Here is a 49,143-nt window from a genome sequence, read left to right as displayed (position 1 = left end):
CACTTACAAAATCAGCTTCATCTGCTACTTTTACTGTATCTTTAGAAGGCATACCAACAACACAGGCGCCTGTTTCCTGCACTCCAAACATTCCCCTTTCCAAAATCTCCTCGGTAATAAACGGTCTTGCCCCATCATGAATAAAGACATACTTACATTCTTCACACGCAAGAAGCCCCTTGTACACGGAATCATATCGTTCTTTTCCTCCGGCAATCACTGCTGAAACCTTTGTAAGCTGATAACGTTCCACAATTTCTCTTTTGCAGTAAGAGATCATGTCTTCTCCTGTCACTATGATAATATCATGAATCAAAGGACTCTCCTGAAAACATTTTAAAGAATAATATAAAACAGGATGTCCCTGAATTTCCAGGAACTGCTTTTGTATTTTGCTGTGCATACGCTTTCCCTGCCCTGCTGCCAGCACGATTGCGGTTGTTTTTTCTTTCATTTCAGTAACCTCCTGTTTTATTGTTCAAAAGATCTCTTTGCCCCTTGTTTTATTGTATATTCAACGCTCTCCAAGTTTCAGATTCGGTACTGCATTGAGATCCCAGCCATGCCGAGTACCTTTCATATATTCATAATATGCAGCTACCCCTATCATCGCAGCATTGTCTGTACAAAAAATCGGTGATGGACGATAGAACGTATATCCCCTTTCTGCGCATGCCTTTTCCATTGCAGCACGAAGTGTACCATTGGAAGCAACCCCTCCTGCAATAGCAATCTTAGTCATCTTGTAATCCCCTGCAGCAAGCATTGTATGTTCTACAAGAACATCTACCACCGCCTTCTGGAAAGATGCTGCCAGATCCACTCTATTTACTTCTTCACCTTTCATTTGAGCCTGATTTATATAATTCAGAACAGCTGATTTTACTCCACTGAAACTAAAATCATACGGGCAATCTCCGATTTTTGCACGAGGAAATACAATTGCTTCCGGATTTCCCTCTTTGGAAAGTTTGTCAATCTTCGGCCCTCCCGGATACCCCAGTCCAATCGCCCGAGCCACTTTGTCAAAAGCTTCTCCCGCAGCATCGTCACGTGTTCGTCCAAGTATCTCAAATTCTCCATAATCCTTCACAATAACCAGATGCGTATGACCGCCAGATACGATCAGACAAAGGAAGGGAGGTTCCAGATCCGGATGCTCAATATAGTTAGCAGATACATGTCCCTCTATATGATGCACGCCAACCAGTGGGAGTTTTTTCGCATATGCGATTGCTTTCGCCTCTGCAACCCCAACAAGAAGTGCACCAACCAGACCCGGTCCATAGGTTACACCAATGGCATCCAGGTCATCCAGCGTCACATCTGCTTCTTTTAACGCTTCTTCAATTACCTGATTTATTTTTTCAATATGTTTACGGGATGCAATTTCAGGCACAACACCCCCGTACAGCTTATGAAGTTCTATCTGTGATGATATTACATTGGAAAGAATCGTTCTTCCATTTTTTACTACTGAAGCTGCAGTTTCATCACAAGAACTCTCAATTGCCAAAATCAATGTATCTTTCATTTTCAGACTCCTCTAGTCTTCCTCAAAATTCAATTCTACACTTTTTCCATCTTTTCCCGGCCAGGCATTTGGAAAAATGCCTCGTACCATATCCATATATTCCTCCGGGTGAATCAGAGACGGACTGTAATGTGTAAGCCACAGTTCCTTTACATTTGCATCTCGCGCCAGAGCTGCAGCCTCTCGGAAAGTCATGTGTTTATATCCCTTTGCTTTTTCAATCTTATCTTCTTCTCCATACATACCTTCGCAGATAAAAAGATCTGATTCTGCAGCATTTCGTAGAATTGATTCCGTAGGCCTGGTATCTGTTGTATAAGTAACTTTAATGCCTTTTCGATCTGGTCCAAGAACCATATCCGGTGTATAAACTACACCATCTACTTCTATCGTCTGCCCCTTTTGGAGCGGATTCCAGTATTTTAAAGGTATTGCCTGCTCTTTTGCCCGCTCCGGTGAGAATTTACCCTGTCTCAGGATCTCAATCGTGTATCCATAGCAGATTACATTGTGATTCACTCTGAAAGCCGTAATACGATATCCATTCAATTCCAGAACCTCCTGCGGCTTTGTAATCTCTATAAATCGAATTTCAAAAGGCAGTTCCGGTGCGATGACTCTAAGGGCATTTACAACCCGTTCCAATCCTTTCGGTCCTACCAACGTAAGTGGCTCTGTCCGATCCGCATTTCCCATAGTAAGAAGTAATCCCGGAAGTCCACTGATATGATCTCCATGATAATGAGTAAAGCAGATCACATCGATTGGTTTAAAACTCCAGCCTCTTTCTTTAACTGCAACCTGCGTACCTTCTCCGCAGTCGATCAGCAGACTGCTGCCGTTATATCTTGTCATCAGCGCAGTCAGCCATCGTCTCGGAAGGGGCATCATCCCTCCACTTCCAAGCAAACATAAATCCAACATATATTTTCACTCCTGCATTTTCGTCATTAAAACCGCATTTTCTGTAGGGTCCGTATAATAGTTTTTACGCAGACCATCTTCTTTAAAGCCAAGACGTTCATACAGTCTTCTGGCCGTCCCATTACCTTCCCGCACTTCAAGATGTACGATATGGATTCCAATCATCTCTGCCATCTTCAACATACTGTCTACAAGAAAATAACCAATTCCTTCTCTTTGTCTGTCCGGACTCACTGCCACGTTCAGAATATCGCCCTCATCAAGAACCGTCTGCATGCTACAGTAAGCCAGTATTTTTTCTTTTTCTTCTATGACAAAAAACATTGTATTTTCTTTGGTAAGAAAAGTAAAAAAACCTTCTTTAGTCCACGGATCTGAAAACAATCTGTTTTCTATTTCCACAACCTGTTCCAAATCCTCCACTGTCATTTCACGAAACGTCATGCGTTACCGTCAGCTTTTGCCGCCTCCCGTTCTGCACGCTCACGCTCTGCCTGGGATACTCGCAGATAGTCCGGTACATGTTCCATTGCAGTTTCTGTTTTTCCTTCACGATAATAAATAAGTCCCAGTGCAGCCACTGCTGCTGCACGCTGTTTGTTTACATGTGCCGGGGCAAAAGAATATGGAACCTCCATTTTCTCTGTGATCAGTTCACAAAATACCGGTACTCCATCTCCCAGAAAAGTCACAGGTTGTCCATATGCATTCAACTTTTTGATCATTTCTTCCACTGGCACAGCCATCTGTTCTTCTACTGTTTCCAGCCTATGATCCGTAAAACGATAGATACCTGTATACACCTGTTTACGTCTTGCATCCATGATCGGACAGATCAGTCCTGGCGTATCATACAGATTGTAAGCAAGTCCCTCTACTGTCGGAATTGCCACTAATGGTTTCTTTAATGCCAATCCAAGCCCTTTCGCTGTTGCAGAGCCTATACGAAGTCCGGTAAAAGATCCCGGGCCAGCCGCAACTGCAATCGCATCAATGCTTTCCAGATCAAGTTCGGTCATCTTTACGATCTCATCCAGCATTGGAAGTAATGTCTGTGAATGTGTTTTCTTGTAATTAATGGTATATTCTGCTACCAGAACATCATCTTCTACGACAGCTACGGATGCTACGATTCCGGAACTGTCAAGACCTAAAATTCTCATATTTTTTCTCCTATAAGCCATCTACAGTTATCTTTCTGTAATCAAATCCCTGTGTCAGGTCTTTTTCTATTGTAATAGAAATAACATTATCCGGAAGAATCTCTTCGATCAGCTCAGCCCATTCGATCAAACAGATGCCATTTCCAAAGAAATAATCATCATATCCGATTTCTTCCATCTCTTCGATATCTCCAATTCGGTACACATCAAAATGATAGAAAGGAAGACGCCCCTCTTCATACACCTGTACAATTGTAAATGTCGGGCTGCTTACCGGTTCTGTAATACCAAGTCCCGCTGCCACCCCCTGTGTAAAAACCGTTTTACCTACCCCCAGATCTCCGGTCAGGGTATAAATCTGTCCAGGCTGGGCTGCTTTTCCTATTTTCTCACCCAGAGCATATGTTTCTTCAGGGCTTCTTGTCTCTGTTACCATCTGTTGAATCACCTTTTTCCTTGCAGAATTGTTCTTTGCATATTATAATAGAGCGCACAGAGAAAAACAATACTTTTTGCAAAAGGAGACTATGATTATGGCAAATACAAATCCGGTTGTAACTATCACTATGGAGAACGGTGATGTTATGAAAGCAGAACTGTATCCGGAAATCGCACCGAATACAGTAAATAATTTTATCAGTCTTGTCAAAAAAGGTTTCTACGACGGACTTATCTTTCATCGTGTCATCAATGGATTTATGATTCAGGGCGGATGCCCGGACGGAACCGGAATGGGTGGTCCAGGATATAGCATCAAAGGAGAATTTGCTCAAAATGGCATTGCAAATAATCTTGCTCATACCCCAGGAGTTCTTTCCATGGCAAGAGCCATGCATCCAAATTCCGGTGGAAGCCAGTTCTTCATTATGCACAAAGCTGCTCCACATCTGGACGGAAGCTATGCTGCATTTGGCAAAGTGATCGAGGGCATGGATGTTGTAAACAAAATTGCTGAAACCGAAACAGATTTCAGAGACAGACCGTTGGATGATCAGCAGATCAAATCTATGACTGTCGAAACCTTTGGTGTAGATTATCCAGAACCAGAGAAGTGCTGATTCAGCAAGCTCTTCAAGTAAATGAGGAGAAGCCTGATGGTGCGATATCTATCTTTTTCAGATAGAACCCGTTACCTTCCGGCTTCTTTTTTATTCCCATATTCTAATGATCAAATGTTATAACTTTTCCGTCGATCACTGCATAATACAGTTCCTGATCTTTTTCGATTCCGGCTCTTCCATTCGTTCCTTCTGTAATTGCCTTCTGTACGCTTCCTACATCCTGCACTGGAACCAGCAATTTCATGACCACTTTGTCCGTATATTCACTATCCAGCACTGGAATGTTTCTTTCTCCTGCAATGTACTGTATCTTGCCGAGCCCTGTATAATCTGTCGTAATCTTAAGTGCGATTCCCTTTTGTTTAAGAATCACCTTGCTTGCAGCAAGGCCTTCCTGCACTGCTTTGGAATACGCTCTTACAAGTCCACCTGTTCCAAGCAGCACGCCTCCAAAATATCTTGTTACTACAACCGCCACATTATAAATATCTTCTCCAAGGATCACATCAAGCATTGGCCTTCCAGCAGTTCCGGAAGGTTCTCCATCATCACTGCATCTGGTAAATTCACGGTTCATCCCAATCGAATACACATAGCAATTGTGTCTTGCATCCCAGTATTTTTTTTTCATCTCTTCCAGAAAAGCCAACGCTTCTTCTTCACTTTCCACTGGATGAACTGTCGCGATGAAGCGTGATTTTTTTTCAGTGATCTCGCCTTCTCCACCTTCATATACTGTTCTGTACTGTTCCAGCATAAGTACTCCTTCCTAAAACACAGGCTGCAACCGTCCAGGACGATCACAGCCTATATTCAGATACTATTCTTCTGTATAACCGGCATCTCCGCCGCCAGTATCGCCACCGGTATCTCCTCCACCAGTATCTCCGCCACCGGCATCTCCACCGCCGGTATCTCCGGCGTTATCTCCGGTATTATCTCCCGTATTATCTCCCGTATTACCACCGGTGTTATCTCCGGTATTATCTCCCGTATTATCACCCGTGTTATCTCCGGTATTGTCGCCCGTATTATCACCGGTATTATCACCATTCGGATTATTCGGATCCGGTGTCGGTTCTGGATTGTATATTTCTTCTTCCGTTGTGTATTCCTGCATACCGCTTTCGTCATCTCCGTAGAAATGCTGATCACAATAATCAGTCGGTATATCACCAATATCAAAGTATTCTGTAATAACCGGACAGCCAGCTCTTGGAAGAAGTCCCGTCTCTTCACAAACACTTATCTTGTCAACACTTGCAGGCATATCAAAATCTCTGTCCTCAAGGCCTTCATGAATTCGTGTCATTACTTTCTTCCAAAGGTTCTTATGGAAGTTTCGGGCGTCCTCCGGAAGTTTTTCATTATTGTCATATCCTGACCAAACTGCACATGTATAATATGGTGTATATCCTACAAACCAGAGGTCATTGTACGCATCTGTTGTACCTGTCTTTCCTGCAACTGTCATATTATCAAGCTGGCAGGCTGTACCTGTACCCTGTGTTACAACATCTTCCATAGCACTCGTCAACAGCCATGCTGTACTCTCTTTTATCACAGATCTTCCTGCAGAGTTCTTTTCAATCAGGACATTTCCATTATGATCCAGAATCTTTGTATAATAGATTGGTTCAATATAATTACCACTGTTGGCAATCGCCGCATATGCTGCACAAAGCTCTACGTTCGTTACACCATGTGTCAGACCACCGAGTGCAAGTGGAAGGTTCGCATCTGTCCAGACCGTTCCATTGGCATCTCTGTCCGCTTCTGTTCCATGAGCCAGTGTTGTAAATCCAAAATTATCCAGATACTGCAGACCAAGCTGTGGAGTAACCTCTTCCAGACATTTTACTGCCACAACGTTAACGGAATTCTGAATTGCCTTTCGGATCGTCGTTGTTCCACCATAACTCTTGGAAGCATTATTGACCGGAGATCCATCCGGATAGTTGTAAGGTTCATCTTCAAACGTTGTTGCAAGTGTCATTCCCTTCTCATTGAGAGCTGGTGCATACGTGGAAAGAATCTTAAATGTAGAACCTGGCTGTCTGGTCGTATCTGTCGCTCGGTTCAGAGTCAGACTGGCTGTCTTTTCTCCACGACCACCAATAATGGCCTTAACATAACCAGTATGCTGATCAATAACACTCATTGAAGACTGCGGCTGTGGTGCAAAGCTTACACGCTCAGCTACAACTGTGCTGCCATCCGCAAGAATACTTGCTTTATAACGATCCACATATTCCTGTCCTTCTTCCTGCGAATCAAACAGAAGGTCAAATTCCGGATCCTCATTCTGAAAATAAAGTTTCAGCATTTCTTTACTGTAGTTTACTTCTTCACCCTGTGGATTCTTGACTGTCAGTGCATAATCCAGTGCATACTGTACATAATCCGGATAATTGGATGGATCTGCATATTCTTCATCGAGGATGCTCTGGATTCGTGCATCCTGTGTTGTATAAATACTCAATCCACCGCTGTACACAAGATTCTGTGCCTGTGTGCGGGTATAACCTTTAATATTCATCAGGTCATTGACCACCTGATCGATCAGTTCATCCTCGAAGTAAGAATAAACCGTATTTTCTGTTTCGGAGTTCAAAACCTGTGCTGCCTGAATACCCGAATATACGTCATCATTGATCACCTGATCATACTGTTCCTGTGTAATGTATCCCTGATCCAGCATATGGTCCAGAACTTCTTTACGTCTTTTGGCGTTTGCTTCCGGATGCTCAATTGGATTATACTGTGTCGGATTCTGTGTGATTCCTGCCAGAGTCGCACATTCTGAAAGATTCAGATCCCAGACATCTTTGTCAAAATATTTGTGTGCCGCTGCCTGAACGCCATAAGTGCCGGCTCCCAGGTTGATTGTATTCAGATAGTTTTCAAGAATTACATTTTTGTTATTGATGTTCTTCTCGACCTCAACAGCAAGATACTGTTCCTGGATCTTACGCGTAAAACGCTCCAGCCAGGTTGATTCCTGTGTCCAGTTCGTAAATACATTATTTTTAAGCAGCTGCTGTGTAATAGTACTGGCACCTTCTGAAAGGTCTCCAGATGTGATATTCTTTACAAACGCACGGAGAATACCTCTTACGTCAATTCCATTATGCTCATAAAAACGCTCATCTTCAATTGCCACGACTGCATGCTGAAGATCCAGCGGGATCTGGTCTATGGAAACCGGAAGTCGGTTGGAACTTGGTGCTGTCAGTTTACGAAGCTGATTGCCGTCCCCGTCGTACAAAAAAGTCGCATATCCCAGAGGTGATATATCAATATCATTCGCATCCGGTGCATTGTCTATTATTCCTCGAAAAGCCCCGATTCCCGTACATCCTATAACCACGCAAATTGTGATCAAAGCAACAAACAGGACTCTGATCAACGAAACATGCGCTCTTTTTCCCATCATGGCAGTACGGGAAATCAGCGAATTTCGCTTCTTTGAGACTGATTTTTTTCCGTAATTCATGGTTTTCCTCCTTAATAGTCCGTTTTATTATAACAAATAAGAATTCGTAAATAAAGCCCTAAATAAAAACTTCACATTTTTGACATTAAAAAAGAAGCTTCCCTTTTATAGAAAGCTTCTTCTATGTATTTATCTCTTATTTTACGATCTTTTATTCTCAGAATGTTATTCTTAAAGAACCATTTTAGCTGCGCCGCAGATCCCAGCGTCATTTCCAAGTGTTGCAAGAACAATCTGTGTATCTTTGCAGGATGGAAATGCATATTTCATATAATATTTCTGAATGCAGTCAATCAGTGGCTGTCCGGCCTTGGATACCCCTCCACCGATTACGATTGCTTCCGGATCAACAACTGCTGCAAAACCAGCAAGTGCTCCACCAAGAAGATCTCCTACATATTCCATGATACGCACTGCAAGTGCATCACCTTCCTTGAATGCATCAAGGACATCTTTTGCTGTGATGTTCTGGAGTCCGCGAAGAGTACTGTCTTCTTCAGATGCAGCAAGCATTCTTCCTGCCACACGTACGATTCCGGTAGCAGATGCATACTGTTCCAGACATCCATGATTGCCGCAGTTACATTTTTCTGCTTCGCCACGTACAACCAGCACATGGCCGATTTCACCACCGGCACCATGTGTTCCGGCAACGATTTTGCCATCTACAATGATTCCGCCACCCACACCTGTACCAAGTGTCACCATGATGACATTATCAGAGCCGGCAGCTGCACCTTTCCACGCTTCTCCCAGAGCAGCAACATTGGCATCATTTCCTGCACATGCTTTAAGTCCTGTCAGATCATGAAGGATCTGTGCTACCGGTGTAAATCCCCAGTAAAGATTTACCGCACATGCAGCTTCCCCTTTAGAATTGATCGGTCCCGGAATTCCGATTCCAACGCCTTCCACATCAGCTTTCTCAATACCTTTTTCTACCATTTTTTCTTGAATAGCCTTTGCCACATCCGGAAGAATGTTTTCGCCTTTATTTTCTGTTCTTGTTGGAATCTCCCATTTGTCAACAAGATTACCGTCTGTCTGGAAAAGACCGCATTTTACGGTTGTCCCCCCTACATCAATCCCAAAACAATATGAACCCATTTTCATCCACCTTTCCCTGTTTGCCAGTCGTTTTTGTTTTTATAAAAAAATATTTTATCAGCTTTCACGCTTACGTGCAATATTAGCCTGTACACGTTTGTACAGTTCTTCTGCCGCATTGTATCCCATCTTCTTCTGTCTGTGGTTGACAGCCGCTGATTCTACAATAACCGCCAGGTTACGTCCTGGTCTGATCGGCAGAGAATGGCAGACAATCTTGTTTCCAAGATACTCTGTATATTCTTCATGAAGTCCGAGACGATCGTATTCTTTATCGCGGTCCCACTCTTCAAGTTTGATGACAAGATCAACAGACTGCGTATCTTTAACACTTTCTACACCAAACAGTGTCTTGACATCAATAATACCGATGCCGCGAAGTTCGATAAAATGACGGGTAATATCCGGTGCCGAGCCTACCAGAGTGACATCACTGACTTTACGCAGCTCTACAACATCATCACTTACAAGACGATGTCCTCGTTTAATCAGCTCCAGTGCAGCTTCACTCTTACCAATACCGCTCTCTCCTGTGATCAGAATTCCTTCGCCATAAACATCTACAAGCACACCATGAATGGAAATACATGGAGCCAGCTGAACACCAAGCCAGCGGATAATCTCTGCCATCAGACTGGAAGTGGTTCTCTCTGTAACAAATGTCGGCACATTGTATTTGATTGCCATATCGATCATATCCTGTGAGGGCTTGGTCATCGTACTGAAGATAACGCATGGAATCTTACTTGAAATAAAACGTTCATATTTCATCATTCTCTTTTCATCACTGAGCTGCATCAGATATGTGTACTCTACATAACCAATGATCTGAACACGTTCATTTGCAAAATGCTCCAGATAACCGGTCAGCTGCAGTGCCGGACGGTTGATTTCCGCCGTCATGATCCGCATCTCGGACAGATCAATTTCAGGAGTCAGATTTGTAAGGTTAAGCTCCTGTACCATCTTTGTCATCAATACACCTTTCATAATGTGTTCTCCTTTAATGTTTATTTATTCGGGTGAAAAAATTCATACACCTGTTTTGCACTTCCTATATTCATTGACTCCGTCTCTGCAAGTTCTTCTACCGTTGCATCACGGATTCCTTCTATCGAACGGTAACGTCGCATCAGAGCTTTTCGTCTCCGTTCGCCGATTCCCGGAATATCATCCAGAACAGAATGAACCTGTTCTTTACTTCGAAGCGATCGATGATATTCTATTGCGAAACGGTGAGCCTCATCCTGTATTCTTGTGATCAGGCGAAATCCTTCACTGTTGGTGTCGATTGGTATTTCAATATTATCAAAATAAAGTCCTCTCGTTCGATGATGATCATCTTTTACCATACCACAGACCGGGATCCGTATTCCAAGTTTATCAAGAACACCCAGTGCTATATTTACCTGGCCTCTTCCACCATCCATCAGAAGCAGATCCGGCATTCTGGAAAAGCTGTCAAATTCTCCGTTGCTTTCATGTGTAAACCGCCTTGTCAAAACCTCTTCCATACTGGCATAATCGTTCGGGCCCTGCACAGATTTAATGCGAAACTTACGGTAATCGCTGCGCTTTGGCTTTCCTTTCTCATAAACAACCATGGAACCTACGGACTCAAATCCACTGATATTAGAGATATCAAAAGCTTCCATTCGATTAAGACCTTTAAGCCCAAGCCAATCTTCCACTTCATGAACCGCTCCGATCGTTCTGCCTTCTTCCCTTCGAATACGCTCACGGTCCTTCTCCAGAACCATTCGCGCATTCTCCCATGCAAGTTCAACAAGCTTTTCCTTGGTTCCTTTTTTGGGCACAACAATACGAACTTTCTGTTTTCTTCTGGATGTCAGCCATTCCTCAATAACATCCGCATCTTCTATCTCTGTCTGCAGTGTAATCTCTCCCGGAATAAATGGTGTACCGGCATAAAACTGCTTTACAAAACTGGACAATACTTGTGACCGGGTATCTCCTCTGGCCACTCTCAGATAAAAATGATCCCTTCCAATCAGCTTGCCATCACGCATAAAAAACACCTGAACAACTGCATCCTGTTCTCGCAGATCAAGGCTTTCATCCATATCACACGCTATGATATCTCTGTCTTCTTCTCCATATGCTGTAATCTTCTGCCGCTCGCCGATCTTCTGGATACTTCGTATCAGATCTCGAGCTTCTGCAGCATCCTCAAAGCGCATTTCTTCAGATGCTTTCTGCATTTTTTCAGTGAGTTGATCGATCGTTTCCTGAAAATCTCCGTTTAGAAAACGAATGACCTTCTGGATATTTTCTTTATAGGCACGCTGATCCGCATGGCCGGTACACGGGCCCATGCACTGTTTCATGTGATAATACAGGCATGGACGGTCCTTTCCACAGTCTCTCGGAAGGTTCCGATTACAAGAACGTACCTGATACAATTTACGTACCAGTTCTATGACATCTTTTACAGCGCCACCACTGGTATATGGACCAAAATAACGGTTCTTGTCTTTTTTCATTCTTCTGGCGAACAATACCCTTGGATAAGCCTCCTGAACAGTCACCTTAATAAACGGGTAACTCTTGTCATCTTTCAGCATGGTATTGTATTTCGGTCGATGTTCCTTGATCAGATTGCTTTCAAGGACCAGGGCCTCCAGTTCAGAATCTGTAATGATATATTCAAATCTGGCTATGTGGGTGACCATCTGCTCAATCTTGGCACCTTTGTTACGGCTACTCTGAAAATACTGCCGCACACGGTTTTTAAGGCTGATCGCTTTTCCTACATAAATGATCTCATCCCGTTCATCGTGCATCAGATAGACACCCGGTTTCGCGGGAAGTTTTTTTAGTTCTTCTTCAATCTGAAACATATTACTCCTCAGAATCAGATTCGTCGTTGTCTGTTTCAGTCACATCAACAGCAGAAATTTCATGTACAGGTTCTGCCGGTGTTTCTTCCGCTGTCAACCCTTCTGTATTTTCCACTGCTGTCCTGTCGGCAGTCGTCTGTACTTCATCCGGAAGGTCATCCAGATTCTCCGGAATCTCCAGTCCTTTCTCAACCGCACGGAAGATCTTCATAAATTCCTTACCAGTGATCGTCTCTCTGCTGATGAGATATCCGGCAATCTTATCCAGTGCCTCTCTGTGCTCATTCAGAAGTCTCTTGGCTTCTTCATAAGAATAATGCAGAAGCTGCATAACCTCATGATCAATCTCTGTTGCAGTATCATCACCACAGTTCAGCACCGCACGTCCTGACAAATACTGATTTTCCTGAGATGCCAGTCCCATCAGTCCAAATTTCTGAGACATACCATACTGTGTGATCATTGCCCGTGCGACTTTAGTTGCCTGTTCAATATCATTGGCAGCACCGGTAGTGACCGTATCAAACACAATTTCTTCTGCTGCACGTCCGCCCAGATATCCGACCAGCATTGCTTCCAGTTCTTTCTGGGTATTAAGATATTTTTCTTCCTCAGGTACCTGCATAACATAACCAAGTGCTCCCATAGTTCTCGGCACGATCGTTATTTTCTGCACAGGTTCTGCATCTTTCTGTAATGCATTGACAAGCGCATGGCCAACTTCATGATAGGAAACTATTTTTCTTTCCTGCGGGCTTAAGATACGATCTTTCTTCTCTTTACCAACAAGTACAACTTCAACAGATTCCTGAAGATCTTTCTGCGAAACAGCTCTGCGGCCATTTTTGACAGCAAGGATTGCAGCTTCATTGATCATATTGGCAAGATCCGATCCCACAGCCCCTGATGTAGCAAGCGCAATTGCTTCCAGATTGACCGTTTCATCCAGCATGACGTTTTTGGCATGGACTTTGAGAATTTCCACACGTCCTTTCAGATCCGGGCGATCAACAATGATACGTCTGTCAAAACGGCCAGGACGCAGAAGTGCCGGATCCAGTACTTCTGGACGATTGGTTGCCGCGAGGATCAGAAGCCCTTTTGAAGTATCAAATCCATCCATTTCCGCAAGCAGCTGATTCAGTGTCTGCTCACGTTCATCATTGCCTCCACCGTAACGTGAATCACGGCTTTTACCGATTGCATCGATTTCATCGATAAATACGATACATGGTGCATTTTTCTTCGCTTCTTCAAACAGGTCCCTTACTCGGGATGCACCTACACCAACAAACATCTCTACAAATTCTGAACCAGAAAGTGAAAAGAACGGTACATTCGCCTCGCCTGCTACTGCCTTGGCAAGAAGTGTCTTACCTGTTCCCGGAGGTCCTACAAGAAGCGCTCCTTTCGGAAGTTTTGCACCAATTGCAGTGTATTTCCCCGGATTATGCAGAAAATCCACAACTTCCTGCAAAGATTCTTTTGCTTCTTCCTGTCCTGCAACATCTTTAAATGTCACTCCGGTTTCTTTTTGAACATAAGCTTTTGCCCTGCTCTTACCAACACCCATGATGCCGTTTCCACCTTTGTTCATCCGCCGCATAAAAAACATCAGCATAAAAAACAGAACTACTGTCGGCAGTAGAACACTGATCATGGTCGAAACAAATTCTCCCATAGCATCCGGCTGCTCATAATGGAATACGATATCCGTTCCCTCCAGACGTTTTGTAAGGGCGTCTGCATCCTCCATCTGGTTTACTTTATAACTTACCTTCTGGTAGTAGGATTTCTGGATCTTAGGTACAACAGTCAGCACACCTGACTGAAGAGTAACTTCTTTTACCTGATCCTTCTCTACCATTTCGATAAATTTATCATATGTGATCTCACTGGACTTGTCGCTCATCATATCTGTTACAAAGCTCAGGCATACCAGTGAAATCAGCAGACAAATCAAAAAAGCCAGAACAGACTGGCGGTTTTTATTCGGTCCCTGATTGCCAGGATTGTTTCGATTCGGACGGTTTCGATCCGGCCGATTGTCCATCTGATTGTTCATTCTTGTCCTCCTCTTGTTATCTTCTTTATTATAAAGATATTTCCTGTATAAATCAACTGAAAAACTGTGATTGTTTGCAGTACATTACTTGCCTGTGAACAGTAAGTGTAGTATACTATCAACGTAATAGCCGGAAGTTTGTTCCGGCTAAATGTGATGGGAAAGGAAAACGATAAATGAAAATTGGATTTGATAATGACAAGTATCTGACCATGCAGTCCGAGCATATTCGTGACCGCATCAGCAAATTTGACAACAAACTTTATCTGGAATTCGGTGGAAAACTTTTTGATGATTATCATGCTTCCCGTGTTCTTCCAGGCTTCGAACCTGACAGTAAGCTACGTATGCTCATGCAGCTGAGCGATCAGGCAGAGATCGTTATCGTTATCAGTGCTGCAGATATTGACAAAAACAAAATGCGAGGAGACCTTGGTATTACTTACGATGAAGATGTTCTGCGTCTGATCGATGCCTTTACAGAACGTGGTCTCTATGTAGGCAGTGTATGCATTACACGTTATGCCGGTCAGGAAAGTGCTGATCATTTCAAGAAACGTCTTGAAAAGCTCGGCATCAAAGTATATTTCCACTACAGTATTCCCGGATATCCAAGCAATATCCCTCTTATCGTAAGTGATGAAGGATATGGAAAGAACGAATATATCGAGACCACAAGACCGCTGGTAGTTATCACTGCGCCAGGACCGGGAAGCGGAAAAATGGCGACCTGTCTTTCCCAGCTGTATCACGAATACAAACGCGGAGTAGCTGCCGGTTATGCCAAATTTGAAACATTCCCAATCTGGAACATTCCGCTGAAACATCCGGTCAATCTAGCATACGAAGCAGCAACTGCTGACCTGAATGATGTCAATATGATCGACCCGTTCCATCTGGAAGCTTACGGTGAAACAACGGTCAACTATAACCGTGATGTGGAGATTTTCCCGGTTCTCCAGGCAATGTTCGAAAAGATCATGGGCGAGTGCCCTTACAAATCACCTACTGACATGGGTGTAAATATGGCCGGAAACTGTATCGTAGATGATGAAGCCTGCTGTGAAGCATCACGCCAGGAGATTATCCGCCGCTACTATAAGAGCTGTGCAGCGCTTCTCACCGGTACAGGTACAGAAGAAGAAATCCGTAAGATCGAACTGCTTCTGAAACAGGCTCATGCCTCTCTGGAAGACCGTAAAGTTGTTCCGGCAAGCCTTCAGAAAGAAAAAGAAACCGAAGGTCCTGCTGCCGCTCTGGAGCTGACTGACGGACGTATGATCTTCGGCAAAACTTCTGAACTGCTCGGTGCCTCCTCTGCCCTTCTTCTGAATGCATTGAAAGAGCTGGCTGGTATTCCTCATGAGAACCATGTAATCTCACCAGAAGCAATACGACCGATTCAGGAATTAAAGACGCAGTATCTCGGAAGCAAAAACCCACGTCTTCATACTGACGAGACACTGATCGCACTTTCCGTCAGCGCAGCAAATAATCCGGAAGCACGCAAGGCACTGGAACAGTTACCATCTCTTCGTGGCTGCCAGGCGCATACCTCTGTCATGCTGTCTTCTGTTGATATCTGGGAGTTCCGCAAACTTGGCATTGAACTGACCTGCGAGCCAAAATTTGAAAAAGAAAAAATATATCATTAATTCAATCAACTTTCATCAGATTCCAAAAAATCCCCGGTACCGTAATGGTATCGGGGATCTTTATATATATGCTTCTGAGATTTAGTCTTCGTATCCGTTCGGATTCTTCTGCTGGAAATTCCAGGAATCTGCACACATATCTTTGATATCGTACTCTGCTTCCCAGCCAAGTTCTTTCTTTGCTTTGGTCGCATCAGAATAACATGTCGCAACATCACCTGCACGACGTGGTTTGATAGAGTAAGGAATTTTGATTCCTGTCGCAGCTTCAAAATTCTTAACGATGTCAAGGACGCTGTATCCTTTGCCTGTTCCCAGATTATAAATGCTGAGTCCGGAATTATCTTCCAGTTTCTTAACTGCTTTTACATGTCCCTTTGCAAGGTCAACTACATGAATGTAATCTCTCACTCCGGTTCCATCCGGTGTATCATAATCATTACCAAATACTCCAAGCTCTTTCAGCTTACCAACTGCAACCTGTGTGATATATGGCATCAGGTTGTTCGGAATACCGTTCGGATTCTCACCGATAAGACCACTCTTATGAGCACCGATCGGATTGAAGTAACGAAGAAGTACTACATTCCATTCCGGATCTGCTTTCTGGATATCTGTAAGAATCTGTTCCAGCATGGATTTGGTCCAGCCATAAGGATTGGTACACTGTCCTTTCGGGCATTCTTCTGTGATCGGAATGATTGCCGGATCGCCATATACAGTTGCCGAAGAGGAGAAAATAATATTTTTGACACCGTGTTTTCTCATCACATCTACAAGAGTAAGTGTACCAGCAATATTATTCTCATAATATTCCCAAGGTTTTACAACAGACTCTCCGACTGCTTTCAATCCAGCAAAATGTATACAGGAATCAATGTCTTCCTTTTCAAAAACTTCATTCAGTCCTTCACGATCAAGAATATCTTTTTTATAAAACTTCACCGGCTTACCTGTGATCTTTTCTACTCGTTCCAGGCTTTTTTCACTGGAGTTGCTTAAATTATCCAGAACAACCACATCATATCCTGCATTCTGCAGCTCTACCACTGTGTGACTTCCAATAAAACCTGCTCCACCTGTTACTAAAATTGCCATGATTTATCTCCTCCTGACGTTTGCTTTAGTTCTGCTTTATTTCGATGTCATTGTATCACCATTCTTTTTTTTTCACAATATATTCCAGAAGTATCCCTCAGATTTTACTAAAACTCCCTCAGATTTTACTATTACCAGAATATTTGTAAGAATTTTATTTATCCTGCATACCTGCAATTCTGCATTCTTATGTTTGTGCAATCTGTCATTCCATATTTTTATGCAATATATATTATTTTTTTTGTGATTTCGGGCCTTTTTTATACATTTTTATTGACACTGTCTGGTATAAACGATATAATCAACCTAAATTCTTCGTGCTAACCACGAAACCAAACTGACGATTCTGTCAGTTTCACCAAACAAAAGGGAGGACTTATCTATGAAACGAAAAATCGCATTAGCTATGGTACTGGCAATGACCGCATCAATGGCTCAGCCTGTTCTTGCAGCAGACAGTAAAACTACTCTGGATGTTATCATCAGTCAGTATGGTACTCAGACTCAGACCTGGTGGACTCAGTTTGAGAAAGATTTTGAAGCAGAGAATCCTGATATCGATCTGAATGTGGAAATTGTTTCCTGGAATGATCTTTATACAAAAGTAAATACACTTGTTGCAAACAACAATGCACCTGATATTCTGAACATCGATGTTCTTGCAGATTATGTGGCTGATGATCTGCTGATGCCTGCTACAGAATATGCTTCTGAAGATCTCCAGGCAAAATTCTTCCCGGCATTCTGGGAAGCAAGCACAATCGATGATACTGTATACGCATTACCGATCCTGGCATCCTGCCGTGCTCTCTTCTATAATAAAGATATCCTTGATGAAGCAGGCGCTACCGTTCCTACTACATGGGCTGAAGTTCAGGAAACAGCACAGAAGATCAAAGATAAATTCGGTGATGACGTTTATCCATGGGGTATTGATATGACAACTGACGAAGGTCAGGCTGCATTCTCCTATTATACATGGAATAACGGTGGTGGATTTGTAGACGAAAACGGTGACTGGGCTCTAAACAGTGACAAGAACGTTGAAGCTCTTAACTTTGCAATCGGTCTTGTAAACGATGGATATACAAACTCTGACCCGGCCAACGAAACACGTTATGATCTTCAGGATATGTTCGGTGCAGGAAAAGTTGCTATGATGATCGGACCGAACAACATTCCTACTTATCTTTCTGATGGCGGATATGATATCAACTACGATGTAACTACTATCCCGGCTAACGAAGGATGTGACTCTGTTGCAATGGGTGTTTGCGACCGTCTCGAGGTATTCAAAGATGACTCCGCTGAAGATCAGGAAGCTCGTACAGCTGCCATCAGTAAATTCTTCGACTTCTTCTATGATGACGAACGTTACGCTGATTACATGGTATTCGAGGGATTCCTTCCTACTACTCAGACAGCAGCAGACCTTCTTGCAAAAGATGATGATACTTTCGCATCCTGGATCGATATCCTGCAGAGCTGCAACTTCTACCCGGCAACTAAGACCGAATGGGCAGATGTTAAACAGGGCGTAATCGAAGTTGAACAGAACGCACTTCTCGGTGATGACGTTCAGACACTTCTGGATGACCTTCAGGCTGATATTGCCGGCTGATCATCTTCCAATTAAATGTAACTTTACCGGGAGCCGGAACATTAGTGACCGGCTCCCGCTTCTTTTGAAAATTTCTGTTAAAAACTTCTCAGAAAATTTTTAACAAATGATTTGGTGGTGTTATTATGAAAAAAAAGAAAACTCTGGCTGCTCTGGAGCCCTATCTGTGGTTGCTCCCAAGCATCCTTCTTATGACAATCTTCATACTCTTTCCAATCTTTGAAGTATTTCGTACTTCAATGAGCGAAGTGAGTAAGGCCGGACTTGTAAAAGGCTTCTGTGGATTTGACAACTTTGCAAAAGTCCTCAGAGGTTCTACCTTTAAACTGGTTCTCAAAAATACACTTGTATGGACCATTGCCGTTGTTGTGATCTCTACTGTGTTTGGTTTTATCCTGGCACTTGTACTGAACAACAAGTTCCGTTTCCGTAAAGCCGTTCGTGCAATTATTGTATTCCCATGGGCTACTTCCCTGATCATTCAGGCAGGTGTCTGGAAATTCATCATTGATAAAGATTACGGTGCACTGAATACACTTTTAATGAAAATCGGTCTGATCTCCAGCCCGGTAAACTGGACTCCTACCCCTGGTGCATATTTTGCATGGGAAATTTTTGTAGGTATCTTTGTTACCGTGCCATTCGTTACCTTCTGTGTACTTTCCGGTCTGCAGAGCATTGATAACTCTTATTATGAAGCTGCAACTGTTGATGGAGCAAATTACTGGCAAAAACTGTTTAAGATCACACTTCCGCTGGTAAAATCTTCTCTGACTGTAAGTACTGTGTTGAATATTATTTATGTATTCAACTCCTTCCCAATTATCTGGACCATTACCAAGGGTGATCCGGCAAGCCGTACCGATACCCTTGTTACATACCTTTATAAACTAGCCTTCTACAAAGGCAAATCCGGTGAAGCAGCTGCAGTCTCTGTGATTGGTTTCCTGATTCTGTGTATCTGTGCTTCTGTTTATATGGTACTTTCACTGAGAAAGGAGGATGAAGACTAATGAAAAAAACACGTGACACCAAAAGCATACTCCTTCGAGTTCTTCTTTATCTTTTTGTAATTCTGGTGGTATTGGTTACATTGTATCCATACTTTGTTATGTTCACAACAGCAGCCAAAAGCCGTGCAGAAATTTATTCCACCGATGGAACGCTCCTGCCAATCCACTGGTTGTGGCAAAATTTCAAAGACATCTGGACTCTGGCTCCACTTTCGAGATACTTTATCAATTCACTGATCGTTGCAGGTGGTTCCACTCTGATCGCGATCGTATGTGGTATCCCGGCAGCCTATGCACTTGCACGAATGAAATTCAAAGGTAAAAAAATCTTCCTGGGAATTGTCATTATTTCTCAGATGTTTGCACCGGTTGTCCTTCTGGTAGGTATCTACAAAATCATGTCCACTTTTGGCATGACAGACAGTCTCGTAGGGCTGGTATTTATCAATGCAGCATTTAACCAGGCATTTGCAATCTGGCTGCTGCGCGGTACCTTTATCTCCATTTCTCCTGAAATGGAACAGGCAGCTACCGTAGACGGCTGTGGAAAGGTTTCTGCCCTGATCCGTATCCTTCTTCCTGTAGCAGCACCTGGTATCGTTACTGCCCTGATTTTCGTATTCATCAACGCCTGGAACGAATATACCGTTGCTCTGACATTGATTTCTACAGATGTCCTGAAACCTCTGACAGTCGGTATTACAATCTTCAATGGCTACAATATGGTGGAATGGCAGTATCTGTTTGCATCCTCTCTGTTTGCAACAGTGCCAGTTATTATTCTTTTTGTCGCAATCGAGAAACACCTTGTCGGCGGTCTTACTTCCGGTGGTGTCAAAGGCTGATATGCACACTAAAAAAGCTTCGGAGCTGTTCACAAAGTTCCGAAGCTTTTTTATTTGATCATATTTAATATTATTTATATTTCTGAATGATTGCATTCATCTGCGGCAGTTTTTCCTGCATATCTTTAACAAGAGTAAGCTGTGTCCTGCAGCGGTCAAGGTTGTGCCCCTCACGATGAATATGGAAATAATGATCACCCTCCAGATGATCAGTCAGGAAACGGATCCCATTCTCAAATGTCATAAGGATCGCCCCCATCGGCAGCATGTCGATTTCTAAATCGGTCAGTGCTCCTCCACATCCTTCAATAAATCCCCTCGCATATACATCAAAAAGATGAAGATCACAGGATACCTTTGAAAGATCCTGCTCATCTTCCAGCGCAGTACTTGCTCCAAAACGAATAGAATCGCCAAAATCATTTGCAGTAAGGCCAGGCATAACCGTATCCAGATCGATGACACAGATTGCCTTTCCTGTCTCATCGTCAATCATGATATTGTTCAGTTTCGTATCATTATGTGTAACTCGAAGAGGAAGTCTTCCATCCAGCTGCAGATCATACAGTGCATGTGTCAGTTCTTCTCTTTCGAGAATAAAATCAATTTCTTTCTGAACAGAAGCAGCTCTTCCACAGATATCCTCTGCAACTGCTTTCTTAAATTTCTCCAGACGATCCGGTGTATTATGAAAATCCTTGATTGTCTCATGCAGAGTTTCTGCCGGATAATCCGCAAGAAGTCTCTGGAAATGTCCAAAAGCCACTGCACTCTGATAAAAATCATTATCATCCTTTACTGCATCATAGCAGGTCGCACCTTCTATAAAGAGATATACTCTCCAGTATTCTCCTGTAGAATCTACAAAATACGGAAGGCCATCATTACTTTTTACCAAAGTAAGCGTCTCTCTCTCCGGATCTCCGCCATTCTCGATGATCTTTTTACGAAGCCAGGCAGTAACGCCGCTGACATTCTCCATCAGTTCTACCGGTTTCTTAAAAATACTCTTACTCATTCTCTGCAGAATATAACGTTTTGTTCCCTGTGGTGTCTCGTAGGTCAGTCTGTATGTATCATTAATATGTCCACTTCCATATCGGATACATTCTTTCAGTTCACCCGGCAGTTTAAATCCATCAATTGCTTCGTGCACTTTATTACTGGTCTCCACTTATGCTTCCTCCCACAGTTTCTGCGGATACAGACCCTGATCTTTCAGATTCTGGATTGCAGTCATTACCATTGGTTTATCTTCTTTGTAAGTAACTCCATACCATTTATCTTCGGATTTTAGCACCTTGACAGTAGCTTTCTTTTCCTGAAGAAGTTCATCCACAACAAACGGAAGGAAGTATTCACCTTTCATCGGGTTATTCTTGATCGCATCATCCAGGAATGCTGTGAAACGCTCTTTTAATTCCTTAAGGATGCTGTTCGAAAATCCCCACATATTCATGGAAACAATACTGCCTTCCGGAAGCATTGTCCAAGATTTCCCATCGTCTTCTGTATATGCCGTACCTCCATCATGTTTCTCGATATGAGTACGCTCATTGATCTTGATCAGATGACCTTCCTCATCTGTCACGCATACCCCTCTGGCAACATGACCATTCTCTGTCAGAGTATTTTCCAGACGATATCCAACCATCATATAATGGTAAACATCTTCTTTTTCCTGCTCAGAGGTCAGGAAATCATATGCCATCTTAAATGCATGTACTCCATAATAGTCATCTGCATTGATAACAGCAAATGGTCCGTCAATCTCATCAATACAGCTTAAGACGGCATGACCGGTTCCCCATGGTTTTACTCGGCCTTCCGGAACAGTATAGCCTTCCGGAAGATTATCAAGTTCCTGGAACACATATGCAACTTCGATCTGCTTACTCAGACGGTCTCCGATTGCTTCACGGAATGCCTGTTCATTTTCTTTCTTTATGATAAATACAACTTTTTCAAATCCGGCTCTCACTGCATCATAAATAGAAAAATCCATAATAATATGACCTTCTTTATCGATCGGATCGATCTGTTTCAGTCCACCGTAACGGCTTCCCATTCCCGCAGCCATAACTACTAAAACTGGTTTCTTCATCAATTTTCCCTCCTGTTTCTTCATACTCTTTTAAATCGTACAACAGAATTTCAGATATGACAACAAATAATTTTATTTCCCATACCATATTACCTTTTTTTCATTTTTAGTATTTGCACAAAAAAATTATATTTTTGCACATTATCAATAATGATTTGACTATTTATCACAAATTCATTAGTATAATATTTACAAGCAATATTATAAATGACGAACATCATCTGACCAAGGAGGTTATCCCGTGGCATATCAGAGCATTCAACTGGATCAGGAACTATTTGTATCAGATATTTATACAATTCATTACTACGAATACAGAAATGATTTTCATTTCGATGGTGAACGTCATGATTTCTGGGAATTTCAATGTGTAGATAAAGGTGCTGCCGAAGTTATCACAGACAATGGTACCTATACTCTCACACGCAGTCAGGTCATCTTTCATCGTCCAAATGAATTTCATACTTTGAAAGCAAATGGCAGAACTGCACCAAATATCATTGTAATCTCTTTTACGTGCAATTCCCCATGTATGAAATTTTTTGAAAATAAAATACTCGAATTTTCCGATACCGAACGAAGTATTCTGGGACGCATTATTGCGGAAGCAAGAAACTGTTTTGCTTCTCCCCTGGATAATCCATATCTTGAAAAAATGGTCAAAAAAAGTACTGTCCCTTTTGGTTCTCAGAAGCTTCTGACGCTGTATCTCGAAGAACTTCTGATCCATATGATCCGCAGATACACTATCGCACATTATTCTGCTTCTGCAGGGATTTATGATTCCTGTCAGACAAGCTCTGAAACCTGCCGGAATATCATCCACTATCTCGGAGAACATGTGCGGCAGTCTCTGACGATTGAAGATATCTCCAAGGACAATATGATTGGACGTTCTCAGCTTCAAAAGCTTTTCCGTGAAGAATATCAGTGCGGAGTTATCGAATTCTTTTCCCGTATGAAGATTGACTTTGCCAAACAGCTGATTCGTGAAAATGATATGAATTTTACACAGATATCTGATTTTCTGGGATATTCTTCCATCCATTATTTTTCCAGACAGTTCAAAAAGCTGTCCGGCATGACACCAACAGAATACGCCACATCCATCAAGGCATTATCTGAACGTCCACAATCTCAATCTTAAACATGACGAATACAAAAATATATATAATAAATGTAAATGCACATGTCCACTAAACGGACAAGAAGGAGGAAACATGCAAATCTGTAAAGTAAAAAATTATCAGGAACTCAGCCGAAAGGCGGCCAATCTGATTGCGGCACAGATAATTCTGAAACCGGACAGTATTCTTGGCCTTGCTACAGGTTCATCTCCTGTTGGAACTTATGAACATCTGGTAGAAATGTACGAAAACGGTGACCTGGATTTTTCTCAGGTAACGACTGTCAATCTCGATGAATATAAAGGACTGGCTGGTTCTGATGAACAGAGCTACCGCTATTTTATGAATACCCATCTGTTCCACAAAATAAATATCAACCATGCAAATACATACGTTCCGAACGGCACAGAACCAGATGCTGAAAAAGCATGCCAGGCATATAACGAACTGCTTCACAAGATCGGTCCAGCTGATATCCAGATTCTCGGGCTTGGTCACGATGGACATATTGGTTTTAATGAACCATCCGACCATTTTGAAAACGAGACTCACTGCGTAGATTTGACTGAAACTACGATTCAGGCCAACAAACGATTCTTTGACAGCGAAAAGGATGTTCCAAAACAGGCATATACCATGGGAATCGGAACGATCATGCGATGCCGGAAGATTCTTGTAGTTGTCAGCGGTAAAGATAAAGCTGAAATTCTGAAACAGGTCATTCAAGGCCCAGTCACTCCAGAAGTTCCAGGATCGATCTTACAGTTCCACCCGGACTGCACGATCATTGCTGATGAAGCAGCCCTTTCTGCAATGGACTTCTGAATTTGAATTCTGTAACGCTAAAAGGAGCCGGTGTTCTCAGAACACCAGCTCCATTTTTGTACCCTTGCCAGGCTCACTTTTCAGTTTTATCTCTGCATTATGAAGGATTGCTCCATGTTTTACAATAGAAAGTCCAAGGCCTGTTCCACCGGTCGCACGGGAATGGCTTTTATCGACCCGGTAAAAACGTTCAAAAATTCTCTTCTGTTCATTTTCCGGAATACCGATTCCATTATCTTCCACACGGTAAAAAGCATGTCCATTGACTGTTCCCGTAAAAATATTTACTGTACCATTCTGATCCGTATAACGAATTGCATTATCCGCAATATTATACAGCATCTCATAGATCACATGCCGTACCCCCTGTACCGTTACCGCATTCCCCTCAAGTGATACATTTATATTTTTTTTCGAAGCCGCACTGTCCAGATGCAAAACAATGTCCTCTGCCAGTTCATACAGATCTACCAGTTCAAACGGAAGGTCACTGTTTTTTTCATCCAGTCTGGAAAGCTGAATGATATCTGCGACCAGCGCACTCAGACGACTTGCTTCATGATAAATCCTGCCCGAAAATTCCGGCACCTTTTCATCAGGAACCATCCCATTCATCATAAGTTCTGCATATCCGGAGATTGACATAAGTGGTGTCTTGAGCTCATGCGAAACATTTGCCGAAAATTCTCTGCGCACTGCTTCTGCCTCTTTCAGTTCTTCCATCTGTTTGGCGATCTGTTTATTCTGCTGATCCACCCTTCCAAGAAGCGGACGTAATTCTTCATATGCCACATCCTTGAGCGGCTCTTCCAGATTCAGTGTATTAATTGGCTCGATCAGATCTTTTGTCTGTTTGCGGACCAGAATAAATGTCACTGCAAAAATCAGAATCAGCAGTCCTCCAAGCAGTACCGAACTCGATAACATCGTATAAAACACACTATCCGTTGTTCTTCCAACACGCAGGATGTCTCCATCATCCAGTTTTACCGCACAATAAAAATTCTGTTTTGACAATGTTTCCGAGTATCTCAGTGATTCCGCGTATCCATTCTTCTCTGCCTGAATAAATTCCGGACGGTTACTGTGATTTTCAAGTTCTGCAGAATTCTCCAGCGAATCGAACAGGACATTTCCCTTTGGATCAAGTAGCGTAATGCGGGCTGAAGTAGCCTTTCCAAGTGCATCATCCAGATAGGAATTACCCATCTTTTCTACGCCATCCTGCACATATTTCAGGCTGTCCCGGACACTTTCCTTCAGATCTTCATTGTATTTACCATACATGACCAGTCCTGCTGCAAGAAATGTCAGAAGTACAGAAACAACTACCAGTATACAGGTATGATTCAGTATTTTTTTCCTCATATCATGCTCCTATCCGATAGCCGACGCCACGCACCGTTTCTATCAAGTTGCCTGCTTCTCCCAGTTTCTGACGAAGCGTACGGACATGCACATCCACCGTTCTTGTTTCTCCATCAAAATCATATCCCCATACATGACAGAGAATCTGATTTCTGGTCATGACCAGACCTTTGTTTTCCATCAAATACTGAAGAAGTTCAAATTCTTTTCTGGTCAGTTCTACTTTTTCCTCTTTCCAGTAAACTTTATGTCTGCCCACAGACAATCTCAGATCATCACATTTCAGTTCTTTGTCTTCTTCCTGTCTTGAACAGCGCCTGAGAACCGCTTTGACTCTGGCAACAAACTCCATCATTCCAAACGGTTTGGTGATATAATCATCCGCGCCTGCTTCCAAACCTCTTACTTTATCGTACTCCGCTTCTTTTGCCGTCACCATGATCACCGGAATATTTTGGGTTTCCGATGAAGCTTTCAGACGTTCCAGAATGCTGTATCCATCTTCTCCCGGAAGCATGATATCCAGAAGGATCAGATCCGGCAGTTCTTCTTTCAGTGCATCTTTCAGTTCTTTACTGTTTGCCATCCCTCTTGCAGAAAACCCGGTCGTTTCCAGTGTATAGATCAGCAGCTCTCTGATATTTTTTTCGTCTTCCACACAATAGATCATTCAGCATAATTCCTTTCTGTCCGGGAGCCCTGCAAATATTCTACGGAAGTACATACTCTTTCTGCAGTTCTTCCAGACGGTTATAATATGCATCATCCGGTTCATTCTTCATACTTTCCAGATGACTGTGTGTATCATAAAGATTCTCTCTTACCTGCGTGATGCAGACGCTGATATTCGAACAGTGATCTGCAATTCTTTCCAGACTGGTAAGAAGATCTGTCAGAATAAATCCCATTTCAATCGTACATTCTCCGGAACGAAGCCGATTAATATGACGACGTTTTAATTCTTTGCTTAATTCATCTACTATTTCTTCCAGTGGTTCTACATCCTCTGTCAGATTCAGATCCTGCTTGTCAAAAATCTGATATGCTGTATCTACGATCCTGCTAACGGCAGCGATCAGGACCTGCAGCTCATTTCGTGCCTGAGCTGAAAAAGTAAGCTTTTTCTCATGAAGTTCCTGTGCTGACTCCATAATATTGACCGCATGGTCTGAGATTCGTTCAAAATCTCCGATACAATGCAACATCGTTGATACACTATGGCTGTCTCTCTCTGAGAGATTTTTGTTATTCAGCTTTACAAGATATGTTCCAAGCTCATCCTCATAACGGTCTACTTTTGACTCAATCTCCTGTACATGTTCTGCCTGTTCTTCACTGTAATCATAGATCAGATCCAGAGCAATATTAAGTGCCTTTCTGGAATCTTTCTCCATGTGTCTTGCTGCATTTCTTCCCTGTTCCACTGCAAAAGCAGGTTTTTCAAGGAAACGAGATTCCAGGATCATAAACTCCTGATCCTCTTTGCTGACTTCATCTTTCTTGTCATCACAGATTGTAAGACAGGCAAGTTTTACAAGCAGATTAGAGAATGGCAGCCATACCAGTGTTGCCGTGATATTAAACACGCTGTGAGTGATCGCGATCGTTGCCGGTGTCGCCATCTGTGTCATAAACGGAAAATGAACAGCAGCATTGATCATATAGAACAGAATCATGAATACCACGGTTCCGATCAAATTGAAATACAGATGGATCATCGCTGCACGTTTTGCATTCTTATTCGCTCCAATTGCGGACAAAAGTGCTGTCACACAAGTACCAATATTCTGTCCCATGATGATCGGAAATGCAGAACTGAACGGTACTGCGCCAGTCATACAAAGTGCCTGCAGAATACCTACGGATGCAGAAGATGACTGAATGATCGCGGTCAGTATCGTACCTGCAAGGATACCGGCAACCGGGTTGGAAAATTTCAGAAGAAGGCCCGTAAATTCCGGTACATCAGCCAGAGGTTTCACAGCTCCACTCATACTTTCCATACCAAACATCAGTACTGCAAAACCAAGCATAATCGTACCGATGTCTTTCTTGCGGGAACTTTTTGTAAACGTCAGTAATATAATTCCGACCATTGCGAGGATTGGTGAAAAAGAACTCGGCTTCAGCAGGCTGATAAAAAAGTTGCTGCTTTCAATTCCGGTCAGACTCAAGATCCAGGATGTAATCGTAGTACCAATATTGGCACCCATAATGATTCCGACCGCCTGTGTCAGTTTCATGATACCAGAATTTACAAAACCAACGACCATAACGGTTGTTGCAGATGAGGACTGAATAACTGCCGTCACACACATGCCCAGAAGAACTGCTTTCCATTTACTGGATGTAAGGTTCTCAAGGATCTGTTCCAGCTTCCCGCCTGAAACTTTGGCAAGTCCATCTCCCATAACCTGCATTCCATACAGGAACATGGCGAGACCTCCTAATAATGTCAATATACTGAAAAAATTCATATTATTCTCCTTTACCTGAATTTAATATATTTTCATCATATTGACACCTTGTAAAGTTCTCACCAGTATTATGTTAAATCTTTGTAAAATCGAATTTTGTCAAAAAATGCCGCTTTCTGTCTGGTTTTAAAATCTGTCCTTTTAAAAACTGCGGATATTTTCACCTTCATCTCCGGTCTTGTCAATCGATTTGACACGCAGATAATAGCTGACATTCTCATTGACATTGACCAATACACGGTCACCTACTCGATGACCTTTAAGGGCTTTCCCGATCGGAGATTCGATGCTGACACGGTTTTCCATGGAATTTCCACGGATGGATGTGACAAGTTTATACTTTTCCACTTCTCCATCTTCTTCAAACTCTACTTCAACAATATCATCCATTCCAACTTCATCGGACTTCGAAGAATCATCTACAACTGTTGCTGTTTTCAGCATTCTCTCCAGATAGCGGATACGGCTTTCGTTCTGATTCTTGTGTTTCTTCGCTGCATAATATTCAAAGTTTTCACTTAAATCACCCTGCGCACGGGCCTCTTTTACTGCCTCAATTGCTTCTTTTCGAATAACAAGCTTACGATGTTCAATCTCTTCTTCTATTTTTTCTATATCTCTTTTTGTAAGTCTTTCTCCCATATCTGTCACTCCTGTAACTTTTTTATACAGAGAATATACGCTAAAAACGATCTTCTGCTGTAACTTCTGATTGCCTATCAGTATACACGAATTCCTCTGGAATGTATACCCGTGCCACACCAACATTAAATAATCTTCAATTTCCTATAAAAAGAGCCTGAAAAAAAGATACCTTTAAAAAGCAGCATCAATTCTTTCAGACTCTTACCTTATGAATTCCTCATTCTGTTTTCAAGAATGATATAATTTTATTCCCCATCTGCATGGTAAATACACACATATCCGGAATCCTCAATCCGGACGATCTGCTCCACCTCTTCATTCTTCTCCGGAAATTCACCCTCTGCCACAAAACGGACACAGGTTCCGCAGGAAGAACTCAAATCTCGTGGAACCGGCATGACGAGCGCCTCCAGATGCATTTTTTCACAGTTTTTTCGAAACTGTATTGCACCATAATGGGAATAAAAAGTCGCAATATATGTCATCATTTTGTTATTTTAAGCAGGAAATCGTCTCCCTGTTCTTCCACATTCACCTGATATCCCTGATGCATCACAAATCGAGAAACATTTTCTTTCGCAACTACATTATCTACCAGCACTTCATATTCTGCTTCTTTTGAAGCCATTGCAGTCTTAGTCTGAATGACTGGCTCCGGACAGGACAGTCCTCTTGCGTCTACTCGCTTCATCTTTCATTCTCCTTTCAGTTCTTTTACTCAGGCTTCTTCTTTTCTCATTGAATTGATCACTGCAATAGCTGCAACCACAACGATGCCGATCACAACTGCAATCTTACCATTTGCAGTCGGTCCGTCTGCGGAAGATGCCAGGCCAAAGTTATGTGCAAAAGCAGCTCCTGCCATCAGACCAAGCACTGTAACAACAGAGTCTGTATTTCCTTCTCCTGACAGAATCAGCTGACGCATCGGACAACCTCCAAGAAGAATGCAGCCAAACCCGGCCAGATACATGCCAAGTGCATTCCACAGTCCGTCTGTATGTGCGATTGGCTGTCCGACAAATCCTGGGTGGAAAAATCCAAGTGCCACATTCATGATCAGCGCACTGACAAGAATTGCTACAAAACCAAAGAGTAGTTTATATTCTCCAAAAAGAACTGCATCGCGGATGCCGCCAACCATACAGAGACGTGTTCTCTGTGCAAGGATACCAACAATCACACCAGCAGCAAGTGAAATTAGGATTGCTGCATGTTTGGCTCCCGGTCCGCCTTCCGGCTCCGTAAAATGAATAAATGCCGGTGCTGCTACCAGAAGAATCAGCACCACAATCTGGAATGCCGGATATACAGCTCCCTCCAGTTTCGGCATCTTGTAGGAACGTTTCAGCGTGTAACCTTTTTTCAGGAAGAATGTTCCCGTAAGGATACCTGCTGCAAATCCTACCAGACCAAAAATGGCGTTTCCGTCACCACCAGCCAGACGCAGAATCATTCGGAACGGACACCCAAGGAACATCAGACATCCGATCATAACAAAAGCTCCCAGTGTAAATCTGGTAACCGGTGCCGAACCACCTCTCGGACGAAATTCCTTTGTAATCAGTGACACGATGCATGCACCAAGCACCAGCCCGATGATCTCCGGACGGATGTACTGTACCGCAGCTGCAGAATGGAGTCCCAATGCTCCTGTAGTGTCTCGTAAGAAACAGGCGATACAGAATCCCATGTTCGCCGGATTTCCAAAGAACACCAGCATTGCTGAGATCACACCGATCAGCACGCCTGCCACAACGATCGTTGTTTTTTCTTTTTTCATTTGTTGTTACCTCCCTTTCCCTCTTATGCTAATTTTTTTGTTTATAGCATACATTCTTTGTATAAAATAATAACATTTCATTGACAAAAAAGCTAATTCATTATAGTCTTGTTTTATAGCTATTTATAGAAATATTTTATAAATAATCCTGATATCTGTTATCAGAATATCTGAATCGAGGTTATAGTTATGGCAAAAATATATCTGGATCAGGCAAGTACTTCCTATCCAAAGGCTCCCTCCGTGGCACAGGCTGTTTACGATTACCTGAATGGTTCTGCTGTCAATGTGAACCGTGGAGGTTATCAGGCTGCCTATTCTGTTGAAGAACAGATCTTCGAGACTCGCGAACAGCTTCTCCGCCTGTTTCATTTCACATCCGGAAAAGGCAAAAATGTAATCTTCACTCCCAATATCACGACCAGTCTGAATATTCTTCTGAAAGGACTGCTGAAATCCGGAGACCATGTACTTGTTTCCTCTATGGAACACAATGCGGTCATGCGTCCGCTGGTACAGCTTACCCGGCATGGAGTCACTTTTGACCGTATTCCATGCTCTGCGGACGGTTCTCTTCTTATAGAAAAAGCAGAAGAACTTCTTAAACCGAACACCCGGCTTCTCGTCTGTCTGCACGCTTCTAATGTCTGTGGAACCATGATGCCGGTACAGGAACTTGGAAAATTCTGTAAGAAACATGGACTTCTTTTTATCCTGGATACTGCCCAGACAGCCGGTACTGTCCCAATCGATATGGAGGCACTTCAGCTGGACGCTCTTGCTTTCACCGGACATAAAGGTCTTCGCGGTCCACAGGGTACCGGCGGTTTTCTGATCCGTAATGAACTCGCCTCCCAAATCGAGCCTCTCTTAAGCGGTGGAACCGGAAGTGTTTCCCATACAGAAGAAGTTCCGTCTTTTCTTCCTGATCGATTCGAACCAGGAACACCAAACATTCCCGGAATTCTCGGTCTGCATGCAGCACTCTGTGATCTGGAGCAGACAGATATGGGCAAGCTTCACCAACATGAACTGGAATTAACGCAGTATTTTATCAATGGACTCATGCAGATGGATCCATCTGAATCAACTCTTCGTGCAATAGGAAAACATAATACGATAGAACGTACTTCTGTCGTATCTGTCCAGACATTACAAACAGATATGGCACGCGTTGCCTATGAAATGGATGACACTTACGGAATCATGACACGTGTCGGACTTCACTGTGCCCCAAGTGCACACAAAACACTTGGCACTTACCCAGAAGGAACGATTCGTTTTTCTTTCGGACCAGAAAACACACATCACGAAGTTGATCTTGCTCTGCATGCCCTTGCAGAGATTACAGGTTCTCCATATCATTTATAAACTTTCATTTTTATCTGCTACTACTCACCCGTATGCAGTAATTTTTCATTATTAAGGGGTATCACATCATGGAATTCAAACAATTAGAAGCTTTTGTTGCCGTTGTTGATTATGGAAGCTTTTCCGAAGCAGCACGAAAGCTTTATCTCACCCAGCCAACCATCAGTGCACATGTACGTTCACTGGAGGAAGAGCTGCATACAAAACTTATCATCCGCACCACCAAAAAAACGACGATCACTACAAAAGGTTACCAGCTCTACGACAGTGCTGTACGCATGCTGGAGATTCGTAACAACCTTCTCGAAAATTTCACTGGTGTCCAGAAACATATGATCGACCTTGCTGCATCCACGATTCCGTCTTCCTATCTGCTGCCGGAAATCCTGGCTGCCTACGGAAAAACGCACCCGGATACTTATTTTCACTCTATCCAGACAGATAGTGCAGAGTCCATCAACCGCGTCCTTGACGGCACTGTGGACCTGGCGCTGGTTGGACAGAATACCAGCGATGAGAGCTGTGTCTTTCTTCCTTTCTGTCAGGATGAACTTGTCATTGCAACCCCGGTAACCCAGCATTATCTGGAAATGCAGAATCATGCAATCACCTTTCAGGATTTTATGAAAGATCCGATCATTATCCGTGAAAAAGGTTCCGGCACAAAAAAAGAAATGGATATCTTTCTGGAAAAACTCGGTATTACATCCAGTGACCTCAATGTGATTGCCCGCATGAATGACCTGGAAAGTATTAAAAAATCCATTGTGAACGGACTGGGAATTTCCCTTCTCTCCGCACGCTCTACGATCGATCTGCAAAAAACAAAGCAGATTCTTCTTTTTCCACTTGAAGAATCTGCTCATAAAAGAACTTTTTATATTGTCTACAGTAAAAATCGTATTCTGAAGCCACATGTGCGCCAGTTTATTCGTTTTGTCCAGGATTTCTACAGGACTTACTAATTTTTTACCAGCACTTTTTGCAGGCTTCATATCCCTGTGAAAGTGCCTGTGCCTCTGTTTCCTGTGTCGCTTTGTCCGGGTTCATATTTCCGCAGTCCGGTCTGCTGTGATATTTGCTTCCGGTTGCAGAAATCCATACGGTGCGTCCCTGTGTATCAGAAGAAATATCCGGTGTCTCTGTTTCTACTGCCGGTGCAGAAGCAGTATCTTCTGAAGAATACTGTGCTGCCTGTGAGGTATCGCTGTTTGCACTCTGCTGCTTTGCATCTCCCGCCGCATAATCATTACATGGTTCCTGATTCCAGCTTATTGTGTCTCCATCAGAAAGAGCAATGATTGTTCCCTGAGCATCTGTACGATAAACCGGAATATTCATATCTCTCAGTTTTTCCATGGTCGATGCAGCTGGATGTCCATAAGAATTGTCCTGTCCGCAGCTGATCACTGCCCAGGACGGTGTAGATGCCTCCAGAAGATCCCAGGAAGTCGAAGATGCAGAACCATGATGTCCAAGACTTAACACATCGCAGTCCAGATTCATTCCTGTACTGATCATATCCTGTTCACTGGTCTCTTCTGCATCTCCCATAAACATAAAACTGTTGTTTCCGTTAACCAGACGGATGACTACCGAGTTATCGTTGCTGTTCTGGGAAATCCCATCCGGCGCCATGACAGTAAAGCTGCCAGTTCCAAACTCATAAGTATCTCCGACAGACGGATACTCCACAATGATCGCATGTGCAGTAGCAGTATTCATAAATGTATTAAACAGATCTGAGGTATGTACATAATCAGAACCCAGCACATGTTCCACTTCAAAATTATCCAGACATTTGACCAGTCCACCCAGGTGGTCTTCATCATAATGAGAAGAGATCATATAATCAATGGTCTCTACCTGCTGATTTTTCAGATACTGTACCACTTCATCCGCATGTGCCCGATTTCCACCATCATAAAGAAGATTTTCTCCTCCTGACTGGACGAGGATTGCCAGTCCCTGGCCAACATCAATAAAATGTACAGCCATATCACCCTGTCCTGCTGCCTGCGTGGAAACTGCATTTCCCGGAACTGCAAGCATAAATGCCAACAGAAGTGACATCAGAAATGTCATAAGTTTACTTTGTTTTTTCATAATCTTCTCCTTCCCTTATATCTTACAGATAACAGTTCCATATGTTTACAGGTTACTGTTCTCTCTGTTTTACAGTTCTTCTATCCTTCTTCGGATTTCCTGGCTCGCATCTTCAAACAACAGATCCCGGTTGTAGCGGATATAGCGTTCACATTCATACGTTTCCAGGAAACGAACGCAGGAATAATCTGTATTAATACCAGATACGAAAATTACCATCTCCTGACTGTTATAAAATGCTGCCTCCATAAAATCAAATGCATATTCCAGCGTAGAACCTGACTCGTCCCAGACAGCATCCCAGGACGCACGGTATTCTCCGAAAGCATTCTTTACAATGTCAAAGGCTTCTTCCCAGTTTTCTGTCTGCTCTTTTTTTAGAAGCGTCACATATCCTTCCAGCACTTCAACAGCTTTTCGGATCGTGCGATCCTCTCTTCGCTCCAGAAGCCCCTCTGTCTGCTTACGTTCTCTTTCTGCCCGAAGGTTATCCACAAAATCTCCGAGACGCTGTACCAGATTTCCACCTTCCTGTGGTTCTTTCAGGCTTTTAAGCACTTCAAAAACTTTTTCCAGCACATCTTCCTGAAGAACAGCATCACGTACTGCCTGGCGAACGCCTGAGAATAGCAGGTTAACCACACTGACTCGCTCATCGAATGACGCATGAGAAACTTTTTTGACCATTGCCTCTGACGGCTGTCCTTTCAGGATTTCTGCGATCTGATAATCCTGCTGATATTTCTGATAGAGTTCATAATATTCTGCAAATTCCTTTGCAATCCGCTCATGCTGGATATACTGTCCGACCACATCTGCCGTGATATTCTTGTCAAGCTTCTCATAAACTTCCATGATTCTTGACAGATCTTCCCAGCCACGCGGCGTTGCAAACTGTTTGCCATCAATCGTTGTTTCCATCTGATAGAAACAGTTATTTCGAAGTTCCAGATAAGAAAGAATTGCAGGATGAATATTTTCTTTGAATGCATATTCTTTCCAGACACGATAATCCGGTTCTACTGTGATCTTCTTGACACGATCCAGTGTAACAACATCAAAATCACGGACGGATTTGTTGTATTCCGGTGGGTTACCTGCTGCTACGATCACCCAGCCTTTTGGAATTTCATGATTTCCAAAAGTTTTGCACTGCAGAAACTGCAGCATCGCCGGAGCCAGTGTCTCTGAAACACAGTTAATCTCATCGATAAACAGAATTCCCTCGGTAAGTCCGGTTTCTCTCATACGGTCATAAATGCTCGCCACAATCTCACTCATCGTGTACTCTGTCGCTGAATATTCCCTGCCTCCATATTCTTTCTTAGAGATAAATGGAAGACCGATCGCACTCTGTCTAGTGTGATGTGTGATCGTATAAGCGACCAGTGCCACACCACACTCTCTGGCTGCCTGTTCCATGATCTGTGTCTTTCCGATTCCCGGTGCTCCCAGAAGAAGTACCGGTCTCTGATGTACCCGTGGTATCACATATTCATCATACTCGTTTTTCAGAAGATACGCCTGTACAGTATCTATGATTTCCTGTTTTGCCTGTTTAATATTCATAATGCTCTGCTGTCCTCTCTCTTTCCAGTGCCTTGGTATCCAGTATCAACTTGATCGCCCATGGCGGCACATCCACATCCCGATAATCATCTTTCATAAAAATGAATGCCGTATCATACGGCGGCATCTTCGCCGGGAACATCCCATATCCATCTGTAAAGTACAGAAGTCCTCGCAGCCGCTGAAAGCTGCCCATTTTCAGAAGCTGATCCACATAGGCAAATGCCGGACGAAAATCTGTCCCGCCAAATCCCCGGATTGTAAAGTCCTGGAGATACGCCTCCATCTCCCGCTGATCATGAATCACCTGATCATCCTGAATCTTTTCATCACACTGAATGATATGTACCTGAATCTTACGGAAAAAGCTCTCCGACTCAGACAGCACACTGTACGTTTCCTCCAGAAAACGACGGATCAGGCTGCCGTTACAGGACATCGATGTATCCAAAACAATCACAAAGTCTTCGATTTTCTTCATCTCTTTTGTTTCCAAAGGCTCGATCAGAGGCATATTTCCATATAATTCCAATCCCAGATTATAGTAGATCGGATCAAAGGAATCCATATCCACCTGCATCTCTTCTTTTAGAACCGAAAACTTCCGCAGAAACTCCCGGTAGTCATAACGCTTCCGGTTCTCTGCCTGTAAATGCTCCACAAGTCCCGGAGAATCACCTGCCGCTTCTTTTGAAAAAAGTTCAATCTCCGTCTGCATCTTGCGTCGCATCTCTTCCCATTCTTTCTGGTGACTCGCCATTCCACTGCGATTCTGCGGTGTATACCAGAAATGATGATCGTCACGCCTGAATTCCTGCTCCAATCGGATAATCTCGTTTTCTTCGCATTCCATCAACAGATAAAACATCGCATCGGCTGTAAGAACGTTCTTTTTTTCCTTCCACTGGCGGTACTTTTCTCTTCGGAAACTGTTCGGTCGGATATAGACCGCTTTCTCATAAAGGTCATCCATGACATTCTCTACTGCAATATCTGCCGCCAGGTTCCAGAGTCTCTGATCACTTTCTTCTTTTACTTTGCGATTCCAGAGATGACAAAACAGACAATGAAGCAGTTCATGCAGATACATACGATTGATCCATACTTTGTTTTGTATAAATGTATTCAAAAGCCATGTCGGCGAAGCAAAAAGCAGTTTCCCGTCAGTTCCCATAACATCTGTCTCACCCGAAACAGTCGGACGCAGTGCCCCGAATGCACTTTGGAGAAAACGCATGGCAACAGCCATCTCATTTCTGGAGTTTTTCAGAATGTCCTCGCAGATTTCCAAAGTTTCTTCTTCTTTTTTTCTCTCTTCGTGAACAAAATTTCCAAATTTGCCCCTGTACTCTTTTTTCACAGTTCAAATGCCTTTCTCTGTTTTCTTCCATGTTTCTGTAGTTCATTCATTAAAATGCTGACACATCTGGAATCATTCGCACTCTGTGCCGTTTCAAGCATCTTTTCTGTTTCTGCCCGATCTGGCGCAAGTTTCCTCAGGATACGCTGCATGGAATCATATGCTTTCTGTTCTCCCAGAAGCCTTATTGCCTGCTGTATGTGTTCCTTTATATATATGAGATACTTTTCTTTTGCCTCATCTGTCATGCTTACCGGATAAAGAATTCGGTCCAGTGCCAGATTCAATACGATCCGCTCCTGTTCCCAGGCAACTGCATATGGAAATAGCCGGTCGTATTCCAACGTATTGATCTTTTTATGTACGAAACTGTTTCGATAACGAATTCCGCTTCCATGCACATGATTTTCCAGGATCCTGGCAGGCGTGTTTTCCACACCTTCTTCAAAAAATTCCGGAAACCAGAACCTTCCATATTCCCCATCTATCGTTATGTCAACGCATAGTGTCTCCGGAAGCTCTGTCAGGAAATCCCGTAAACTGGATTCTCCCTTTTCATCGGTCTCCACCGCAATCTGTTCCATCCTGTGGCAGCCGGTAAGTGCTCCTGCACCCAGGTCCTGCATTTTTCCATAGAACGTAAGCTTCTTAAGATGAAAACAGTTATAAAAAGCATACCGGCCAATCTTCCTGAGCTGACGTGGAAGACGGATTTCTTCTACACGATTTCCCGCAGCTTGCGGCATATCATCCTCAGGTCGTGTCGCCCTGCCGTTCTCTGTGCAAAAATTTTCTTTTTCCTGCATCATTTTTAATTCTGTCGAATCGATATGGTCCGAAAAAATATACGCGCCCAACTCCGTCACCGGAAAGCCTTCCAGCATATCCGGAAGTTCTACGATCGTATCGTATCCATATACACGGTCAATGCAGATTCCTGTTTTGTTTCTTTTATATAAATAGATCATTTATTTTCTCCCAGACGGATTTTTTCCATTTGCTCCTGCATCTCCTCTGACATATGATCAAACAGATACGTTTTGCTGCTCTGTCTGCGCTGATGCCATTCTTCTCTGGCAGTTTTTTCCGTATCTTCTATCTCTTTCTTCAATCCCTGTGCAGAGATTCTGTGGGCGCCCTGTCCCATAATGATGACCTGTTCCAGCCCATCAGAAGTCGCAACCGTTACCTGATACTGTCTGCCGATCCTGTGGACCGTCTTTTCAATATACTGGTCTGCTGTCTCGGCCTCTTTCGTGTAAACCACATAGATATTATGATACGGAATGATTTCTTCCACATGTCCCTCCACTTTGTAGGCATCAAAAACAAGAATCAGCGTACATTTACGATACCCCTGATAGTTACTTAAGATATCCATCAATTTGTCGCATGCAGCATGAATATTTTCCTTTGCAAGTTCATTCAGTTCTTCCCAGGAAAAGATGATATTGTATCCATCCACCAGCAGATATTCTTCCTGTCGCGGTTTCCTTGCTCTGTAACGGGTAGCCGGCGTCGAACTGTGTACGGTCTTTTTCTGGAAAGCAGTACGGTCACGCTTCATCGGCCCAAAAGTACGTTCAAAAATAGCCTGCAGTTCTTCCTCTTCTTCATAGCTTCCGCTGTAAGAAAACTTTCCGTTTTTTCCACTGATATTTCTGGAAATGTTTGCGTTATCCACCGCTGTACCCGGATTTTGCGCACTTTCCACATCCTCATACCAGCTTTCACTGTCCAGTTCATCCATATCCACACCACTTTGCAGATGCATATAAGCTTCTACCTGATCCCAGGGAACAACAAAACCAGCTCCATGCGCGCAAAATACAGATCCTGTCGGATTTTCCAGATCCGCTTCCGGATCATATCCAATATTCTGTATCACTTCATCCTGATTCTTACATGGTGCATATCCTTTAAGGCTGCAAAAAAGTTTTCCTGTTCCATGTGTGTAGGAAACCACTTCTTTCTGGTAATCCCGCATCTGAGCGACAGCCGCAGTCCCTTTGAGAATTGCAGTTTCGCCCTCTACCTCCGGTGCATCAAACGTTCCCTGCATCTTCTGGACATCTGCCATTGCTCGTCCTATCATCTCTGCCGGTACTTCCAGTCGGAATTCATAATACGGTTCCAGAAGAATATTTCTTGCTTTGCGAAGTCCCTGACGTACCGCACGGTAAGTTGCCTGTCGGAAGTCACCACCCTCCGTATGTTTCGCATGTGCCCTTCCGGTAAGAATCGTAATCTGCACATCAGTCAGTGGCGATCCAGTCAATACACCAATATGCTCCTTTTCTTCAAGATGCGTCAGAATCAGTCTCTGCCAGTTTCGTGCAAGTACATCCTCACTGCATGCAGTAAAGAACTGGCATCCGCTTCCTGGTTCCCCCGGTTCGATCAGAAGATGTACTTCTGCATAATGACGGAGCGGTTCAAAATGTCCCACACCTTCTACCGGCTCTGCAACCGTTTCTTTATAAACAATACTTCCAGCACCAAATTCCACAGCCACATGAAAACGATCCCAGATCATTTTTTTCAGAATCTCAATCTGCACTTCGCCCATCAGCTGTGCATGAATTTCCGCCAGCTGACTGTCCCAGAGAATATGAAGCTGCGGTTCTTCCTCTTCCAACTGACGCAGCTTTTGGAGCATCTGATGTGGATCACAGTCATCCGGAAGGATAATCTGGTAATTCAGGACAGGTTCCAGAACCGGAAGTTCTGATTCCCGTTCAATTCCCAGTCCCTCTCCCGGATAGGTTCTCGTAAGTCCTGTCACCGCACAGACCGTTCCGGCTTCTGCTTCCGGTGTCAGTTCATATTTTGCTCCGGAGTACAGACGAATCTGATCTGCCTTTTCTTCCCAGGCAGCCTCTTCTGCTTTACGCCCCGGCAGAATCTGTCCGTTTGAATTTGAAGAAAGCAGTGTCTTTACTTTAAGACTGCCTCCTGTGATTTTCATATACGTAAGACGATTTCCCTGTTCATCTCTGGCGATCTTGAATACTTTTGCGCCAAATTCTGTCGGACGCTCTGGTTCTGCTGTATATTGCTGTACACCATTCCAGAAATCCTTAACGCCTTTTTCTTTAAGTGCAGAACCAAAATAACACGGGAAGATTTTTCGCTGTACGATCAGTCGTACAATATCACGGTCTTCGACGATGTCTGTTTCCAGGTATGTTTCCAGAAGGTCTTCCTCACAGACCGCAATGTTTTCCAGCTGCTCTGGAGTAAGTTCATACATTCCGTAATCTGTATCCTGTGTTCTCCCAAAATCCACACAATTTTCATGAAGATGCTGCTTCAGATCATTCAGCAATGCATCGTGATCTGTTCCCTGCTGATCCATCTTATTGACAAACAGGAATATCGGAATCTGATATCGCTCCAGAAGTCTCCACAAAGTCATCGTATGGCTCTGCACACCGTCCATTCCATTGATCACCAGAATCGCATAATCGAGGACCTGCAGCGTACGTTCCATTTCAGCTGAAAAATCCACATGTCCCGGTGTATCCAAAAGCGTCACTTCCATATTTTCTGTTTTTAGCAACGCTTGCTTGGAAAAAATCGTAATCCCTCGTTCTTTTTCCAGTTCATATGTGTCAAGAAAAGCATCTCCATGATCTACACGGCCAATCTTTCGGATCTCACCGCACAGATACAGAAGTTCTTCTGACAGAGTTGTCTTTCCGGCATCTACATGTGCCAGAATTCCAATAACCAGTTTTTTCATTCATGTTCTCTTCTTTCTTCTATATACAAAGGGGCCAGTTTTCGCACGATCGTCTCACTGACATGGATCAGTGTATCCAGATCATTTTTCTGATTATTCAGATACGCATGAAAGCATCCCTGAATACAGAAGGAAAGCATGATATCTTTCTCCGGATCAGTCTCATACTGCGGATATTTTTCCACGATCAGCCGTTTCAATTCTGTTTCCAGACAGTCACCTAGATGACTTTTTTCTGTTCCGGAAAACAAAATATTGATCAGTGAATGATTCGATACCAGAGCCATATATAAATTTCTTGTGAACACATCCGGATCTTTAAACGGTGATTCCTGCTGACTGGAAATATTTTTGATCACTGTCGTGATCGTCTCTGACTCCAGCATCTGTGAAAGTGCATAAATATCCTCATAATGACTGTAAAAAGTTGATTTATTGATGCATGCCAGGCTGCACAGCTCTTTCACCGTAATTTTCTCCAGTGGCTTCGCTGCACGCAATTCCAGAAATGCATTTCGGATTGCTCTCTCTGTTTTTTCTATTCTGATATCCATGTTTCCTGTTCTCCTTTTTCCGACAGATTTTATAAATCGTCGGTTATCCACCGCTTATGCCAAATCGTCGGTGGACAATCCCCCTGTTTCTTTAGTATAAAGTAACTATAATACCTGCGGATTGCTCCGCACTTTTACCTTTTAGTATACTCAAAAAAGCAACTAATGTCTATTATCTACAAGGAGAATATGATGGATTTTTATGGATTTTATACAGGAAAAATTTTTGACGCTTATAAATATCTCGGCGCCCATGTTGAAGAAAAAGGCGTAACTTTTCGTACTTTTGCACCTTCAGCCTCCCGCATCACTCTGATCGGGGACTTCAATGACTGGCAGGAATGGGAAATGAACAAAGTTTCTGACGGTAATTTCTGGGAATGCTATGTTCCACAGGCAAAAGCCGGTCAGATGTACAAATATAAGATTTATGACCGTAACGGTAATCCAGTCGATCATTGCGATCCGTATGGATTTGGCATGGAGCTTCGCCCAAGCAGTGCCTCTATCATTCGTGACATGTCAAAATACAAATTCAAAGACAGCCAGTGGTTGCAAAGCCGCAGCGACTGCCGAAAAAAACCGTTGAACATTTACGAAATTCATTTTGGTTCTTTTCGCAAGCCTTCTGACAAAGCAGATGACTGGTATAACTATGAAGAAATGATTGATATTCTGATTCCATATCTGGTCAAAAATGGCTATAACTATCTGGAGATCATGCCTCTGAATGAATATCCATGTGATGAATCCTGGGGCTATCAGGCAACCGGTTTTTTCAGTCCGACTTCCCGATACGGAACAGCTGATCAGCTGAAGGCCTTCATCGATGCCTGTCACAAACATAACATCGGCGTATTGATGGATTTTGTTCCGGTTCATTTTGCTGTAGATGCTTATGGCCTTGCGAATTACGATGGAACCGCACTTTATGAATATCCGAACTCTGCGGTTGGTGTCAGTGAATGGGGAAGCTGCAACTTCATGCATTCCCGCGGCGAGACCCGAAGCTTCCTGCAGTCCTGTGCAAACTACTGGATCAGAGAATTCCATATGGATGGTATCCGTATGGATGCGATCAGCCGTGCCATCTACTGGCAGGGCGATCCGGCAAGAGGCGTCAACCTCAATGCTGTAGAATTCCTGCAGTATATGAATCAGGGACTGAAGTGCATGCATCCTTCTGTGATTCTTGCAGCCGAAGATTCCACTTCTTTCCCAAAAGTAACCGATCCGGTCGATCAGGGCGGCCTTGGTTTTGATTATAAATGGGATATGGGATGGATGAACGATACGCTGAATTACTTCCGTACCGCGCCGGAATACCGCCCGGAAAACTATCACAAACTGACATTCTCCATGATGTACTACTATGATGCCCGTTTCCTGCTCCCGCTGTCTCACGATGAAGTTGTTCACGGCAAAGCAACGATCATGCAGAAAATGAGCGGCGACTATGAATACAAATTTCCACAGGCGCGTTCTCTGTATATGTACATGTATGCGCATCCGGGCAAAAAGCTGAATTTCATGGGAAATGAAATCGGCCAGTTCCGTGAATGGGATGAAAAACGCGAGCAGGACTGGATGCTTCTGGATTATCCACTTCATGCTGGATTCGCCCGTTTCATGAAAGACCTGAATAAATTGTATCTGGAACACTCTGCTTTCTGGGAAAAAGATTATGAAGCAGATGGTTTCCAGTGGATCGACTGCCATCAGGAAGGATGCTGCATCTATGTATTTGAACGCTGCAGCAAAAAAGAGCGTATGATTTCTCTTTTTAACTTTTCCGACCAGGAACAGGTATATGAACTGCACATTTCTGATGCACAGAAATTAAAAGAACTCTTGAACAGCAATCTCACTGTTTATGGCGGAACCCAGAAACGTAAAAGTGCCACAAAGGCAATAAAAGACGGCAAGATCGTCCTGACCCTGCCGCCATACTCTTCTGTTTATTATCTTGCTGAATAATATTATAAATTTACAGGGCCGCAATCACCTGACAGTGACCGCAGCCCTGATTCTATTTCTTCTTTATACTTCTGAGGAAATAGCAGATTGCCCACGCAATACTCATTCCCGCTGCAATTCCAAATGCAAAGAGAAAAGTATCCCTTCCATATTCCAGTGCCTGTACCGTGTTCCCTTCCACTATACTATTCATGCAGTAATAAAGTGTACTTCCGGGAATCAACGGAATAACAGAAGTTACAAAAAAGGATGTAGACGTTTCTTTACAGATTCTTGCAAGAATTTCCGCATACACATCTACAATAAAGCCTGCCAGCAATGACGGAAGAAAGACATTTCCCCGAAGTCCTTTTCCGAGAAGAAACACCATCCAGCTTATAAATCCACCAGCTGCTGCCAAAGGCAGGTATTTCTTTTTCATATGGAAGAGAATTCCAAATCCCACGGAACCAAGGGCTCCGGTAATCAGCTGTATTACAATTGTTGTGTTCAAAGCCCCAGCCTCCTAAACAGAAGAATTGCCCCCATAAATCCAAGTGCCAGTGCGGCCGCCAGAAGCAATGCCGCAATCAGACGGATAATTCCGGAAAGTGTATCACCAATCAGCACATCCCGGATAGCATTTGTTGACATAAGACCTGGAATCAAAAGCATAATGTCCCCAATCATAATCTTATCCATATGAAGGAACGGGCAAAGCAAAACAAGTCCACAAATAACACATCCTGTCAGAAAAGAAGCAGCAAACTGAAACGTCACTTCATTCATACACACTGGTCGAAAATATTGCTGTAATGCCCAGATCAAAACAGCCCCAAGTCCTGCCGCAATCGCATCCGAAATACTTCCACCATAAAAAAGTGCAAAACTACTGGCCGCCAGAAGGCTTCCAAAAAGTTTCCAGAGTGGCTTTGGTCTGTCTGCATTGATCTTATCAAATTCTTTTCGAAGTTCTGTGGCAGAAACAGGCTGCCTGCAAAAACGACGACTCAAGTCATTTAACTGCTCCAGCTTGGTAAAATCATTTCCGCCATCTTCCCGTACCCGGCGAGTCTGTGTACGCGCTCCGTCTCCCGGAAATTCCATCGTAATGACAATACTGGATGTGATCACAAAAACATTCATCTGAGTAGCACCACAGGCATAGCCCATTCGATTCAGTGTATCCTCCACCCGGAAGATCTCTGCACCGCTGTTTAACAGTGCATCGCCCATATCAAGAAAAACATGCAAATAATCTTTGGCTGTCTGCATGAGAATTACTCCTTTAATCTTCTGAAAATATCTTAAGTATAAATCTTAATCACGGACAATACAACTTCTTTCTATCCATGGAACAGCCAGCATAGTCAATAAAGGCAATATACTTACTGACTGCCTCGGATGCGCCTCCCAGAAAATATAAAAGACAAGCGCACCACACCAGTAGATTGCCAGGATCCAGCTGTATTTGTCTGTTTTTTTCTTACGAAATGTGCAACACACGCCAGACAGGATCAGAACATACAATACTATATTGTAAGCCTGCATATATGTTCTGAACAAACCGGATTTTTTACCAACGAGCCAGTCATAGCAGGTTGTTTTTTCCACTACATTTTTTGTGTATTGAGTATATCCATGTGTACCGATTCCCCATACAATTGCTTCTTTCTTTATGGCAAGCTTCAGATTCCCCAGCACTCCATTCTCACGAAGATGTTCAAGATAGACCTTTTTATTATTTTCCACTTTTTCTTCATGTGTCGGAAAACTGCGTGTAAACCTCATATCTTTTACATTGTACGTTCCATTGCCATGGCTTCCCATCATCAGAAAATGCTCAATCGTAATCGCCGAATCATAAGTATCCATGTCTACATGGTAACGATATACTCCACCCCATGCCAACTGAAAAATCAGCAGACCACATACCAGTGGAATCCCAAATGTAAGTAACTTTTTCCAATACTTATTCAGCAAGATCCAGACGCCAGCCGCAAGTACTATAAAAATGCTGGTTACACGAATGCAGGTTGCAAACCCGATCAGAAATCCGGCAACAAGAAAGTGTATCATCTTCCAGTGATTTTTTTTCTTGTAACAGCCGTAAATAATAAAACCTACACCGGCCATAACCAGTCCGGCTGATATCGTATCAGTATAATAATAAGACGCGTATGCGTAAAAAGAAGGATTCGTAAGAAGTAATACCATATATACCGCGGTTGTTCGAATCGTAGTAACTTTTTTTAAAATAAGGAATGCAGATACATACATAACAAGGATCAACAGCACATTAAACAATCCAGCCGCAATCCGGTAATCCATACCTGTAAATGCTGCCATACGGAATACATAGTAGATTACGATTGCCAGTGGAATATTATTTGTATTATAAGCAAAGTACTTCGATTCGCCAAAACTGATTTTCCCTGTCTCCACCATATCTACACAATAATCATAAATATGATTCAGATCCACTTCCGGAACCAGTCGCATATGAAAAACAATATATGTCTGCACAATAACCGCTGCGAATATCCCTGCTATGGTCAGGTAGTACAGTGTTCTCTCCGATAATCGCCGGAACAGTGTCAGGCTTCCTGCAAATACTGCTGCATAGCATAGCAACACCAGTATTACTTTTGTTATATTTATATCTTTCATAACAAGAGGCTCAACAAATGACACAAATGATACAAACAATGCAGCTATTATTACAAAACAATATGTTATTTTTTCTATGGATTTTTTCATTCTATTATTCCTCGTTTCCGAATAGCTACAATCTTCTGTGCTCATTTTAGCATAGTATAATTTTATTGTCATCTGTATCATTTACAGAAGAAAAAAGAACGCCAGTTGCCTGACGTTCTTGAATGATCTTTATTATCTTCTTCCGTAGCGTGTTGCCAGTTCCAGCATTTCTTTCTGAAGTTCTGCCGTGAACTGTCCTTCTTTTAATCTCCACTTCCAGTTCTTTCCAAGTGTGGATGGCTGATTCATTCGTGCGGAATTATCGAGTCCCAGATAATCCTGCATCGGCACGATACAGAGATTCGCAACACTCTGCATTACCAGACAGATCAGGTCGTCACACAGTTCCTTACCGGAGTCCTTGAAATTATTCAGATATTTACGCACCTGCCGTCTCTCTGCCGGAGTGATATCCTCCAGCCAGGAAAGCAGTGTTTCATTATCATGTGTTCCCGTATAAACAACGCAGTTTCTTGGATAGTTGTGTGGCAGGTAGTCACTGGCATTTCCGGTATCACGCTCATCAAAGGCAAACTCAATAACCTTCATATTCGGATAGCCACTCTCTTCTACCAGTCTCTTAACACTGTCTGTCATATATCCAAGGTCTTCTGCGATGATCTCCCTGTCACCAAGACTTGCGGAAATTGCACGGAACAGATCGATTCCAGGTCCTTTTTCCCACCATCCGTTTTCTGCTGTCGCATCGCCATAAGGAATTGCATAGTATTCATCAAATCCACGGAAATGATCAATCCTTACAACATCATACAGACGGAAACAATTGGCAATTCGTTTGATCCACCATTCATATCCGGAGTTGCGATGCACTTCCCAGTTATACAGCGGGTTTCCCCAGAGCTGACCAGTCGCGGAAAATCCATCCGGAGGGCATCCGGCCACCTGTGTCGGGCAATTCTTCTCATCGAGTTTGAAGAGCCATGGGTTTGCCCAGGTATCCGCACTGTCCATTGCTACATAGATTGGAATATCACCAATGATCTGGATTCCTTTTTCATTGGCATAAGCTTTCAGTTTCATCCACTGCTGGCGGAATTTAAACTGCATATATTCCTGAAATTCAATTTCGAAATACATTTCTTCTCTGTAATAATCCAGTGCATTCTGCCAGCGAAGGCGGATATCCTCTGCCCATTCACTCCACTGTACACCGCCGAAACGCTTCTTCACTGCCATAAAGAGTGCATAATCTTTCAGCCACCATGCCTCTTCTTCCTGGAACTTACGGAATTCTGGATCCATATAAATATTGCTTCTTTCATATGCTTTTCGAAGAAGAATCATACGGCCTTCGTATAATTTTGCATAGTCAACACTTGACTCATTATCTCCAAAATCAACACTGTCACATTCTTTTTTGGTGAGAACCCCTTCTTTTATCAGCTCTTCCAGGCTGATAAAATATGGATTTCCAGCAAAAGTGGAGAAGGACTGGTATGGAGAATCTCCATAGCTGGTCGGCCCCAGCGGCAGGATCTGCCAGTAACTCTGGCCGGCAGCCTTCAGTGCATCTACAAATTCATATGCTTTTTTGTCAAAACATCCGATTCCATATTTTGAAGGCAGGCTGCTGATTGGAAGCAGCACGCCGCATTTTCTTTTCTTTACCATTTTCTTTCCTCCCTCTATTTCTCTTGTAAACACGGAAAACCAGGCGGTGTTTCACGCCCGGCAGTCCTACTTCGTCCGTTATACTTATTTTGACATAAAAAGGTGGGAATCGTCAATGTTCAGAATTGATTGTTTATGTTAAATTTTGAAGATATTTTTTTAATCCAGATGAAAAACCGTATGAAGATCTATGCACACCGGACTGTTATCTGGATTTGTTTCCATAATATCAGCCATGAAATCCCACCATTTGCGATTGATTTCTGTATCCGCACTCTCACTCCATCGCTTTTCATCTTCAACCTCTATATATCCAAATAAAGTAAGCGTCCCTTTGTCCAGAAAAATAGAATAGTTCTTGCCGCCATATTCATGTATCATATCTTTCATTTCCGGCCAGAGCAGATTATGTCTTCTTTCATACTCCGCTTCCTGTCCTTCATATAATTTCATTTTGAATGCTTTTATCATTTTCGCCCCTCCAATATTTTTCTGCAAAGTTTTTAGGACTGCCGTATGTAGCAGTACAGCAGTCCTGTTTCCAAGGGTTCTATTAATTTGTAATTAGCGCCTGATTAATAAACATCTTTCCATTCTTCGATATTGGATGGATCAAATTTGAATGGAGATCCAAGAATAACTTCTGTACCACCATCGGAAGCTTCTGTAACTTCGTAATCGCCAAGATCTCCTGCTGTGAATTTATCCCCAACAGCTCCTGTAATTTCTTCATTTACAAGTGCAATAGATGTATAAGCTCCCAGACGACCTACATCTTCTGGATTCCAAAGGAACATATACGGGCAGGAATGTGCATCATCATCTCCGATGTATTCAGACATTTCAGATGGAAGACCAAGACCAGTCAGTTTGCATGAAGAACCATTGTCCTGCAGAACCTTAGCTGCTGCTGCAATACCAACAGTTGTCGGCGCACAGATTACTTTCAGATCAGGATATGTCTGAAGCAGAGCCTGTGTAACGTCTGTAGATTTCTGTGGTTCATCATCACCATATGCCACCTCTACAAGCTCCAGCTTACTGTATTTATCATCTTTCATTACTTCTTTCATAGCTTCGATCCAGGCATTCTGGTTTGTCGCCTGAGAAGTTGCAGATACAATTGCCCACTGTCCTTCTCCACCGGAAATATCAAGTACCGCATCCATAAGTGCTTCACCGATTTCTGTTACACCAGCCTGATTTACAAAGGTCATACGGCTATCCGGGTTTACTTTTGCATCAAGGCAGGATACTTTGATTCCTTCATTCATTGCATCTTCCAGTGCTGCCTGAAGTGCATTTTCGTCATTACCTG

Annotated in this window: 44 protein-coding genes (2 of these 44 cut by a window edge); 10 read left to right on the top strand and 34 right to left on the bottom strand. The window is 43.0% G+C overall.

The genetic code is table 11. The features are described 5' to 3' along the window. The 6 genes in view from ispD to tsaE are tightly spaced (at most 60 nt apart) and all read right to left on the bottom strand, a layout consistent with a single transcriptional unit that may run on beyond the window. Nucleotides 1-454, bottom strand: partial view of a 2-C-methyl-D-erythritol 4-phosphate cytidylyltransferase gene (gene ispD, locus NQ503_RS04065; RefSeq protein ID WP_005421980.1) — the 5' portion only. The gene continues 251 nt to the left of window position 1, outside the view; 454 of the gene's 705 nt are visible here — the first part of the coding sequence; its start codon is at nucleotides 452-454; the stop codon falls past the left edge of the window. Between the two features lie 60 nt (nucleotides 455-514). Further along, the gene (gene tsaD, locus NQ503_RS04060; protein ID WP_005421975.1) at nucleotides 515-1,534 is read right to left on the bottom strand and encodes a tRNA (adenosine(37)-N6)-threonylcarbamoyltransferase complex transferase subunit TsaD; all 1,020 of its coding nucleotides are present in this window, start codon (nucleotides 1,532-1,534) and stop codon (nucleotides 515-517) included. A 12-nt stretch (nucleotides 1,535-1,546) separates the two neighbouring features. Beyond that, nucleotides 1,547-2,458 (bottom strand): ribonuclease Z, encoded by a 912-nt coding sequence (locus NQ503_RS04055; RefSeq protein ID WP_005421974.1) that lies wholly within the window; start codon nucleotides 2,456-2,458, stop codon nucleotides 1,547-1,549. Between the two features lie 6 nt (nucleotides 2,459-2,464). After that, nucleotides 2,465-2,902: a ribosomal protein S18-alanine N-acetyltransferase gene (gene rimI / locus NQ503_RS04050; RefSeq protein WP_005421972.1), complete on the bottom strand. Its 438-nt coding sequence runs from the start codon at nucleotides 2,900-2,902 to the stop codon at nucleotides 2,465-2,467. Beyond that, nucleotides 2,899-3,621: a tRNA (adenosine(37)-N6)-threonylcarbamoyltransferase complex dimerization subunit type 1 TsaB gene (gene tsaB, locus NQ503_RS04045; protein ID WP_044924720.1), complete on the bottom strand. Its 723-nt coding sequence runs from the start codon at nucleotides 3,619-3,621 to the stop codon at nucleotides 2,899-2,901. The genes rimI and tsaB overlap by 4 nt, the downstream gene beginning before the upstream one ends. A gap of 10 nt (nucleotides 3,622-3,631) precedes the next feature. Next, nucleotides 3,632-4,057, bottom strand: a complete 426-nt coding sequence (gene tsaE / locus NQ503_RS04040; protein WP_005421968.1) for a tRNA (adenosine(37)-N6)-threonylcarbamoyltransferase complex ATPase subunit type 1 TsaE — start codon at nucleotides 4,055-4,057, stop codon at nucleotides 3,632-3,634. 97 nt (nucleotides 4,058-4,154) lie between these two features. Here tsaE and NQ503_RS04035 point away from each other — a divergent pair, with 97 nt between their 5' ends. Next, nucleotides 4,155-4,679 (top strand): peptidylprolyl isomerase, encoded by a 525-nt coding sequence (locus NQ503_RS04035; RefSeq protein WP_022388336.1) that lies wholly within the window; start codon nucleotides 4,155-4,157, stop codon nucleotides 4,677-4,679. 103 nt (nucleotides 4,680-4,782) lie between these two features. Here the strand turns inward: NQ503_RS04035 and NQ503_RS04030 are convergent, their stop codons facing one another. From NQ503_RS04030 to ftsH, 6 genes are all read right to left on the bottom strand, one after another. Beyond that, a complete protein-coding gene (locus NQ503_RS04030; protein ID WP_005421962.1) occupies nucleotides 4,783-5,439 on the bottom strand; it encodes a YigZ family protein in 657 nt (218 codons plus the stop codon). A gap of 63 nt (nucleotides 5,440-5,502) precedes the next feature. Beyond that, a complete protein-coding gene (locus NQ503_RS04025; RefSeq protein WP_005421960.1) occupies nucleotides 5,503-8,178 on the bottom strand; it encodes a transglycosylase domain-containing protein in 2,676 nt (891 codons plus the stop codon). 171 nt (nucleotides 8,179-8,349) lie between these two features. Then, nucleotides 8,350-9,285, bottom strand: a complete 936-nt coding sequence (locus tag NQ503_RS04020; RefSeq protein ID WP_044924716.1) for an ROK family glucokinase — start codon at nucleotides 9,283-9,285, stop codon at nucleotides 8,350-8,352. A 57-nt stretch (nucleotides 9,286-9,342) separates the two neighbouring features. Further along, nucleotides 9,343-10,275 carry an HPr(Ser) kinase/phosphatase gene (gene hprK, locus NQ503_RS04015; RefSeq protein ID WP_005421956.1) on the bottom strand — a complete coding sequence of 311 codons (933 nt, stop codon included), beginning with the start codon at nucleotides 10,273-10,275 and terminating at the stop codon, nucleotides 9,343-9,345. A 20-nt stretch (nucleotides 10,276-10,295) separates the two neighbouring features. Beyond that, nucleotides 10,296-12,146 carry an excinuclease ABC subunit UvrC gene (uvrC, locus tag NQ503_RS04010; RefSeq protein ID WP_005421948.1) on the bottom strand — a complete coding sequence of 617 codons (1,851 nt, stop codon included), beginning with the start codon at nucleotides 12,144-12,146 and terminating at the stop codon, nucleotides 10,296-10,298. A 1-nt stretch (nucleotide 12,147) separates the two neighbouring features. Continuing rightward, complete coding sequence (ftsH, locus tag NQ503_RS04005; RefSeq protein ID WP_005421941.1) at nucleotides 12,148-14,211, bottom strand: ATP-dependent zinc metalloprotease FtsH; 2,064 nt, start codon at nucleotides 14,209-14,211, stop codon at nucleotides 12,148-12,150. Between the two features lie 176 nt (nucleotides 14,212-14,387). Here ftsH and NQ503_RS04000 point away from each other — a divergent pair, with 176 nt between their 5' ends. Continuing rightward, nucleotides 14,388-15,866 carry a DUF1846 domain-containing protein gene (locus NQ503_RS04000; protein ID WP_005421939.1) on the top strand — a complete coding sequence of 493 codons (1,479 nt, stop codon included), beginning with the start codon at nucleotides 14,388-14,390 and terminating at the stop codon, nucleotides 15,864-15,866. Nucleotides 15,867-15,947: 81 nt separating this feature from the next. Here the strand turns inward: NQ503_RS04000 and galE are convergent, their stop codons facing one another. Further along, nucleotides 15,948-16,964 carry a UDP-glucose 4-epimerase GalE gene (gene galE / locus NQ503_RS03995; RefSeq protein ID WP_005421929.1) on the bottom strand — a complete coding sequence of 339 codons (1,017 nt, stop codon included), beginning with the start codon at nucleotides 16,962-16,964 and terminating at the stop codon, nucleotides 15,948-15,950. Nucleotides 16,965-17,346: 382 nt separating this feature from the next. Here galE and NQ503_RS03990 point away from each other — a divergent pair, with 382 nt between their 5' ends. The 3 genes from NQ503_RS03990 (at nucleotide 17,347) to NQ503_RS03980 (ending at nucleotide 20,443) form a co-directional block, all read left to right on the top strand. Then, nucleotides 17,347-18,585, top strand: a complete 1,239-nt coding sequence (locus tag NQ503_RS03990; protein ID WP_005421926.1) for an ABC transporter substrate-binding protein — start codon at nucleotides 17,347-17,349, stop codon at nucleotides 18,583-18,585. A 125-nt stretch (nucleotides 18,586-18,710) separates the two neighbouring features. Beyond that, the gene (locus tag NQ503_RS03985) at nucleotides 18,711-19,598 is read left to right on the top strand and encodes a carbohydrate ABC transporter permease (RefSeq protein ID WP_005421924.1); all 888 of its coding nucleotides are present in this window, start codon (nucleotides 18,711-18,713) and stop codon (nucleotides 19,596-19,598) included. Beyond that, nucleotides 19,598-20,443 carry a carbohydrate ABC transporter permease gene (locus tag NQ503_RS03980; protein WP_005421922.1) on the top strand — a complete coding sequence of 282 codons (846 nt, stop codon included), beginning with the start codon at nucleotides 19,598-19,600 and terminating at the stop codon, nucleotides 20,441-20,443. The genes NQ503_RS03985 and NQ503_RS03980 overlap by 1 nt, the downstream gene beginning before the upstream one ends. A gap of 70 nt (nucleotides 20,444-20,513) precedes the next feature. Here NQ503_RS03980 and NQ503_RS03975 read toward each other — a convergent pair whose 3' ends face one another. Together NQ503_RS03975 and NQ503_RS03970 are read right to left on the bottom strand one after the other, a co-directional pair. Beyond that, on the bottom strand, nucleotides 20,514-21,617 hold the full coding sequence (locus tag NQ503_RS03975; RefSeq protein WP_044924714.1) for a phosphotransferase enzyme family protein: 1,104 nt from the start codon (nucleotides 21,615-21,617) through the stop codon (nucleotides 20,514-20,516). Then, entirely contained in the window at nucleotides 21,618-22,547 is a 930-nt protein-coding gene (locus tag NQ503_RS03970) for a sugar phosphate nucleotidyltransferase (protein WP_044924712.1), read from the bottom strand. Nucleotides 22,548-22,788: 241 nt separating this feature from the next. Between NQ503_RS03970 and NQ503_RS03965 the strand changes: the two genes are divergently transcribed. Together NQ503_RS03965 and nagB are read left to right on the top strand one after the other, a co-directional pair. After that, nucleotides 22,789-23,694 (top strand): AraC family transcriptional regulator, encoded by a 906-nt coding sequence (locus tag NQ503_RS03965; RefSeq protein WP_005421917.1) that lies wholly within the window; start codon nucleotides 22,789-22,791, stop codon nucleotides 23,692-23,694. A gap of 73 nt (nucleotides 23,695-23,767) precedes the next feature. Further along, nucleotides 23,768-24,499: a glucosamine-6-phosphate deaminase gene (gene nagB / locus NQ503_RS03960; protein ID WP_005421915.1), complete on the top strand. Its 732-nt coding sequence runs from the start codon at nucleotides 23,768-23,770 to the stop codon at nucleotides 24,497-24,499. A gap of 36 nt (nucleotides 24,500-24,535) precedes the next feature. Here nagB and NQ503_RS03955 read toward each other — a convergent pair whose 3' ends face one another. From NQ503_RS03955 to yedE, 7 genes are all read right to left on the bottom strand, one after another. After that, complete coding sequence (locus tag NQ503_RS03955) at nucleotides 24,536-25,867, bottom strand: sensor histidine kinase (RefSeq protein WP_259893408.1); 1,332 nt, start codon at nucleotides 25,865-25,867, stop codon at nucleotides 24,536-24,538. A 1-nt stretch (nucleotide 25,868) separates the two neighbouring features. Continuing rightward, nucleotides 25,869-26,537, bottom strand: a complete 669-nt coding sequence (locus tag NQ503_RS03950) for a winged helix-turn-helix domain-containing protein (RefSeq protein ID WP_005421905.1) — start codon at nucleotides 26,535-26,537, stop codon at nucleotides 25,869-25,871. A 40-nt stretch (nucleotides 26,538-26,577) separates the two neighbouring features. Further along, nucleotides 26,578-28,344 (bottom strand): Na/Pi cotransporter family protein, encoded by a 1,767-nt coding sequence (locus NQ503_RS03945; protein ID WP_005421901.1) that lies wholly within the window; start codon nucleotides 28,342-28,344, stop codon nucleotides 26,578-26,580. Nucleotides 28,345-28,485: 141 nt separating this feature from the next. After that, nucleotides 28,486-28,986: a GreA/GreB family elongation factor gene (locus tag NQ503_RS03940; protein WP_022388667.1), complete on the bottom strand. Its 501-nt coding sequence runs from the start codon at nucleotides 28,984-28,986 to the stop codon at nucleotides 28,486-28,488. Nucleotides 28,987-29,234: 248 nt separating this feature from the next. Continuing rightward, nucleotides 29,235-29,474, bottom strand: coding sequence for a putative Se/S carrier protein (locus NQ503_RS03935; RefSeq protein WP_044924727.1), 240 nt, complete (start codon nucleotides 29,472-29,474; stop codon nucleotides 29,235-29,237). Beyond that, nucleotides 29,474-29,680, bottom strand: a complete 207-nt coding sequence (locus tag NQ503_RS03930; RefSeq protein WP_005421894.1) for a sulfurtransferase TusA family protein — start codon at nucleotides 29,678-29,680, stop codon at nucleotides 29,474-29,476. The genes NQ503_RS03935 and NQ503_RS03930 overlap by 1 nt, the downstream gene beginning before the upstream one ends. 27 nt (nucleotides 29,681-29,707) lie before the next feature. Beyond that, on the bottom strand, nucleotides 29,708-30,772 hold the full coding sequence (yedE, locus tag NQ503_RS03925; protein ID WP_005421891.1) for a YedE family putative selenium transporter: 1,065 nt from the start codon (nucleotides 30,770-30,772) through the stop codon (nucleotides 29,708-29,710). A 189-nt stretch (nucleotides 30,773-30,961) separates the two neighbouring features. On the opposite strand from yedE, the gene NQ503_RS03920 reads away from it, so the two are divergent. Together NQ503_RS03920 and NQ503_RS03915 are read left to right on the top strand one after the other, a co-directional pair. Further along, nucleotides 30,962-32,143, top strand: coding sequence for an aminotransferase class V-fold PLP-dependent enzyme (locus tag NQ503_RS03920; protein WP_005421890.1), 1,182 nt, complete (start codon nucleotides 30,962-30,964; stop codon nucleotides 32,141-32,143). A gap of 68 nt (nucleotides 32,144-32,211) precedes the next feature. Next, the gene (locus tag NQ503_RS03915) at nucleotides 32,212-33,108 is read left to right on the top strand and encodes a selenium metabolism-associated LysR family transcriptional regulator (protein ID WP_259893405.1); all 897 of its coding nucleotides are present in this window, start codon (nucleotides 32,212-32,214) and stop codon (nucleotides 33,106-33,108) included. A gap of 4 nt (nucleotides 33,109-33,112) precedes the next feature. Here the strand turns inward: NQ503_RS03915 and NQ503_RS03910 are convergent, their stop codons facing one another. The 6 genes from NQ503_RS03910 to NQ503_RS03885 form a co-directional block, all read right to left on the bottom strand. Next, nucleotides 33,113-34,249 carry a ComEC/Rec2 family competence protein gene (locus tag NQ503_RS03910; protein ID WP_005421884.1) on the bottom strand — a complete coding sequence of 379 codons (1,137 nt, stop codon included), beginning with the start codon at nucleotides 34,247-34,249 and terminating at the stop codon, nucleotides 33,113-33,115. A gap of 69 nt (nucleotides 34,250-34,318) precedes the next feature. Further along, nucleotides 34,319-35,818, bottom strand: coding sequence for an ATP-binding protein (locus NQ503_RS03905; RefSeq protein ID WP_005421881.1), 1,500 nt, complete (start codon nucleotides 35,816-35,818; stop codon nucleotides 34,319-34,321). Next, a complete protein-coding gene (locus NQ503_RS03900) occupies nucleotides 35,808-37,178 on the bottom strand; it encodes a vWA domain-containing protein (RefSeq protein ID WP_044924706.1) in 1,371 nt (456 codons plus the stop codon). The genes NQ503_RS03905 and NQ503_RS03900 overlap by 11 nt, the downstream gene beginning before the upstream one ends. Next, entirely contained in the window at nucleotides 37,175-38,146 is a 972-nt protein-coding gene (locus tag NQ503_RS03895; protein ID WP_005421873.1) for a leucine-rich repeat protein, read from the bottom strand. Before NQ503_RS03895 ends, NQ503_RS03900 begins: the two co-directional genes overlap by 4 nt. Beyond that, the gene (locus NQ503_RS03890; protein ID WP_005421871.1) at nucleotides 38,143-40,923 is read right to left on the bottom strand and encodes a translation factor GTPase family protein; all 2,781 of its coding nucleotides are present in this window, start codon (nucleotides 40,921-40,923) and stop codon (nucleotides 38,143-38,145) included. Before NQ503_RS03890 ends, NQ503_RS03895 begins: the two co-directional genes overlap by 4 nt. Beyond that, entirely contained in the window at nucleotides 40,920-41,477 is a 558-nt protein-coding gene (locus NQ503_RS03885; protein ID WP_005421870.1) for a TetR/AcrR family transcriptional regulator, read from the bottom strand. The genes NQ503_RS03890 and NQ503_RS03885 overlap by 4 nt, the downstream gene beginning before the upstream one ends. Nucleotides 41,478-41,669: 192 nt before the next feature. On the opposite strand from NQ503_RS03885, the gene glgB reads away from it, so the two are divergent. Further along, entirely contained in the window at nucleotides 41,670-43,454 is a 1,785-nt protein-coding gene (gene glgB / locus NQ503_RS03880) for a 1,4-alpha-glucan branching protein GlgB (protein ID WP_044924704.1), read from the top strand. A 52-nt stretch (nucleotides 43,455-43,506) separates the two neighbouring features. Here the strand turns inward: glgB and NQ503_RS03875 are convergent, their stop codons facing one another. From NQ503_RS03875 to NQ503_RS03850, 6 genes are all read right to left on the bottom strand, one after another. After that, entirely contained in the window at nucleotides 43,507-43,947 is a 441-nt protein-coding gene (locus tag NQ503_RS03875) for a threonine/serine exporter family protein (RefSeq protein WP_044924702.1), read from the bottom strand. After that, nucleotides 43,944-44,708, bottom strand: coding sequence for a threonine/serine exporter family protein (locus NQ503_RS03870; protein WP_005421864.1), 765 nt, complete (start codon nucleotides 44,706-44,708; stop codon nucleotides 43,944-43,946). Before NQ503_RS03870 ends, NQ503_RS03875 begins: the two co-directional genes overlap by 4 nt. 45 nt (nucleotides 44,709-44,753) lie before the next feature. Further along, nucleotides 44,754-46,193, bottom strand: coding sequence for a glycosyltransferase family protein (locus NQ503_RS03865; RefSeq protein WP_044924698.1), 1,440 nt, complete (start codon nucleotides 46,191-46,193; stop codon nucleotides 44,754-44,756). A gap of 132 nt (nucleotides 46,194-46,325) precedes the next feature. Beyond that, a complete protein-coding gene (gene malQ / locus NQ503_RS03860) occupies nucleotides 46,326-47,825 on the bottom strand; it encodes a 4-alpha-glucanotransferase (RefSeq protein WP_259893395.1) in 1,500 nt (499 codons plus the stop codon). A gap of 159 nt (nucleotides 47,826-47,984) precedes the next feature. After that, on the bottom strand, nucleotides 47,985-48,296 hold the full coding sequence (rhaM, locus tag NQ503_RS03855) for an L-rhamnose mutarotase (protein WP_005421851.1): 312 nt from the start codon (nucleotides 48,294-48,296) through the stop codon (nucleotides 47,985-47,987). A gap of 104 nt (nucleotides 48,297-48,400) precedes the next feature. After that, on the bottom strand, nucleotides 48,401-49,143 hold the 3' portion of the coding sequence (locus NQ503_RS03850; RefSeq protein WP_259893394.1) for a rhamnose ABC transporter substrate-binding protein. It continues 280 nt past the right edge of the window; the window shows 743 of its 1,023 coding nt (coding positions 281-1,023); its start codon lies off the right edge, out of view; the stop codon is at nucleotides 48,401-48,403.

The sequence above is a fragment of the Blautia obeum ATCC 29174 genome, from assembly GCF_025147765.1.
Classification (GTDB): domain Bacteria; phylum Bacillota; class Clostridia; order Lachnospirales; family Lachnospiraceae; genus Blautia_A; species Blautia_A obeum.
The sequence above is the reverse complement of the archived record's forward strand: the minus strand, read 5'-3'. Positions and strand labels throughout refer to the sequence as shown.

Coding starts and splice junctions, on each gene's coding strand:
- tsaD (WP_005421975.1), bottom strand. CDS start 1,534: ATGAAAGATACATTGATTTTGGCAATTGAGAGTTCTTGTGATGAAACT.
- NQ503_RS04055 (WP_005421974.1), bottom strand. CDS start 2,458: ATGTTGGATTTATGTTTGCTTGGAAGTGGAGGGATGATGCCCCTTCCG.
- rimI (WP_005421972.1), bottom strand. CDS start 2,902: ATGACGTTTCGTGAAATGACAGTGGAGGATTTGGAACAGGTTGTGGAA.
- tsaB (WP_044924720.1), bottom strand. CDS start 3,621: ATGAGAATTTTAGGTCTTGACAGTTCCGGAATCGTAGCATCCGTAGCT.
- tsaE (WP_005421968.1), bottom strand. CDS start 4,057: ATGGTAACAGAGACAAGAAGCCCTGAAGAAACATATGCTCTGGGTGAG.
- NQ503_RS04035 (WP_022388336.1), top strand. CDS start 4,155: ATGGCAAATACAAATCCGGTTGTAACTATCACTATGGAGAACGGTGAT.
- NQ503_RS04030 (WP_005421962.1), bottom strand. CDS start 5,439: ATGCTGGAACAGTACAGAACAGTATATGAAGGTGGAGAAGGCGAGATC.
- NQ503_RS04025 (WP_005421960.1), bottom strand. CDS start 8,178: ATGAATTACGGAAAAAAATCAGTCTCAAAGAAGCGAAATTCGCTGATT.
- NQ503_RS04020 (WP_044924716.1), bottom strand. CDS start 9,285: ATGGGTTCATATTGTTTTGGGATTGATGTAGGGGGGACAACCGTAAAA.
- hprK (WP_005421956.1), bottom strand. CDS start 10,275: ATGAAAGGTGTATTGATGACAAAGATGGTACAGGAGCTTAACCTTACA.
- uvrC (WP_005421948.1), bottom strand. CDS start 12,146: ATGTTTCAGATTGAAGAAGAACTAAAAAAACTTCCCGCGAAACCGGGT.
- ftsH (WP_005421941.1), bottom strand. CDS start 14,211: ATGAACAATCAGATGGACAATCGGCCGGATCGAAACCGTCCGAATCGA.
- NQ503_RS04000 (WP_005421939.1), top strand. CDS start 14,388: ATGAAAATTGGATTTGATAATGACAAGTATCTGACCATGCAGTCCGAG.
- galE (WP_005421929.1), bottom strand. CDS start 16,964: ATGGCAATTTTAGTAACAGGTGGAGCAGGTTTTATTGGAAGTCACACA.
- NQ503_RS03990 (WP_005421926.1), top strand. CDS start 17,347: ATGAAACGAAAAATCGCATTAGCTATGGTACTGGCAATGACCGCATCA.
- NQ503_RS03985 (WP_005421924.1), top strand. CDS start 18,711: ATGAAAAAAAAGAAAACTCTGGCTGCTCTGGAGCCCTATCTGTGGTTG.
- NQ503_RS03980 (WP_005421922.1), top strand. CDS start 19,598: ATGAAAAAAACACGTGACACCAAAAGCATACTCCTTCGAGTTCTTCTT.
- NQ503_RS03970 (WP_044924712.1), bottom strand. CDS start 22,547: ATGAAGAAACCAGTTTTAGTAGTTATGGCTGCGGGAATGGGAAGCCGT.
- nagB (WP_005421915.1), top strand. CDS start 23,768: ATGCAAATCTGTAAAGTAAAAAATTATCAGGAACTCAGCCGAAAGGCG.
- NQ503_RS03955 (WP_259893408.1), bottom strand. CDS start 25,867: ATGAGGAAAAAAATACTGAATCATACCTGTATACTGGTAGTTGTTTCT.
- NQ503_RS03950 (WP_005421905.1), bottom strand. CDS start 26,537: ATGATCTATTGTGTGGAAGACGAAAAAAATATCAGAGAGCTGCTGATC.
- NQ503_RS03945 (WP_005421901.1), bottom strand. CDS start 28,344: ATGAATTTTTTCAGTATATTGACATTATTAGGAGGTCTCGCCATGTTC.
- NQ503_RS03940 (WP_022388667.1), bottom strand. CDS start 28,986: ATGGGAGAAAGACTTACAAAAAGAGATATAGAAAAAATAGAAGAAGAG.
- NQ503_RS03935 (WP_044924727.1), bottom strand. CDS start 29,474: ATGACATATATTGCGACTTTTTATTCCCATTATGGTGCAATACAGTTT.
- NQ503_RS03930 (WP_005421894.1), bottom strand. CDS start 29,680: ATGAAGCGAGTAGACGCAAGAGGACTGTCCTGTCCGGAGCCAGTCATT.
- yedE (WP_005421891.1), bottom strand. CDS start 30,772: ATGAAAAAAGAAAAAACAACGATCGTTGTGGCAGGCGTGCTGATCGGT.
- NQ503_RS03920 (WP_005421890.1), top strand. CDS start 30,962: ATGGCAAAAATATATCTGGATCAGGCAAGTACTTCCTATCCAAAGGCT.
- NQ503_RS03915 (WP_259893405.1), top strand. CDS start 32,212: ATGGAATTCAAACAATTAGAAGCTTTTGTTGCCGTTGTTGATTATGGA.
- NQ503_RS03910 (WP_005421884.1), bottom strand. CDS start 34,249: ATGAAAAAACAAAGTAAACTTATGACATTTCTGATGTCACTTCTGTTG.
- NQ503_RS03905 (WP_005421881.1), bottom strand. CDS start 35,818: ATGAATATTAAACAGGCAAAACAGGAAATCATAGATACTGTACAGGCG.
- NQ503_RS03895 (WP_005421873.1), bottom strand. CDS start 38,146: ATGATCTATTTATATAAAAGAAACAAAACAGGAATCTGCATTGACCGT.
- NQ503_RS03890 (WP_005421871.1), bottom strand. CDS start 40,923: ATGAAAAAACTGGTTATTGGAATTCTGGCACATGTAGATGCCGGAAAG.
- NQ503_RS03885 (WP_005421870.1), bottom strand. CDS start 41,477: ATGGATATCAGAATAGAAAAAACAGAGAGAGCAATCCGAAATGCATTT.
- glgB (WP_044924704.1), top strand. CDS start 41,670: ATGGATTTTTATGGATTTTATACAGGAAAAATTTTTGACGCTTATAAA.
- NQ503_RS03870 (WP_005421864.1), bottom strand. CDS start 44,708: ATGCAGACAGCCAAAGATTATTTGCATGTTTTTCTTGATATGGGCGAT.
- NQ503_RS03865 (WP_044924698.1), bottom strand. CDS start 46,193: ATGAAAAAATCCATAGAAAAAATAACATATTGTTTTGTAATAATAGCT.
- malQ (WP_259893395.1), bottom strand. CDS start 47,825: ATGGTAAAGAAAAGAAAATGCGGCGTGCTGCTTCCAATCAGCAGCCTG.
- rhaM (WP_005421851.1), bottom strand. CDS start 48,296: ATGATAAAAGCATTCAAAATGAAATTATATGAAGGACAGGAAGCGGAG.